The following is a 57,671-nucleotide window of genomic DNA, read 5'->3' on the forward strand; positions in this document are numbered from 1 at the left end:
CGTTTTATTGCCGGCATACCCCACGGCGCTTATTTTTCTGTTTCTGGTCTGGTTGCTGCGTCGATGGCTCCTCAGGGGGGACGCGGTAAAGCAATCGCTTTCGTCGGAATGGGCTTACCACTTGCCACAGTTATCGGTGTCCCGGCAGCTCAAGCACTCGGGTATGCCTTCGGCTGGCATATGGCATATATCTGTGTCGCTTTGATTGGCATTGCCACACTTATCGCTCTGTGGTTCCTCATGCCGCATATGACACAAATGCCACCGACCTCACCCATGACCGAATTAAGCGCATTAACAAAAATACAAGTATGGCTTTCACTAGCGACGGGGGCAGTTGGTTTTGGCGGAATGTTTGCGGTTTACACCTACATTTCCTGGACTATGACCCAACGTGCAGCTTTGGATCCAGAGCTAATGTGGCTTGTACTTATGGTCTATGGCGTAGGAATGGTTATTGGCAATCTCATCGGAGGCAGGCTGTCTGATTGGAATATGGAGTTGGGTATTCTTAGTGCTCTCATTGCAATTGTGGTCACGCTTATCCTGTTCTTCTTTAGTTCAGCACACCCAGTGTGGGGCACCATTAACTTTGGGCTTATCGGCTTATCGGGTTCTACCTTGGTACCCGGGCTGCAAATCCGATTGATGGATGTCGCAGGTAAAGCTCAAACACTTGCAGCAGCACTGAATCACTCTGCGCTCAATATCGCCAATGCCTCGGGTGCGGCAATGGGAGGTGCGGTTATTGCAGCTGGTTTTGGTTATGCAGCACCAGCATTGGCAGGTGCTACTCTCGGTGCGTGTGCCATCGTGGTTTGGTTTTTTGCTTATCGACTTCGAGCTGGCGCCAACAACTAAGACAGTGGATTTAGTAGGCTTGCCTGTATGCAAATTACCACGGTCAATGTCAATGGTATTCGCGCTGCGGTGAAACAGCGCAGCGCAGAAAATCAAGGTTTCCTCGCATGGCTTGAGCAGTCAGGCTCCGATATTGTTCTCTTACAAGAAGTCCGCGCTAGTGATAAAGACACAGATGCTGCACTGGCACCAGCATATGATGATGGTTGGTATTATGTCGGCGCTCCTTCTAGTGCTAAAGGGCGCGCTGGCGTAGGGATTTTATCGCGTACCAAGCTCAGCGACGTACAGATCGGGCTGGAGGGTTTTGAGGAATCTGGACGTTTTATTAGCGCTTGTTATGACGACAATGGCACAGATGTGACAGTTGCCTCGCTATATTTGCCTTCAGGTTCAGCAAATACTGCAAAGCAAGATGAAAAATATGAGTTTCTCGATGTGTTTGCCGATTATCTCGCCGAAAAAGGAAGCGCTGGGCAAGATAAGCAGATGGTTATTGGTGGCGATTGGAATATCTGCCATCGGGAACAAGATCTCAAAAACTTTAAGGGCAATTACGATAAATCAGGTTTCTTAGCAGATGAACGCGCATTTATGGATCACATTTTTGGTGCATTTCCTGATGAGCAGCCGCAGGATAAAGATGCTGGTTCGTGGGCTGGGGCAGTGGAATATAGTTCAGATGTGCGTCGTGAAGCGGCAACTGATCCCATGTGGTTTGATGTGGCACGTCGGCTAGCTCCCGAAGGTGCGCCTTATACTTGGTGGTCATATCGAGGTCAAGCATTTGATAACGATGCGGGGTGGCGGATTGATTATCAAGCTGTCACGGAGAGTTTATTACAGCGTGCGCAGACCGCATGGGTAGATAAGGCAGAACGTTATGACCTACGCTGGAGTGATCATTCACCATTGACCGTGGTTTATCGGGACTTATGAGCTGATAAGTAGTGATCATGGACACTACGTAGTACAATGCCAATCAGCTTTACACATAAAAATTCTAATTAAGCCTAATAGAAAAAAATGAGGTTAATTATATGCGCATCAAAGGCATTATTTTATTAATTCTTGGTGTAGTTTTATTCGGACTTTCACTTCTTATGCTCGGCGGACATGATGTTCGAGCACTGCACGGAGCATTATTGATGGGCGCTGGCGGAGCAAGTTTAGTAGCATCACTGGTTTACTTGCTTGACGAAAAACCACGTATGCAATAACTGCGAGTTCATCACTCAGCATTCTTTAACCATTGAAGCGTTGTTGGATCATAAAGAACCAACAACGCTTTTGCACATATTTCATGCTTATTGTGTTCTTGTCTTTTTAGACAGCTACACTGGATAGTTATGACACATGACTCTACGCATAGCACTGAGCAATCAGGACAAACCGTACAAGAGAACACAGCTGTAGCGCCTAAAACAGCGCAGCGCCAACGTGTTTTATCCGGTATTCAACCAACTGGTGATTCCTATCATCTAGGAAACTACCTTGGTGCTCTCAAACAGTGGATTGATCTGCAGCATTCGTATGATGCGTTTTATTTTATTCCAGATCTCCATGCCATCACCGTAGAACAAGAACCAAAATTGCTTCGTGCACGTACGCTTGGTAGTGCCGCACAGCTTCTTGCACTGGGCATTGATCCAGAAAAATCCACTCTTTTTGTGCAATCTCATGTACCAGAGCACGCAGAATTAAATTGGGTGCTTACGTGTTTGACTGGTTTTGGCGAGGCAAGCCGGATGACACAATTTAAGGACAAATCACAAAAACAAGGTGCTGAGCGTACCTCAGCTGGTTTGTTTATGTATCCCATGCTTATGGCAGCAGATATTTTGCTCTACCGACCACAGTTTGTTCCAGTTGGTGAAGATCAGCGCCAACATTTAGAGCTCACCAAAACACTTGCACAGCGTTTTAACAGCAAATATAAGAAAACATTTGTTGTTCCTGAGGGGCTTATGCCAGGTGTCGCTGCCAAGATTTATGATCTGCAAGAGCCAACCGCAAAAATGTCAAAATCAGGCGCAAATCCTAAAGGTCTTATTAACCTGCTTGATGATCCTAAAGTATCCGCAAAGCGCATTAAATCTGCGGTCACAGATAACGAGGGTGCTATTTACTACGACAAAGAAAAAAAGCCAGGCGTATCTAATTTGTTGGTTATTCAAGCAGCATTGACCTCACGAACCGTGGCAGAACTAGAAGCTGAGTATCAAGGAAAAGGTTATGGCGTATTAAAAACTGATACTGCCGACGCGCTTGAGGCATTTGTGGAGCCGATTAAACAGCGCTATGACCTTTACATGGGCGATCGTGCTGAACTAGAGGCAACGTTGGCGCGAGGTGCACAGCGTGCCCGTGAGGTTGCTGCTCGTACCCTTGCTGACGTTTATGACCGAGTAGGGTTTCTTGCCCCGCGTTCTAGTTGTTGAAAACCACATAAAGGTTGCCAGGTGCAGGGGATAACCGATAAAGTTTTAACGGTTCTGCTTTTGACTATTTTTCATGTTGTCCCATGTGCTTGTCATGTGCTGGGGTAATAAGAACTAGAGATATACGCAATCCATAGAAAAGCTATTGAAGGAATCTTACTCGTGGCAACATCAACCACCGCCAAAGAAAACATAAAAGACGAGTATGGTATCGAGCGTGCAAATGCCGATGAACCAACTCTCCTGGATAAGTACCGTCAAAAGTGGTCTTGGTTTGATCATGTGTTCTTAATGAATGAACGCTATGGACAACAAGGCGGCAATCAATATGCAGCCGGTATTACTTATTTCTCCGTGCTCTCTATGTTTCCACTGCTCATGCTCGCCTTTGCTGTATTGGCTACTGTGCTTGCGCGACGACCAGATCTGATGAGCCAAGTACAAGATTCCATCGCACAGTCAGTAGAAGGCTCTATGGCTGATACTCTCAACACCATCATTGAAACTGCAGTGCAACAGCGTGGTGCGATGTTTGGTATCGGTGGCTTAACTGCATTATGGTCAGGACTGGGCTGGATGAATAACCTCCGCTATGGAGTGTCGAAGATGTGGAAGTATCCAGTTGTGGGTGGAAACTTTGTGCTGGTAAAGCTCAAAGATCTCGTGGCGCTCATTGGACTGTTAGTCGCTTTGGCTATTGCGTTAGGCGTGACTGCTATTGGTAGTTCTGGGCTGAGTATGACAGTCTTGGAAAAAATTGGGCTTGACGACGTACCGGGTGCGTCTGTCATCACATTCTTCATCGCACTGGTTGTTGGTCTTATTGCCAATTTCTTTGTATTCTTCTGGATGATCAAAACATTGCCTCGTGGTGAAGTTCCTAATTCAGCAGCAATTCGTGCATCGATTATCGGTGCAGTGGCCTTCGAGGTTTTTAAGCAGTTGGGATCAATGTTTTTCTCTAATGCGCTCAGCAATCCTGCAGGGGCTACCTTTGGTCCTATTATCGGCATCATGGTGCTTTTCTACTTCATTTGGCGCATTGTGCTTTATTGCTCTGCTTGGGCGGCAACAACCCCTGAGGCGTTTGCTGTGGCACATCTGGATGCACCAGCACCGGCAGTGATTCGAGTTCGTGAGGAAGTGAAAAATTCTTCTTCTCGTTCTTCTCGCTTCGGGCTAGGACTAGCCGGTGCCGCACTTGTAGCAGCACTGATTTCTATATTCAAGTAAACAAGTTCGTCGGGAAGTCTTTGCATTAATGCGTTCTGCGAGCACGCATACGTGCTCGTTTCATCGCTCTTAACCGTGCAGCTACTCCGAGGACGATCACTCCCACCACTGCGATACCAATGAGTATTGGAGTGGTGTTATTTTTATGATCGTCGGTGGTGTCATGATTTGCGATAACTGCATTTGTGGCTCCGTCTGAGTCGGCAGTGGGCATTTCCTCAGCGTCAGAGGAGGCAGAATCACCAGAATCATCAGAATCGTCGGTATCGCTGGAAGTATCTGAAAACTCTACGGTTCCCACTGTTTTCTTTGTTGCATATGCTTCATCGATGAGTCGTTGGGCTTGCTGCCAGGGGCGTCCAGTATCAATGGTGGTATCCAAAATAACAGCAACGATACGCGTACCATCAAAATCTTTTCCACCGACAAAGGTATGGTGGGCGTCGTCGGTATAGCCTGTTTTTCCACCAAATCCCTGCTCATCATTCATAAACAGTCCGTTGTCATTCCACACCTGGTAGGTTTCTGCTTGCGTAGGTCCAGGAAAGTCAATGAACTCAGTGGCCAGTATTGTGGCAAAGGTGGGGTTCTGCCACGCGTATTCGTAGAACAAAGCTAGGTCATAGGCGGAGGTCATCATGCCTGGTGCGTCTAGTCCTGAATAACTTGCTGCACGTGTATCTTTGGCACCAAGTTTTTGGGCTAAGGCATTGATCTTTGTAAGTGTTGCTTTGTCGCCGCCTAGTTGTTGTGCGAGTGCATGGGCTGCGTCATTTCCCGAGTTAAGTAAGAGACCATAGAGTAATTGCTTGTTGGTGTATCGTATTCCTTCTTTAAGACCCACAGCGGATCCTTCTTGATTTTCATCTTCTTGGGTAGCCACGTATGTGTCGTCAAGAGGTAATTCCTCAAGGGCAACGGTGGCTAGGAGCACTTTAATGACGCTAGCGGGACGATATCTACCGTGTGGATCTTTAGTGGCGTACACGTCGCCGGTATCTAGGTTATAGACCAGCCATGCGCTTGCGGTGTTTTCGGGAACACGGAAGTTTTTGGGGGCAGTAATGCCACAGGAACCAAATTGGTTTTCTACTGTGGGTAAAGCCTCGGGTTCTTTTTGGCCAGGAGCTAAGGCTTCAGAGGTAGTTTCCGCCTCTGGTGGATAAGTGGCGTTTGGGCAAGAGTTGGTATCTGGTGCACTATCGCGTGGCGCTGGATCGGCCAGTGCAAATCCTGAATGAGCACAGATAATAATGCTGGTAGCTACGACGGCGCGGCAGATACGTTTCATGGTTGTTATCGTGCAATGACATCAGGTATGAAGTATGGATGACACTCCCATATTCTAACTAGAACTTAAACCATTACCCCTGAATTGATAATGGTCGTAGTGGGGGAGGGCTAAGAAAACCTACAGTGCATAGCTCTTTGCGAAGAAGAACTATGCACTGTACTTGGAAGGACTTGGAAGGCGAAATGTTAGATCTTGCTGAGGCGTTTGATGAACATTTCTTCGAGTTCTTTCCAGGCTTGGGAATGTTCATCGAAAGGTGGGGTAGGAGTGTATCCAGTGGTTTGAGAATCGCCTAAGAGATAGGAGATGTAGTCCTGCATACGTGGATTGGCGAGGAAGAATGAGTTGAGAGAGTCGTCTGCTGCCCAGTCGGCGGCGTCGGCAAGCAACTCATAAGCACGAGCCATCTGTTGAGTATCCACGGCATGAGTTCCCGTAGCAATATCACGGGCAATGCCATTAAAGGAATAGACATTGTCCTCATGAACTGTCATTGTCAGATCACCTGAATGAGCTAAGGTCATAATATCTTCCCAGGTGCTCATCGCTGCAAGGTCGTGGTCATCGTGTTCTACTAGCCAACGAACGAGTGCTTTGGCGGACGGGAAACTGAAAATTTCCCCATATTTGCCAAGGAAAACAGGCTGCTTATTGAGATAAGTGCGTAGCGTATATATGCTGCGACCATTGATAGACACCTTGATAGGATCAATGCCTGACTGTGCCCACACAGTAGAGTCATAAGGGTCAGCGTTGGCTTTGTTCTCTTTATCTTGCTGTTCTTGTTCATGACGCTTTTGTGTTTCTAATTCTTGAGCCTGCTCAATACGGCTTAGCGCTGCTTGGGTATCACCGGAAACCTCTGGGGTGCTCACGAGCTTATCGAGAGCGTCAATGATGCCATCCCATTTCTCTAGGACAATCCTGCCGACTGTAGTCCAATCACGTTGTGCACCCGCAACACCGCGCTTATCGACGTTAGCCAAAATAGAATAAGAGGAAAAGACTGAGAGAACCTCTGGAGTGTCTGTTGTCTCAGCAAGGCTGCGTGCGAGATGAAAATTGCGTGCCACTGTGCTTGCACGAGCGTTATCGGGTGCTTCGCACAAGAGAGCAGGGGTACCGATGAGATCAAAATAATCTTCTTCGCTAGGAACGACGCGTTGCTCACCACTATTGTGGAATGCACTCCAACGTGGATGTGAAGTGAGATCATGTTCTGCATCTGATTCCAGGAAAAGCAGGAGTTCTTCTGGGCTGGTGAAACCATAGAGATCATCTTTCCATCCCAGGAATGCTTCCCATTCTTCACCACGTTCACGCCAACGTGGTGCCCATAGGGTGTAAAAGTCACCTTCGGTGAGAGAGATTTTGATAGGAACAATGTCTTTTTTCGCCATGAACATAAATGCTACACGCTCTTAACTAGGTCTGAAGTATCCCTTGAAGTTCATCCCCATATTTGTTGTTCGCAAAGGGCTGATCTGTACTGGGTCACCAGCCTCAATAATCTCACCATTACCAGCGTACATAGCCACATGACCATCCCAAACAAGTAAATCGCCAGGAATAAGATCTGACTGTGCCACAGGTGTACCAACACTTTGTTGTTCTGCTAGACGTGGCAATTCTACTCCAGCTTGTCTCCATGACCATTGAGTAAAACCAGAACAGTCAAATCCTGCTGGGCTGGTGCCACCCCATACATAGGGCGTACCTAATGCACTTTTTGCTGCGGCAACGGCACGCTGACCACGTTCGCGTTGATAAGCGCTGGCGTGCCCTTCACTCGTGTGTTCTTGGGGAAAATACGGTTCATCATTTTTGGTGTGAGCTGGTTGAGACAGGGGAGATTCATGTTCGGCATCTGTTTTCGTTGCGATAGTGCCAAGCTCACTAATGATTGGCTGCAACCTTAACTGGGTATCATCAAGTAGCTGGGAGATTTTATACTCGTATTCTTTGTTGAGTGCTCCCAATTGTGCGCGTAGCGCAAGCACACTCGAAGGATTTGGTCCAAGAGTAGTTAATTGGCTGGTGAATTTTTGGCAGACGTCGATAAGAAATTGCTGACCAAGTGCATATAAACTATGCGCAAGATTTTTTGTTTCTTGATCAATGCGGGTACCTAAGGAGATTACTTGGTATCGGTCATTGTGCAATGTTTCTGATTGACTAGCCAATAATGCCTTAGGCGCACCGAATTGTTGAGCCAGGTTATGGGCAAGAGAAAAATCAGGAAAAGTAGGAACCGTTAGTTGCTGGAGCGTTGGGGTGAGCGTCGAGATGCTATTAAGAGTGGGGAGTACGTGGGTAAAAACATTCATAGCTGTGCCTCACAAGTATTGTGCGAGTGAGCTCACCAGTGAGTTTTCCAGGGAAAAGGCGAGTGAAGAGTCCAGATGTTCTATGTCAGATAAGAGTGCATGTGCCTTTTCCATTAAGCAATGCGCATGTTGCTTTTGTTTCTCGCTGCGCTGTACCAAATTATCCACTGCCGCATTAAAGGCGATAAGGGCATTATTGATGCTGGGATTTGGGCTCGTGAAGCGGGCTAAAGGGTGAGAAATAATCTCAGTTTGCTCGAATAATTGCTGCACGAGAGCGCGGATAGCGTGCGGACAGATAGCTAAATTAGGTTCATTAGTAGTAGATAGTTCAATAGTCATAGCTCGTTAGACTGTATGAACCTGGGGCAGGTTCCCTGTTGTGAAAAATCATAGCTAGGTGTCAATGCTGAGGATTGATTAGGATAGAGCGTATGGAAATTAGAGTTATCGAGCACCCGCTTGTGTCTTCACGTTTGACCATCATGCGTGATGCACGCACAGATAATGCTGGTTTTAGAGTTGCATTAGCAGATCTGGGTGCAATGCTTATTTATGAAGCCTCCCGTGATTTAGCTGTAGAAAAGTTTAAGCTCCAGACACCAGTGGCAATGACAGAGGGAATTCGTCTCGAAGAACCACCAATTATCGTGCCAGTGATTCGCGCTGGTCTAGGCATGATTGATCCAGCGTTGTCTATGATTCCTGATGCACAAGTTGGGTTTATCGGTTTGGCTCGGGATGAAAAAACACACCAACCAGTGCCATATCTTGAAGCCTTGCCGGAAGATTTAAGTGGTAGAAGCGTGTTTATCGTTGATCCCATGCTTGCGACCGGTGGCTCATTATTGCACGCGCTGGAGCTATTGGTAGCTCGCGGTGCCAGCGATATTACTGCAGTGTGTATGGTAAGTGCCCAGCCTGGAGTGCAAGCGCTAGCTGATTCTGGCTATCCGGTTCGTCTTGTGACCGCCACAATTGACCCAGAACTTAACGACGATGCCTATATCGTCCCCGGACTTGGGGATGCCGGCGATCGTCTCTATGGGCCACGCAACATTGATCTATAGGTTTTAGCTGGCTTTTTGTCATGCAAGTGCTCTTGAGGGGACCCTCAAGGCAAGGGTGTTCACTGTAGTGGACATCAATAGTTCACTATATTGTGCAGGCTAGAGAGCATGACAATTGTGGACGTGCACTGGGCAAGTTATGGCTATGCCCTCGGCGTGCGTCTTAAAGCTATCCGGGAAATGCGTGGATTATCCCAAACGAAACTTGCTGATTTGTCTGGTTTAAGTCGAACTACTATCTCCATCATTGAGAGAAATGAAAGTAATTCTGGCACAGCAACCAGACCAACACTGCAAACAATCTATACTCTGGCGCGAGTGCTTCATGTACCACCAGCAGTGTTGTTACCGGGGGTAGGTAAGACCGTCGCGGATGTCTTTACCGAAGACACTCCAGGGGATCTGAGCATTGAGATTCATTGGCCAACACAAGCGATTGATGTGGTGGCCTTTTCGCCGCATTATATCGAAACTGCTTATCCAGGGCAGATACCAGAGTTTGACCAATATGAATTAGAAAAAGTTGAGCAGCAACATGAATTAGAGGCGCCAATTACCGACCGCGACTAAAAAACTATCGCTAAATAGTTTAGAATAACTCTGATTGAAAGGGGTTAGGAGAAAAGCGCGGATGAATAATGCACTGCTACAAGAAGCGCAGCACTGGATAACAGAACACCATGATGAAATCATTGGTTGGCGTCGTCACATACACAAGTACCCAGAGTTATCGCATAAAGAGTTTGCAACCACTGATTTTATTGAAGAAATCCTAAAACATAATGGGCTTCATCCAGTGCGTTTTACCCCAACTGGGTTATATGTTGACATCGGACCTGAAGATAAACCCCGCGTGGCGTTTCGAGCAGATATAGATGCACTACCCATTAATGAACAAAGCGCAGAACCTTTTAGCTCAGTAAAACCAGGAGTTATGCATGCTTGTGGGCATGATATACACACCACTATCGCATTGGCATTAGCGTGTTTTCTAGCACAGACGACGCAGCTAGAGACTGGAGTGCGCATTATTTTCCAACCTGCTGAAGAAGTAATGGATGGTGGGGCGCCTGAAGTTATTGCCCAAGGCGCATTGCGTAATGTTGCCGCAATTTTTGCAGTCCACGCTGAACCTAAAATAGCGGTCGGACAAGTGGGAGTGCGTGAAGGAGCAATAACCTCAGCAGGCGATGTAGTAGAAATCACGGTCAAAGGGGCAGGAGGACACAGTGCTCGTCCGCATTTAACCACTGATGTGGTGTACGCATTGGCAAAATTAGTAACAGAACTGCCTGGCTTATTATCGCGCCGAGTTGATCCACGTAGCGCAACTGTGATGGTTTTTGGCACGATTAATGCTGGCTATGCCCCGAATGCTATCCCGGAACATGGTAGTGTAGCTGGCACAATACGTACCGGGGATATTGACGTGTGGCGAGAAATGGAACCGTTATTACGCCAGCTTATTGACCAAGTGTTAGCGCCTACTGGTTGTGAATATGACATTGTCTATACCAAGGGGGTTCCTCCGGTAGTCAATGATGATTGTGCTACCTCATTATTGCGTCAAGCAGCGCGTGCCCTTGATCCTGCAAGTGTGATTACGGTTGCGCAATCTACTGGTGGGGAAGACTTCTCCTGGTATTTAGAGCATGTACCTGGTTCTATGGCTCGACTGGGGTGCTGGGACACGATAGGCGAGGTGGGGGATCTTCATCAAGCTGATATGCGTGCTGATGAGGGTTCTTTGGCAGTAGGAATCCGGCTTTTTGCGGCGGTGTTGGACCAGTATCAGATGCGTGGACACGTCCATAGTGATGATCGTAGGTGACATTAAGACGCGATAAGTGGCTGTTAATGGTAGTTTCAGTTAATATCGCTATGTCTGACTTAGGTTATTTAGATTCTTATAATTTTTATGCTCATCTTCAGGAGGAACTGTGCCTACACATAAGACTCGAATTGTCATCATCGGCGGTGGCCCAGCTGGGTATGAAGCAGCATTAGCTGGTGCAAAATATGGTGCAGAGATTACTCTCATCGAAGACCACGGTCTTGGTGGATCCGCAGTGATTGATGACTGTGTTCCTTCTAAATCTTTTATTGCAGGCGCCAACATTAAAACCGATTTACGTCGTGCTGATGATATGGGCTTGAATAAAGGAATTGGGGAAACCTATCTTGAAATTCAAGCGCTGAATCATCGTGTGCGCGGATTAGCGGATGAGCAATCACATGATATCTATGAATCAATGCAGCGTCATGGTATTCGTGTTATCCAAGGTCGCGGTAGCTTTGATGATTATAGTCACAAACAAACTGTGCACTATATCAAGGTAGAAACCACGCAAAACACAGAAGAAACTATCGAGTGTGATCTTGTGCTAGTGGCTACAGGAGCTAGTCCACGTATTTTGCCTAATGCACAACCTGATGGTGAGCGTATTCTTACCTGGCGCCAGATCTATGATATTGAAGAATTGCCAGAACACCTTGTTGTCGTCGGTTCAGGCGTGACTGGTGCCGAGTTTGTTTCTGCTTTTGCAGAGCTAGGTGTGAAAGTAACGATGGTTGCTTCACGTGATCGTATTCTGCCGCATGATGACGCAGATGCTGCTGATGTACTAGAAACAGTGTTGGCTGAGCGCGGCGTAGCTTTAGAAAAACATGCACGTGTAGATAGCGTAACGCGCACTGAGGACGGTGGCGTGTGCGTGCGCACTGCAGATGGTCGGGAAATTTTTGGTTCTCATGCCTTGATGACTGTTGGTTCTATTCCTAATACAAAAGATCTTGGCTTGGAAAAAGTAGGTATTGAGACAACCGATTCTGGTCATATCAAAGTTGATCGTGTTTCTCGGACAAATGTCGCTGGTGTGTATGCTGCTGGTGACTGTACTGATTTATTCCCTTTGGCATCGGTAGCAGCTATGCAAGGTCGTGTTGCGATGTATCATGCCCTCGGGGAAGGTGTATCACCAATCCGGTTGAAGACTGTCGCTACTGCAGTATTTACTCGTCCAGAAATTGCGACTGTGGGTATTACTCAAGCGCAGATTGAATCGGGCGAAGTGATGGCACGTACCATTATGTTGCCTTTGCATACTAATCCACGGGCAAAAATGCGTTCTTTACGTCATGGTTTTGTCAAGCTCTTCTGTCGGAAGAATTCCGGGCTCATCATTGGTGGTGTCGTGGTAGCACCAACTGCCTCAGAGCTTATTCTCCCTATTGCAGTGGCGGTATCTAATGGTTTGACTGTTTCTGACCTTGCTGACACTTTCTCTGTGTATCCGTCTTTGTCCGGTTCTATCACAGAAGCTGCTCGACAGTTGGTTCAACATGATGACTTAGAGTAAGCACATCATTATAAAAAGCATGAGAAAACGTCGCTAGAAAATTTCTAGCGACGTTTATGCTTTCGGCTATCTTTGTGCCAATTAATATACTGCGGTTTGGGGCAAAGGTGCAGGAGCTGCCACTGGACCTGGTGCTCCAGCAAGGGTTTGGTAGCTACGTGCGTGGTAGAACTGAGCAGAATTTTCCAAGACAGTATTGGTGAAGAACCAATCGCATTGGGTGCGTTGTGCGTTGAAATCAACCACCATGAAACCGTGATATTTCATGTCGATCCACTGGTGCCAAGGATTTGCTAAGCGCAATGCTTCATAAGCCGTGTTCATGAGTACATCGCCCAAGGCCTCAGTGCCGGGTTTAGAAACAATTGCTTCATAACCATTAGAAGCAGTGACTGAAGGAGCAACGAATTCCGTTGCTGCAGCTTGGCGATCACCTGCTCGGTAACGGGTTGGATTAGCTGGCACGGCAGATGCCCACGATGAGTGAATATCACCTGTCAAGAACACAACATTATTCTTTCCTTGGGCACGTAGAGTATCAACAAGACGTTGCCGCTCTGCCATAAAGCCATCCCATTGATCTTGGTTGAGCGCAAGACCGTCGCTTGGCAGACCAAATTGCTCTTGCAACCATGTGTTGATGAGCGGATCGACGCTTGTCGGTAATGTCATAGGACTGATCATGACTGAGTTACCAATTGCCTGCCACTGGGTTGCCGAACTTTCCAGCACGGAGCTTAACCAAGCAAATTGTGTCTCGCCTAGTGCAGAGCGTTGTGGATCGCCAGTTGCTCTGAGGAAGTCAGGGTCGCTCTTGAAGAAATTACCCTTTCCGTACATCAATAATTGGCGATCACGGTAGGTACGCAGATCGGGCAGAATAAGCTCTACTAGGCTACCAAACTGTAGGTGGCGGTAGAGGTGTGTGCCATTGGCTCCGTCATTGGAGGTACGTACTGGCATCCATTCATAATACGCCTGGGTAGCAGCTGCTTTGATTGCAGGTACGTCGTCGTTGAGTGTTGCTGAGTTACCACCGAAACCATCACGGTATGCATTATCCGCGAATTCGTGGTCATCCCAAATGCTGATCATTGGTTTTGCAGCATGAAGATTGCAGAGATCTACGTCGCGGCGATAGTGCCCAAGGCGTACTCGGTAATCTTGTAGGGTGGTGGTGCGGTGAGGTGGTTGGGTAGGGCGCACGAGAGTGCCATAGAGGCCAGTGTATTTGCCAGACTCATATTCGTAGGTGTAGTCACCTAGGTGAATAATGAACTCGACGTCATTGCGCGCTGCAAGTTCGCGGTAACTAAGGAAATAACCCGCCTCGATATTAGAGCAGGAAACGACACCAAAGCGTACATTTTGTGGTGTTGCTCCAGCAGCAGGAGCTGTACGAGTGCGACCGACAGGGGAACTTGTGCCACTGAGTGCACCATCAACAACGCTGAATCGGTAAAAATAGGTGGTTGCAGGGGCAAGACCAGTAACATTAATTTTTACTGTGTGATCAGAATCAGGGCTGGTTGTGACTTCACCAGCAGCAATGATGGTGGAGAACTGAGCCTGTGCACTTACTTCCCAGCGTACGCGGGTTGGTGCGCCAAGTCCGGAGCCAGGAACTGCAGCAGCATCAGGGGTGAGCCTGGTCCAGATGATCACAGAATCAGGCAGTGGGTCACCAGAAGCAACACCGTGCAGGAATCCAGCTGCGGAATCAGGGGTGGAAACATTTGCCTGTGCATTCGTGGCGCCAAACGACAAGAAGCCGAGGGTAAGTGCACTAGAGGAGAGGAAAGTACGACGACTGAAACTATGAGCTTTCTTCACTGATGTATCTGACATATAAATATCCAAATTATGTTGCTGATATCTGGGTTCATGAAACACATACCCAAGATTTTTTACGAATTGAGGCTAACGCTATTCGACGAACTTTGCAGCATGAACAGAAAATGGGGGTAGCCAAGGGGGTGATCTTATGGTTGTGGATGCAATACCATCTGAAAGATATGCAGGATAAGGACAAAAATAGCGTGCCTAGTATGGAAAAGACATACTAGGCACGCTGCTCTGCTGGCTGACGTGCTATGGGCTCGTTAGTGGATTAATCCTTAATATCAAGCAGTGCTTGACCCTTGGTTACGCCCTCGCCAGCTGCTACTGCAAGACCGCTAACAGTTCCTGCTTTGTGTGCTTTTACTGGGTTTTCCATCTTCATTGCCTCAAGCACAACGACAACATCGCCTTCAGCTACTTCAGCGCCTTCTTCGACATTGACCTTGATAACAGTACCTTGCATTGGTGAGGCAACAGTGTCACCGGATACCCCTGCTTTGGCACCACCGGAACGACGTTTCTTGGCCTTCTTCTTCGCACCTGCTGCATTGCCACCGCCGAGAGCGAGATTAGCTGGCAATGCCACCTCTACGCGACGACCATCAATTTCAACAATAACCTTCTGCGCTGGCTCTTGTGCTTCCTCTTCAGCCTGGTCTGCAGGGTCAACATAAGCAGGAATTGGGTTATCCCATTCTTCTTCGATCCACTTGGTGTAGACATCGAATTTCTCCCCGTCACCAACGAATGCAGGGTTTTCTACGATATGACGATGGAAAGGCAAGACAGTAGGCATACCTTCAACCACGTATTCAGAAAGCGCACGACGAGAGCGCTCCAGTGCTTCCTCACGTGTTTCACCAAAGACAATGAGCTTAGCTAGCATGGAATCGAATTGACCACCGATGACAGAGCCTTCCACAATGCCAGAGTCCATGCGGACACCAGAACCTGCAGGCTCAACGTACTTTGTAATCTTGCCCGGTGCAGGCATGAAGTTAGAACCAGCGTCTTCACCATTGATACGGAACTCAAATGCGTGTCCGCGTGGAGTTGGATCCTCTTTGATACGTAGCTCTTGACCTTCTGCAATGCGGAATTGTTCGCGTACCAAATCAAGACCGGTGGTTACTTCGGTCACTGGGTGTTCTACCTGAAGACGCGTATTGACCTCGAGGAAAGAGATTAATCCATCGGAACCAACGAGGTACTCAACAGTACCTGCACCGTAGTATCCTGCTTCGCGACAAATACGCTTAGCTGATTCATGCAAAGAGGTGCGCTGCTGCTCAGTAAGGAAAGGTGCTGGTGCTTCCTCAACGAGTTTCTGGAAACGGCGCTGCAAAGAGCAGTCGCGAGTACCCGCGACAACAACATTGCCATGCTGATCGGCAATAACCTGGCACTCGACGTGACGCGCCTTATCTAGATAGCGCTCGACGAAACACTCACCACGACCAAAAGCAGCGGTAGCTTCACGTGTTGCAGATTCGTATAATTCTGCAACCTCCTCCATCTTATAAGCCACTTTCATACCACGACCGCCACCGCCAAAGGCAGCTTTAATAGCGATTGGTAAGCCGTGTTCTTCAGCGAAAGCAACGACTTCAGAAGCATCTTTGACTGGTTCTTTGGTACCAGGAGCCATAGGAGCATCTGCGCGCAATGCAATGTGGCGAGCGGTAACTTTGTCACCCAACTCACGGATTGACTGCGGGGAAGGACCGATCCAGATTAAGCCTGCATCAATAACAGCTTGTGCGAAGTCAGCATTTTCAGATAGGAAACCATAACCTGGGTGAATGGCATCTGCGCCTGATTTTTGAGCTGCATCAATGATTTTCTCGATTACTAAGTAAGACTCAGCAGAGTTTTGACCACCGAGAGCAAAAGCCTCATCGGCGAGAGAAACGAAAGGTGCATCTGCATCTGGTTCAGCATAAACCGCAACGCTCGCAATACCTGCATCACGAGCTGCACGAATGACGCGGATAGCGATTTCACCACGGTTGGCGATCAGTACCTTTGTAATTTTTTTATTTTCTACAGACACGGTGGATTTCTCCTGATTGTAGTGAGTTCTAGGTCGATACTTAAACTTTTACCACCATATTACTGTGCTGCTATCAACAAGACAGTAATAGGTGGAAAAGGAAATAACACATAATATCTTCGCATATTCTGAAGTTAGTTAAAGCAAAAACGACAATATTTTTATTTTCTTCGCCACGAAAAGCAATGGGTTCATTCCGCAAAAGGAGTCAGTATATCAATGCTTCATGGATACTTAACTAACGACGGTGGGAATAAGTTTTTCTGAAGAAAATTATGCAGGTAGGGAACCGCGGATAATAGGGTTACGAACCATATTGCCCCATTCTGCCCAAGAGCCATCATAAATACGTACGTTTTTAATCCCTACCAGGTATTTAAGAACAAACCAGGTATGGGCAGCCCGCTCTCCAGTTTGGCAGTAAGTAATTATTTCCATGGAGTCATCCAGGGTTTGGAAAATCTCTTTGAGATTTTCGTGGGAGCGGAAATAAGTATTAGGTAAGATCGTTTTATCCCATGTGATATTCATAGCGCTTGGAATATGACCCTGTCGTAATGCCCCTTTATGAGGGTAGGAAGTGGAATTTTTGCCAATATATTCATCTTCCTCTCGGACATCAAGCAAAACTGTGTTGTTGTTTTTTTCCAACACATCAGTAAAGAAAGCGCGCAAAGGTACATCTACACGCTCTACTACTGGATAATGAGTGGCAGGGTATTCAGGGATGGAAAAAGATGTATCGCGCTCTTCTGCCATCCAAGCATCACGACCACCATTAAGCAGGCGCACATCTTCATGACCAAAGAGCTTAAAGATCCAAAAAGTAAAAGCAGCCCATGAGTTTGCTTTATCGCCGTAGATAATGACTGTGTCGTCGCGGCTAATGCCTTTTTCTTCCATCAAAGCCGCGAATTGCTCGCCAGAAATAAAATCTCGAATGCTGCCATCGTTGAGATCTTTGAGCCAGTTAATCCGAATCGCGCCCGGGATATGACCGATATCGTATAAGAGAGAATCTTCATCAGACTCGATAACACGGATACCATCTGTTCCTAACCGGGCACTGAGCCAAGCCGCTGAGACAAGGCATTCTGGGTGGGCATAATCCTGTAAAAGTGGGTGTGGATCAAATGGAACTGCCATGAATAATGAGCCTTTCTTCTACTATGTGGTTCTCATTGTCGTAATTATGTTTATTAGTGGTTTATATCTGCCAAAGCGCATTTATCTGCGTGGCATTCATATTATGCACTACGGTGCAAAATTAAAAATACATATCTTAATTTCCATGTCGTAGATAGCATAAATACTAATAAAACCAATTTATGTTGTGTGAGCATTTTTTTCTTGATATGCAGCCACAGATGGGGGATTGGCAACAGCGTGTCATCGGGTAGGTATTGGGTGAAAACCGAGAAAAATCAAGCTCTCGCTACTGAATAGAGGCTGTATGTACAGCACAGATGTGTTATTGCTTACTGATTTTCTATTCACTCAGCACATTGAGGCCTAGTTAAATATCATAGAAAGTGTATGCATTATTCCTGATTCCTGCTAAGACAATGTTGGTTCAGAATGCTTCACACATCACACTCATAAAACACTCACGTCGGAAAGGCGAATTATCGTGCACAAGCGCATTGTTGTTTTCGAGGTCGAAGGCGGTTCAGATAAATACTTTGATGGACACCGCAAAGACACCATGCCAATTGTTAACGCGATCAAAGCACAAGGCTGGGAAAGCGAAGTAATTTTCTATCGTCCAGAATGGGCAGAAGCAATTTTCGAGTATGTATCCACTAACTGCGATGCCTATATTTCCAGAGTAAATCCTGGCAATATCCCAGGCGGTGAAAAAGGATATTTTGATCTACTCAGCAAGCTATCTGATGCTGGTCTTATCGGTATGTCTACTCCAGCAGAGATGATGGCATATGGTGCCAAAGATGCGTTAGTAAAGCTCAACGACACTGACCTTGTGCCTGCTGACACTGCAGCCTACTATGATGTGGAAACTTTCCACAATACTTTCCCAACCTCATTGTCGTATGGCGAGCGCGTATTAAAACAAAATCGTGGTTCTACTGGTTCTGGTATTTGGCGTGTGCAACTTGAAGACAAAGAACTTGCCGCACAAGTAACCCCAGGTACTGCATTGCCATTGGATACAAAGTTGCGTTGTACTGAAGCGGTAGATAATCACACAGAAATCCGTGAACTCGGTGAGTTTATGGACTTCTGCGATCAGTACATCATTGGTGACAACGGTATGCTCGTCGATATGCGCTTTATGCCGCGCATCGTCGAGGGTGAGATCCGCATTCTTCTTGTCGGTCCTCATCCGGTATTCGTGGTGCACAAGAAGCCAGCTGAGGGTGGGGATAACTTCTCGGCAACCCTCTTCTCTGGTGCAAAATACACCTATGATAAGCCTGAGTCATGGCAAGAACTTATCGATATGTTTGCTCAGGCTCGTCCAGTTATCGCAGAAAAGCTAGGTGGCGACAACATCCCATTGATCTGGACCGCAGACTTCATGCTTGCCGACGCTGAGGACGGATCTGACACGTATGTTCTTGGTGAGATCAACTGCTCTTGTGTTGGATTTACCTCGGAATTGGATATGGGTATTCAAGAGCTAGTGGCGAAAGAAGCTATTGCACGCGTAGAAAAGAAGTTCGCCTAATACTGCCATTCTTTAATTGTTGTTTGATGCAGAAAAGCACCCTTCGGGGTGCTTTTCTTTATGGGTTTAGCCCTTTATGGACTGGATGAGGAATTGCGCCGAGAAAGCAAAAACTAATAAAACTAAACACTATTTTTTATTTTATAAAAAATTTTCCTGCGAAAATAGAGAAAAACTAACAAAACTAAACACTATGTAGCTAGAGTTAGAAAAATGAATATCGCAAATCCATTTACTCCTACCTTCGGTATTACTCCACAGTATTTTGTAGGCAGAGATAAAATACTGTCTACGTTTATGGATGGGCTGAAGGTAAAAACAGCAGATGCTCGTCGGATGTTATTGCTATCTGGAGCACGTGGGGTTGGGAAAACAGTTGCCTTGAATGCTCTCGAAAATACTGCTATCGATAATGGATGGTTGGTGATAAGTGAAACCGCAATACCTGGATTAAAAAATCGACTCGTTATGGAGCACCTACCCACTCTCTTATCTGAGTTAGATCCAAAAGCGCAAATTAAACGGATTACCGGTGTGCAAATCCCAGCAGGGTTGGGCGGAGTGAACTTTCATACTGAGCAGAAATATGTTGCCTCGCCTAGTTTAAGATCCCAATTGACTACGTTGTGTGATTTTTTAGGTAAACATAGCACCGGACTAGTGCTGAGCATTGATGAATTGCACACAGGGGCATTAGCAGATCTACAAGAAATTGCTGCAACAATTCAACATTTATTTCGCGAAGGTCGACCTATCGCGTTAATTATGGCCGGGCTGCCTGAGAACATTGACAAGTTACTTGATGCACCAGGAATTACGTTTCTACGTCGTGCGCAACATGAAGTGCTAGGAGCTCTTGACTATGAAAGTGCTCGGCTAGCTTTGGAATTACCTATTCAATCTGAAGGGTTAATGTGGCATCACGATGCTTTGCAGAATACGCTAGAGATTTCTCGAGGGTATCCGTATTTGATTCAAGCATTGGGGTCATGCATCTTTGACGCAGCTATGACGTTACAGCAGCGTGAGCTAACACTAGAATTAGTGAAAACTGCTGCTGAATCAGCCTTAACTCTTGTAGGGATGAATGTGCATCGTCCTATTTTGCGTTCGCTTAGTGATCGTGAACAGGCATTCCTCTATGCGATGGCACAGGATGAAGGCTTTTCGCGGGTTAGTGATATAGCCCAGCGGTTAGACGTCAGTAGTAATTACATCAGTCAATATCGAATCCGACTGATGAATAAGCATGTGGTGTATTCACCTGTGCATGGGAAAATAAGTTTTGCTATGCCAGGGATGAGGGAGTTCCTCAGGAGAAATAAAGTACAGGTGCTGCCAATGTGGGAAGAAAAAAGTTAATGCACCCAAGTAACGTGGGCTTGAGCACAGCGGCTCAAGCCTGGCAGTTATGCGTCAAGTAAGGTGGCAACACAGCTAGGGTCAGCGTCGGAAAGCATTTGTCGAATACGGTCGTACTCGTTTTGATCGTTAATCATCAGTGAGGCTTTTCCTAGTGCGGCAATTGCACGCAACACACCTTGATTAGGTTCATGTGTGAAAGGTACTGGACCCCAGCCTTTCCAACCATGAGCACGCAACCTATCGAGACTACGGTGATATCCTGTTCGGGCGAAAGCATAAGCAGTTGCTTTTTCCTGGTCAGTGGCAGCGTGAGCAATCGCTTCTTCTGCCAAGGTAGCCCACATGAGTGGGCTGTCTGGATGCTCGAGAACAGTGCTATAGGACACGGAACTAGAAATATGTTCTGCAGGTAGTGTGACAGGAGGCGGCGCAAGCATATCGTTGAACTTTGTCATAAAACTGATTCTGCCAAAGTTTTTGCCCGATGTGAAGATATGGAAAGATGATGCTCAGAGATTCGACCCTGGGGGAGCAGCAGACCAAAAATCAGAAACATTATAGCCGCAGTGATAAAGCGCTCGACGAACAACAGGAAGTGATAACCCGATTACGCTAGAGGGGTCACCCTCGATTTTATCGATGAACCATCCGCCTAATGCCTCTAGCGTAAAAGCACCAGCGCATTTTAGCGGTTCACCACTTCGTGCGTATGCCTCGATATCTTCATCATTCGGATTCGCAAAATGCACAGTGGTGCATGATGCTTCACTATGCGTACCTTGTGGCGTAATAATGTGGTGCCCTGTAATAAGTTGCGCAGTTTTCGAGCGTTGTGCTTTCCACCTAGCGATTGTGTTGTCGATTGTGTGTGGTTTTCCTTGAAGTGCGCCGTCGATAAGCAGCATGGAGTCTCCACCAATGATTACATCATGCGGATACTGCGGGGCAATAGATTGTGCTTTGGCTGTGGCAAGCTCTGTAACGATATGCTCTGGTGTGGCATTGTGCTTGTGGAGCTGCGCAATGAGTTTCTCCTCATCAACATGGGCTGGATGTATGTGCGGTTCGACGCCTGCAGAAAGCAAAATTGCTTTACGAGAGGGAGAAGCAGAAGCAAGAACAATGCGCATAGTTAAGGGATCTTAGCAAAGAGAATGCTAAGATCCCTGATAACGTGCGGATAAGCCTGAGTGCTTAGAAGAAACTCACATTGCGAAACGCTGTTGGATTATAGGTGGCAGGTTTGCGGAGTCGTTCCTCGATATTGCCCCAAAGGTTGCGTTCGCGCTCAAGTTCTTGACTGCTGGACTGAGCAAGACCAGCGAATAAAACGGTGAGGGCGGCAACTTCACTGGCACTAGGATTGCCTTTGAGAACGCGCAGAAAAGGCTGCTTTTCTGGTTGCTGAGCCTCAGTGTTTTCTTTTTCGGACATGGCATTCATCTTCCTGTGTGGACTGTAACAACGAACAACAACGTATTGTTAAGCATTACAGTGGGATATTACCGTGCTTCTTTGCTGGGACATTGACCACTTTACGATCCAAGAGGCGCAAGCCTTCGATGATTTGCCCACGAGTCTCTGATGGCGGAATAACTGCGTCAACGAAACCACGCTCGGCTGCCATATATGGATTAACGAGAGTTTCTTCATATTCGCGTTCGTATTCCTTAGCGACTGCGGTTACATCCTTACCTTCGGCTGCTGCAGCCTTAAGCTCTTTGCGGTAGATGAATCCCACAGCTCCTGCTGCACCCATGACGGCAATTTGTGCTGTTGGCCAAGCAAAAACGAGATCTGCACCCATATCTTTGGAACCCATAACGCAGTATGCGCCACCATAAGACTTACGGGTAATGACAGTAATTTTTCCGACGGTAGCCTCTGAGTAAGCGTAGAGCAATTTAGCGCCACGACGAATAATGCCGTCATATTCTTGGTTTGTTCCAGGCAAGAACCCTGGTACATCGACGAACTCGATGATAGGAATGTTAAACGCATCGCAGGTGCGGATAAAGCGTGCTGCTTTCTCTGATGCTTTAATGTCAAGACAGCCGGCGAACTCTGTTGGCTGGTTAGCAACGATGCCCACAGAACGTCCTTCGACTCGACCGAAACCAGTAATGATATTGCCTGCATAGCCTTCTTGAATCTCGAAGAAATCTTCATCATCGAGAACGCGTGTAATGACATCTTTCATGTCATAAGGCTGGTTGGGTGAATCAGGGATGAGAGTGTCGAGTTCGAGATCAGAATCCGTGATGTTGTCCTGGATGGAACCAACCATAATCTCAGCTTGCTCACGAGGAGCTTCAGCGCGGTTATTAGAAGGGAGGAACCCAACAAGGTCGCGTACCCAATCAAGAGCGTCGGCATCATCGGCAGCAGTGTAGTGCGAAGTACCTGAGGTTGCCATATGAGTATGTGCACCACCGAGTTCTTCTTGAGTGACTTCTTCGCCAGTAACAGTCTTGATGACATCTGGGCCGGTGATGAACATCTTGGATGTCTTATCAACCATGATGATGAAGTCGGTAAGAGCTGGTGAATATACGTGTCCACCTGCACAAGCGCCCATGATAAGTGAAATCTGTGGAATAACACCTGAGGCAAGGGTATTGCGGTAGAAAATCTGTGAATACAATCCGAGAGATACTACGCCCTCTTGAATACGAGCGCCGGCACCTTCATTGATACCAATGAGAGGTACCCCAGTTTTAATGGCGAGATCCATGATTTTGACGATTTTCTCACCATAAACTTCTCCAAGTGCACCGCCGAAAATAGCGCCGTCCTGGGAGAATACACACACTTTTCTTCCGTCGATAGTGCCATAACCGGTAACGACACCATCAGTGACTGGACGTTTTGCATCAAGACCAAAGTTTTTAGAACGGTGACGTGCTAATGCGTCTACTTCAACGAATGACCCTTCATCAAGGAGGTATTCGATACGCTCACGAGCTGTTTTCTTTCCAGCTTCATGAGTTTTTTCAACGGCAGCTTGCCCCATTGGGGCTTGTGCCTCGGCAAGTCGAGCACGAAGATCTGCAAGTTTACCAGCGGTGGTAGAAAGATCTGGTGCCTGATTATCGGCATTATTATTGAGTGTGGCAGTCATGTTTTCCTAGTTTAGGTTGTCAAGACTTGTTATGTGAACTGTTTTGTTAAAAAAGTTCGATCGAAGAAAAGAAAAGGAAAAGAAAACGGAAAAAGGGGGTGCTAAAGGGGGATATTTCCGTGCTTGCGTGCGGGGCGCTGTACGTGCTTTGTTCTGAGTAAACGCAAATTTCTGGCTAGTTGACTGCGTGTCTCTCTGGGCAAAATAACTGCGTCAATCAAACCACGCTCAGCAGCGAGATAGGGGGTAAGCATCTGATCTTCATATTCGCGCTCAAAAGAATGGATAAGTTCTGCGATATTTTCTGCACTCATTCCATTTTTTGTGGCTGCGGTTATTTCTTTTCTGTGCAAAAATCCGACGGCACCTGCGGCACCCATAACTGCAATCTGTGCTGTTGGCCATGCGAAATTAACATCAGCACCAAGACCTTTAGAACCCATAACGCAATATGCCCCACCATAGGCTTTACGCATTGTGACTGTAATTTTTGGTACTGTTGCTTCCCCATAGGCATAGAGTAATTTAGCTCCTCGACGCAAAATGCCACCGTGTTCTTGGTTAGTTCCCGGGAGGAATCCCGGAACGTCGACCAGCATAATGATAGGGATGTTAAAGGCATCGCATGTGCGAATAAATCTTGCTGCCTTTTCTGCGGAATCGATATCCAAACATCCAGCCAATTGTGTGGGTTGATTGGCGACAAAACCAACTGATTGTCCTTCAATGCGCCCGAAGGCGATGACCACATTTTCTGCACGCTGAGCTTGAATTTCAAGATAATCACCATCGTCGGTAAGCGCACTGATGACCTCATGAACGTCATAGGGGATGCTGGGGGAATCTGGGATAATGGTGTCGAGGCGCATATCGTCGGGGGTGAGACAAGAGTCGATAGTGCCTTCATCGACGTGATGATCAGTGATAGGGGCAACGCAGCGATTATTATCTGGAAGAAAACTGATGAGATCAGCGACGAAGTCAAGTGCGTCTTTATCGCTTTCGGCAGTGTAGTGGGAGTTTCCTGCGGTGGTCATATGTATGGCTGCCCCACCTAATTGTTCTTGGGAAACTTCCTCTCCGGTGACTGTTTTAATCACATCGGGACCGGTAACAAACATCTTGGCACTATTTTCTACCATGATGACAAAGTCGGTCAGTGCTGGTGAATACGCATTTCCACCAGCGCTGGAGCCCATGATTACTGATATTTGTGGCACGACACCGGAGGCGTTGATGTTGTGATAGAAAGTTTGCGCGATGAGATCCAGAGAGACGGCACCGTCTTGAATGCGTGCTCCGGCACCTTCATAAAGTCCAATGAGGGGGCGCCCTGTGTCGACGGCTAGTCGCATTATTTTGCACATTTTTTCTCCATAGACTTCTCCTAATGCGCCACCGAACACGGTGCCGTCTTGGGAGAAAATGCAGACTTCCCGCCCGTCGATAGTGCCCCATCCAGTGATGATTCCATCGGTTTCTGGACGTTTTTCCTGCATAGAAAAAGAAAAAGTGCGATGCTTGGCAAGCTGATCGGTTTCGATAAATGAGCCTTCATCAAGTAGATACTCGAGGCGATCGCGTGCGCTAAGCCGGCCTTGACTGCGTACTTTTGCTAGCGCTGCTTTTCCTAGTGGCAGGAGTGCTTTGCGACGGCGTGTGATGAGGTCGGAAATTTTTTCAGCGGTGGTCATTTTTCCAGGAAGGGAAGAAGTGTCCACAGAATATGAGGAAATAGTCATGTTTTACTAATTTAGTATTGTATGTAAAACTTTTCTAGTGTGGGGGTATGTGAGGGGTATTAGAACAAGTAAAACTAGGGAAAACCTTAGAATGTGACCATGAATTCCACTGAGGACTCCGCCGCATGCATGACTACGTCACAAACCAGGAATCGCATACCACTCGACCATGCTTTTTTAGAAAAACAGCTCACTGCACATGGTGGTCTAGGTCCTTTTTCCACTATCTATCACAGTGACAGCACTGGCTCCACGAACACTGATCTTGTAGCCGCAGCCCGTGCAGGGGCACCAGCGTGGAGCGTGCATATCACCGAACATCAACAGGCAGGACGCGGGCGCATGGGGCGGAAATTCCAAGCGCCACCATCAGCTTTGCTCGCCTTTTCCGTACTCATCAGACCACCCCAGAGCGCCTTAAACCGCCTTGGCACACTATCGCTAGCAGCTGGCCTAGCATTAGTGGACGTACTTGAATCACATGAAGGCATTGGATTGAAATGGCCCAATGATCTTGTGTGCAACACCAAGAAACTCAGCGGTATTCTTGCAGAAGCCGTAGACCTTGGTGACAATCCAGCAATTGTTATTGGCGTTGGGCTTAACGTCGATCTGCGAGAAGATGAGCTACCAGTAGCACACGCATCATCACTCTACCTGGAAGGGATACAGTGCGATCGCACTGAATTGGCGGTACACGTGTTGCGCAGTTTCTACCGGCGCATACGGCAATGGGAAGACAATGCGCCAGAGCTTATCGACGATTATCGCAAGGTATGCGTGACACTTGGGCAAGAAGTACGTGCTATTTTGCCTGGCGAAAAGGAATTGCTTGGTCGTGCCGTGGCAGTAACTGACCAAGGGCATTTACTCATTGAAGATCAGGCTGGTATGACCCATGAGATGAGCGTGGGAGATATTATTCATCTGCGTCAAAAAGATCAATGGCACTACTGTTCAGATCCTGCAGATTCTTCGGAAACTTCACGTTCTTAGTGGTCTAGGTATTCTAATAACTATGGCTCTTGTTGTTGCAGCAGATGAGGATATTATTGTTGATGTCACGGCACCCTTGTCGCGTTTGGCATATCCGGTAATACGACTGACCCTGCTCACAGCGCTATGCTGGATGGGCATTGGGTATATAGATCAGCCACAGCCTTATGTCATTATCGAGACGGGAATGCGTAATATCTTTGTCGGAATCTGGTTCTTTCTCGCATTTTTGTCTCTTGGTGTACCCATCATAAAAAATCGTCGAAATCGCTTGGTACTTACCGATTCTCGAATCATAATCCGTCATTTTGGTATTGGTAGCCATACTGAGTCCATTCCGCTTTATGCCATTACTGGTGTGCGCGGGAAAGGGAAAAAATTACTCATTGCCATTGAAGGGTATGCCAAACCCATTATGCTTGACGACGTTCCGCGTGCTGGAAAAATAGCTCGATTGATAGAAGAAGAATGTAGTTTTTATCACGTATAGTTGGGGAGTGACTTCTTTGAGCCAACAGCAACAGTATGAACAACAACGTAGCGTCGCAGCGCATGCACCAGGGATGCCTATTGTTAGCGTTATCGGTGACGGTCAATTAGCAAGAATGCTCCACACTGAGGCAATAGAATTAGGGTTATCTATCAGAGTGCTTGCCGGAGGGCTTAGTTCTTCAGCTGCTCAGGTATGTTCCGATATCGTAATTGGTGACTACACCGATGTGGATACCTTGCGCCATGTGGCTAAAGACAGTGCTGTTATTACTTTCGATCATGAGCATGTCCCCAGCGAGCATTTACGTATTTTGGCTGATGAGGGTGCTAATGTGCAGCCAGGATACCAGGCGTTACTGAACGCACAAGATAAGTTAGTGATGCGCAAAAAATTGCGTGAACTAGGCGCTCCTGTACCAGTTTTTGCTGCGATTGAAAGTGTGGCAGACGCACAAGCATTCTGGGAAGCTGTATCAGGTGCAGTATGTCTGAAAGCTCGTCGTGGTGGCTATGATGGTCACGGAGTATGGTTTCCCCAAACTTGTTCTGAACTAGAAGCATTAGTAGCGCAGCTATTAGAAAAAGGAACTCCGCTTATGGCGGAGAAGAAAATAGCACTGACTCGTGAACTTTCTGCAATGGTTGCCCGCACTCCTTCTGGAGAAAAGAAAACATGGGATGTTGTGGAGTCGGTGCAAGAAGATGGAATCTGCACTCAAGCCATAGCTCCAGCACCGCAGCTTTCTGAGAGCTTGCAACAACAAGCACGTGACCTTGCCGGTCGAATTGCGGAAGAATTAGGCGTAACCGGGGTACTGGCAGTTGAACTTTTTGAGACAACTGATCAATGGGGGCAACCGGAAATTTTTGTTAATGAATTGGCAATGCGCCCGCATAATACTGGACACTGGTCCCAAGATGGTTGCGTAACCAGTCAGTTCGAGCAGCATCTACGTGCAGTTATGGATTATCCATTGGGTAGTACAGACCTTCGTGCCCCAGTGACTGTTATGGCCAATATCCTTGGTGGTGCAACGGAACCAGAGTTATCTATTCCTGAACGTATGCAAGCAGTTTGGCGACGATACCCACAAGCCAAAATTCATCTTTATGGTAAAACTCATCGACCAGGACGAAAAATTGGTCATGTGAATATATGTGGCACCGATGTAGAACAAACTCGACAACAAGCGCTTGCAGCTGCATATTTTATGGTCCATGGCGTGTGGAATGAACCCGAGAACAATGAACCCGAGAACGACCAAGCATAAAAACTAAAAAACATATACAGAAAGTGACGGTGAACAATGAGTGAGAAAACACCTCTCGTCGGTTTGATTATGGGATCAGATTCCGATTGGCCCACGGTGGAGCCAGCTGCGCATATCTTGGCTCAATTTGGTGTCGTTTTTGAGGTGGGAGTAGTTTCTGCACATCGCACCCCTGAGAAAATGTTGGCCTATGCCAAACAAGCGCACACTCGAGGACTCAAAGTCATCATTGCGTGTGCAGGTGGCGCAGCACATCTACCAGGCATGGTTGCTGCTGCAACACCGTTGCCAGTGATCGGAATACCGCGTGCCCTCAAAGAACTAGACGGCATGGATTCACTCCTATCCATTGTGCAAATGCCAGGTGGTGTGCCAGTAGCAACAGTATCGATTGGTGGCGCTAAGAATGCGGGACTATTAGCAGTGCGCATTTTAGGTGCACATCAACCAGAATTAATAGAGAAGATGGTTGACTACCAAGAAAATATGCGCACTGAAGTAGAAGAAAAAGACGAGAAACTCAGACAGCGCCTACTAGGACAATAAAAACAACAAGACAATGAGATTAACATTGCATTCGTGGGTGCTACGCCTATGACTCCTATATCTCCATTGCCATTGGTTGTTCTTGGATCACGTTGTTTTTCCTAACCCTGGGCAGTATTATGCCCAGTATCATCCTCGAACAGATGAGAGTGAGTATCCTTTTATCCCCGGTTCGGTGTTAGAATCGCGCCTAGAAAAAGCCTATGAGCTTAGTCACGATAATGAGAGGTTGATCGTCGTTTCTGGCAAAGGAGAAGCCGCTGTGATGGCTCATTGGCTGCGTATGCGTGGGATTGCGTCGGAGCGCATTATAGAAGAGCATGAAGCGACCTCTACCAATGAGAATCTAGAGAATGCAGCGGCACTTCTTAGAGATCGCGGCAATAGTGATTTTTGTGTTGTCACCAGTGGGTTTCACAAGTGGCGTACTCGAGCGTGGGCGTGGCACCTTGGAATGAATATCGTGGTTTTTGGTGCGCCCACTCCACGACGCCACCGCACCTGGTTGGTGATTCGCGAAAGTACCGCCTTGATTCATTCTTATGCTCGAATAGCTTGGCGACGATTACGCGCGCATTCCTCCCGACCCTGATTATGCGTCATCCGCGCTATACCAGCGCCATAATCCCAGATCAATGAGGATGAAAATCAACAATAATACTGCCGGGAAAACAGCTGGATTAGGTCGCAAGAAATTTATTATTGCCTGGATAAAAGCTAGGAGCGTGAAACCAAAAAAGAACCCTAAGATAGCTTCGCGCTGTAACTTTTTCCGGGTGCGGTTTTCTGATTTTTCCCTAGAGGGTTCACCAGGAGAATACATGGGAGAATGCGGCATGATGTTATTTAACACCGCCGGCAGTAAGACCCGATACGATTCTGCGCTGGAATACCAATACCATGATGATCAGTGGGATAGTCACGAGTGCACCGGCAGCCATAATCGATGCGTAGGGAAACTCATAGGAAGATGGTCCGCTAAAACGAGCAATTGCTACAGTAACTGGTTCCGTTGCTTCGCTCGAGAGCTGTCTCGCCAGCATAAACTCATTCCATGTAGTAATAAAAGCCAAAATTGCGGTCGTAAAGAGTGCTGGGGCGGCAAGCGGTAATAGTACGAGTCGAAAAGCCTGTCCGTTTGTGGCACCGTCGACGCGTGCTGCTTCCTCTAACTCCCACGGTAATTGGCGGAAGAAAGAAGTAAGTGTGTAGATGGTCAGTGGTAAGGCAAAGGAGATGTTCGGAATGATCATGGCACGGTAGGTGCCGAACCATTCCAATTCACCGAAGAGCTGAAAAAGAGGCGTAACCAGTGCAATTCCTGGGAACATGGAGGCGGCAAGAATAATGCCGGTGACAAAGCCTTTACCAGGGAACTCTAATCGAGCTAATGCATAGGAAGTAAACACACCTACTGCAACTGCAATGAATGTGGTGCATAACCCGATAATGAGTGAGTTGCCAATAGCACCTAGGAAATCATTGCCACCTTCGGTGGATAGTGCTTCACGGAAATTATCAAGTGTGACATGAGTCGGAAAGGGCGTGGTGTCAAAGGTATAGGCTTTGTCACGCAGTGCGGTAATAACCATCCAATAGAAAGGTGCAAGTCCCCAGATCAGAATGAGAACAACACCACAATAATTGCTGATGAGCGCTTTGGCTTTTCTCATTGTGCTGTCTCCTTTGCCACGGTTATTGCGTTGTCTTGTTGTTTTGCTTGTGCCTGAGCAGCGCGTCGTGCTGCTTTTTTAGCTGCACGTTTTTCGGCAGTGCCCGAAACATCCGCACCTAAGAAACGAATCATAATCAGTGCGACAGTAAAGATCATCAGGAAAATCAGCGTTGAGAGTGCAGAGGCAGAATTAAAGTTATTGCTGCGCATATCTTCAACAACCAGTTGTGAAACGGTAGCGGTAGGGGAGTTTGCAGAAGCACTAATCAAAATAACTGGCAGATCATACATTCTCAGTGCGTCGAGAGTGCGGAATAAAATAGCAACCATTAGTGCAGGTTTGACCAAGGGTAAGGTAATGCGCCAGAATTGCTGCCAGGTATTTGCCCCATCCATGCGTGCTGCCTCATAGACTTCTTTGGGAATCATCTGCAGACCAGCAAGAATGAGCAAAGCCATAAAAGGGGCAGTTTTCCACACATCAGCAATAACCACAGCAAAGCGCGCTGCCCACGGATCAGTGGTCCAATGAATAGGAGTACCCAATAGGGAGTTAATAATTCCTCGGTCGGCAAAAATGAACTGCCAGAGTTTAGCTGTCACTGCTGTTGGGATTGCCCAGGGGATCAGTACTGCTGCACGTACTATTGCTCGGCCGCGAAATTGCCGATTCATTACCAGCGCCATAGCCATTCCGACGACTATCTCTAAGCTCACCGTAACAATCGTGAAGAAAACGGTATTGCCTACCGACGCCCAAAAGTCGGTAGCAATAACTCCAGGAGGACAGGCTGATACTGTGCCAGAAGGGCTCATGCAGCGCTGGTTCAACCAATAAAGATAATGGTCAAAGCCAGCAAAACCGCCTTCGACGAAAAGACCAGTAGTTGGATCCAAGTGCTTATCGGATTGGAAAGACAGATAGATAGCGCGCACAATAGGATAACCAATAACAATGGCGAGCACTACCAAGGTAGGGGCAATCAGTGCAAAAGCACGTGCATTGGTTTTCTTGGGTTGCGCTAAGCTCTGCTTCTTTGTAAGTGGAGTCGATAGCGACACGATGAGCAGTCCTTAGTTTTAATGTTCTAATTCTGTGTGAAATGTGATGAGGAGTGATGGCGGGTACGTCTTTGGGAATGTATCCTTGCTGAATTGTTCTCATAACCAACAATAGAACCTGCTGTGGAGGCAGGTTCTATGTGCATGGCGTATTAGTAAACTCTCAGATTATTTTGCTGCATTTTCAATAGCAGACTTCATATCTTTTGTTGCTTCGTCCACGCTCTTGCCATGAGTAAGCGCTGCGTAGGTATTATCCTGGATTGCTTTAGAAATAGCAGGGTAATATGGGCTGACTGGACGTGGTTTTGCACTTTCTAAAGAGGTCTTTAGCGCTGGCAAATATGGGTATTTTTTCACCAATGTTTCATCGTCATAGATAGAAGCAAGGACAGGCGGGAAAGAATTATCGGCAAACCATGCCTGGTTTTCTTCTTCCACGATGAACTTCATGAAGTCAAGAGCAGTTGCTTTCTTTGTGGAATTGATGTTGATTCCGTTGTTATAACCGCCCAATGTCGATACGCCAGTGCCATCTTTGGCGACTAGCGGCTGAACCTCAAATTTTCCAGCTACCTGTGAGTTCTGTGCTTGGGCATTGGTATACATATATGGCCAATTCACCGCATATGCAGTTTCACCTGCGACGAATGCCAAATTGGTTTCTTCTTCAGTAGCAGAAAGAGAGGACTTGGAGATGACCCCATCTTTATAACCATCGACGAGTGCCTGGATACCTGCTTTTGCCTCTGGTGAATCCACCACTGGTGCACCAGAGTCATCAATGACATGGCCACCCCAACCTTCAATGAAATCAGCAGTATTAACGGTAAGGCCTTCACTTTGTTTTGCCTGTAAGATCAAGCAATCCTTGGACTGTGCTTTGACGGATTCACAGCTTTGTGCCAATTGCGCCCAGGTTCCTGGGGCTTGAGGTACAAGCTCAGTGTTGCGATAGAGCAGTTGCCCATTAGTGTTTTGCGGCAATGCGTAGAGCGTTCCATTGTAGGTTGCGGACTCGACAGTTGATTTCAGTAGTTTGGAAGTATCTACTGCAAGTTCACCTGTGAGTGGGGCAATCCATTGGTTCGCTGCAAAATCTGCTGTCCAGATAACGTCGAGCGCCATGACATCATAATCAGTGCTACCAGATTGTAGCGACTGAACTAGGGTGTCGCGTTGTTCAGGAGCATCACCAGAAAGTTCCTTGAGCGTTACCTTTTCATCAGGGTGTGCGTCGTTCCATTTTTCGATAACGGGAACGAGTTTATCGGTGTCATTTTTACCCATAGCAAAGGTAATTGGACCGCGACCATTAGCAGCTCCGGTAGCAGCAGAATCTGAATCTTTGCTACAAGAACTCAAGACCAGAGTGGTGCTCAAGCCAATAGCTAGCGCGGCTATAGTACGAGTTGGAAACGACATGAAAAGAAAACCCTTTCTGTATTTTCGTGATGAGGATTCTTTTACACCTAATGTAGTGATCTAGCTACTATTTAATAAAGAAAATAGCACAGCTCATTACACCCACGGGGGTAAATCACTCGATTAAACCAACTCTGTTACTTTTTCTACTGTGGCAATTTCTGTTAATCGCTGCGTATCTGCGAGGCCACGGACGATAACACTTGAACCACCAACAGCAAGCGGCTGCAATACTTGGTGCTCAAAATCGCTCATACTCGTCCAACCAGTACCCAGCACTCTGCTTTTTGGTTGGAAAGTCGTCGCTACGCATTCACGCAATAGTCGTTCATCTGTGGTGAAAGCATCACCATAGAATCGCACTGTAGGGGCAAAATCAATAATCCCCGTCGGTAGCTCTAAACCCAATTCCTCCACACCGCGCCCAAGTGGATCATCGCTCAATGCACAAATATCGCCCTCGAAGTCGGAAAACTCTCCGGCAGCTATTCGGGAGATATCGGTGAAAAGCACGGCAGCGTGTTCGGGGTCAAAAGAATAATCTATATTGGCAGCAAGCGCACCAAGCACAATAACAGTGCTTTGCCAACCAGGTGGTAGTGCAACTGCAATTTTTGCCCCAGGTTCGAGATCTAGCTCATCGAGCAACATATTTGCTACTTTTGCAGCCCAGTTATCAAGAGTAGTAGCTGAGAAATCTAGCCTCGTGCCGATGGTTTCGTCATAAACACTCAGCCGTGGTGTGGCTGGGTCGTCGGCAAGCAATTCTGATAACAACTTCATAGTCTCTATGCTAGTCAAAGCTGTTCATTCTCTGCCGACGACAATGAGCAGAGAACTTAGTCAAAAAGCGATTGACCAATGTAATCATCACCATCGGCAATCCCCGGTGGAACCACATAGAGCCCGGTGGCGATATGCTGCACATACTCAGTCAATAAATCCGTTGCCATATTTTCTAAAATGGGAATGAACTTTGTGCGTGGATCTCGTACAAAAGCAATGAAGAATAAACCAGCATTAAAACGCCCTAGCTCATTGATTCCCTCAGTGTAGTTATAGCCACGACGCAGCATCCTGTGTCCACCATTATTCTCAGGGTGGACGGTTGCGACATGGGAATTAACATTGATCAACGGCTCATTAAGCTGTGCACCACCAGTTCCAGGGGCCATATCTTCGGTAGCTAAAGCATGAAAATCTGGTTTATCATGCTCTTTTTTCCCTGATAACGGTGCGCCCTCAAGTTTATCTCTACCGATAATCCTTTCCTGCTCACGCAGTGACAACTCATCCCATACCTCCATCATCATGGCAATTTTGCGGATGCACAGATATGTGCCTCCCGCAGCCCATGAGGCGTGCTGATCGTCGCCAGGTTGAATCCATAAATGCTCATTGAGTTGTGCTGGATCCTCTTCAGCCTTGATATTTGCCGTACCGTCCTTAAATCCAAAGAGATTACGCGGGGTATGCTGTTGCTGAGAAGTGGAGGAGGTTCTGCCATATCCCAGCTGCATCCACTTAACGGAGGCAAGTCCAAAAGCAATGCGCTTATATTGATGTGCAGCATGGAGTACAACCATTGGGTCTTCTGCGCAAATTTGGATAACAATATCTCCATCAGAACGATCCGGATCTATTTTTTCCGCTGCCATTCGAGGAATACCAGCGCGCAAGGCTGCTGGAATTTTATGCGCAATCCCAAAACGATCACCGTCTTGGGGGTGCTCAAATAAACTGGCACCAAAACCAAAGGTAACGCTGAGCGAGGCAGGAGGTTGTCCCATTGTTTCACCAGTGTCATCGGGTGGAACATCATCACGTACCTTGGGAGTATTAATTTCCTCGCCATTCATCATTCTTTCCGTGGCAGTCGTCCACTGCGTGAGCAAAGAAATCAGATCTTGTTTTCTGCTGACCGTCATATCAAATGCCACCATGAGCATTTGCTGTTGCGCAGGAGTGATAATGCCTGATTGATGTGCGCCGCGAAAAGGAACAATTGTGCCAGTAGGAGAGTGCTCTTTGCGGATATGTCCTAATTCAAGCGCACCTGTACCAAGCGCACCGACACCTGCTCCACCCAAACCAGCTAGGAGTTGCCGACGAGAGAGGGAAAACCCACCGGAATGAGAATTATTGGAATCATGCTGTGGCATCACGAGATAATCGCCTCAGTGAGCTTTGCTAATGGCACTCGCAGTGCATCTACTTTGTCAGAGAGCTCACGACGTTGTTTGTCGTCGAGATCAGTATATGAGGCAAAACCATCACCAGTGCGATACTTATCCAATGCCTTTTCGATCTCGTCGAAACGCGCAGAAATTGTATCAGCCAATTGTGCGTCTTTTTGCTTAGCCAAAGCCTCTACATTGCCAAAAGCAACTTTTGCCCCTTCTACATTGGCAAAGAAATCATAGAGATCAGTATGTGAGAAAATCTCTTCTTCCCCAGTGATCTTCGTGGTGGCAACTTCTTCTAGCAGTCCAATAGCGCCATTGGAAATATCATCGATATTTACAGTGAACTGATCAGAATAAACCAGGTCATAGAGTTTTTGAGTATCAGCAACTAATTGATCAGCAATATGGGTTGCTTCCTCGACTGATAACCCAGCATATCCTTCTGGACGCCATAAATCTTTTTCAATGACATGCCAACCAGTCCAGCTACGTGCCACCGCATCATCGGATTCCTGATGATCTGTTTCACGTTCATCAAGCGCAGGATCAATATCGCCGAATGCTTCAGCAGTAGGTTCTATGCGCTCATAGAAAGCACGAGTTGGGGCATAAGCCATTCTGGCTTTTTCGACGTCACCTGCCTTGTAGAACGCAGCAAAGGCTTTGGTTTCCTCAAGGAGCTGCCCAGTTTGATCACGCACATATGCGGTGTAATTGGTAACGGCGTTAGTAATGAGTTCCTGTTCGTCAGCAGAGACTGCTACTTTTTCCCCAGAATCATTCACGGTGAATGGGCGTACATCAACTAGCTTGCCCACCATATTTTTCTTACACGCCGTGTAGTATGTACCTGGTTCTAATACCAGCGTGTAATCAGTTTTTGTGCCCGGTCCAAGATTTTCTCGCTCCCCGACGATGCGTAGTTGGTCTTCAGCAAGAATCTCGAACTCATTGCGCACTGTACCAGTGTTGCTGAGCGAGAAACTCACTCGTCCTGAACTAGCAGAATCTGCTGCTACATCACAGGTATCATCGCTAATTTTCACGTCGATAGTGCTTGTGCCACTCTTAGCCGAAGATTCGGTATTCTCCGGGGTATTAGCAACGCACGCACTCAGCGCACTGGCTGCGCTGAGTGAAACAACCAAGGGTAATGCGGTATGAATGAGATGCTTTTTCATTATGATATTTACCTTTCGAGTCATAGTGAACAAGTACGAACAAGTACAGCGTTATTTTTGCTCATGCCTATGGGGGCGGGTACGCATAATAAATAGTGTGCAGACGACAAGCAAGTATCCGAACCAGCCAAAAAATTGCAGGTAAGTAGGCGAGAGATTGAGCTGGAACATTGCTTCTAGAAGGACAAACCACCACGACGTAGTGCTAAGCCCTGGGATATGTCCATCGAACAATCCGGTCACATCATAGACAGTATGTCCCCAACCAGGAAGAATGTTTGCTTCCTGGAAGTCGCCGATACCATAAGAGACAATGCCTGCAGCAACAAAAATCAATAAGAATGCGGTGGTATTAAAGAATTTTTTGAGATTGATATGCGTCGTACTGCGATAAATAAGCCAGCCGATTGCAATCGCACACAATAAACCACAGAGCACACCCAAACTGGGAGCAAGGAAACCACCATTGAGTGTTCCTCTAACAGTTGCCCATGTGAATACAGCAGTTTCTAGTCCTTCGCGTCCAACGCTGAGTGCGCTGAGCCAGACAATACGCCAATCAGTTCCTGTGCTAAGGATGCGATTGGTTTTTTCGGTGATGTCGGCACTGAGGGTTCGTGAATGTTTCCCCATCCAAAAGATCATCCATGTGACCATACCTACAGCGAGCAATGATAAAGAACCGCCGAGGATTTCTTGGGCTTGGAAGGAGAGAGTATAAGGACCCCATGTCATAAATGCACCCGCAGCTGCAGGAATGATCACAGCCAGAGCGATGCCTAGCCACATTTTTGGTAGGATATCGCGCCTATTCATTTTATTGATCAGGGCGACCATGATACCGATGATCAGTGCGGCTTCGACACCTTCACGTAGTGCAATGAGAAAGTTAGCAATGAACATGGGTTAGCCTCTATGCTCTTGCCAGATTATGTCCCTTAAGGAACTGATGGAAAAAATCTTCACAAAATTATTATAAGGCTACCCTTGGCTATCTTTTGTGAGGAATCGTTTAATGTGACTGAAATAATGATGGTGCGGTTACACTATTAGTTGACACAGCGTGGGCCGGTATTATCCGCATCAATTTTTGGCGATGCGTTTTCTTCACCTAGAGCGTTACCTGGTTGTCCAACCTGTTCATTAGGATCATTTTCTTTTAGCTCAGCTGTAGGTCCTGCATAATCGTCGGCAGTGACAACGATAACAGTACCTGCCTCGAGGGAGGCATTAACAGTGACAGGTAGACTTAGTTCTTTGGCAATATCTTGAGCTGTTTGATCATCTTGACTTGTGGCAATGACTTGTGATTCTGAGTATATTCCGGCCTCTGCTGTGGAAACTGCATAGACTTTCCAGTTTTGGTTGCGCAAATGCTGGGCAACGGTGGGTGCTAAAGACTCATCTTCACTGGCATTGAGCACATGAATCTCATTGCTTGGTGCAGCTTGATCGTCATTGGCATTGTCATTTTCTGCCGGTGCTGGATTGTTTTTGGCATCGTCAGATTCGGGGGAATCATTGAGCAGGCTCTTGAAGAAATCGCGTACCGCAGTTTTATCAATGGTGACTACAGATTCGCCATGATCGCCAGTGCCATCAATGGATGTGACTGGAATGGTATTGAAGGAGACATTGCCTCCAGCTAAGTTTTGGAGTTGGGTAGCAAAACTCATCACATCCCAGTCTTCATCAATGAGAACTGAGCGGCTTACTGCATTACTGAGGCTAGAGAGACGACCAGGGTTAGCGAGAGTTCCCGAAGAGAGCACTTTAGAAACAAGAGAGGCCATATATGCTTGTTGGCGTACGATACGGTCAAGATCTCCACGTGGGAGTCCGTGTCGTTGGCGTACAAAAGCAAGCCCTTGTGCGCCATTGAGGGTTTGCGGACCAGCTTGGAAATCTGCACCAGAGTATTCATCATAGACAGCGTCATTGAGGCATACATCTACGCCACCGACGGCATCGGTAAGCAACACAAAACCCAATAAGCCAATTTCGGCATAGTGGTCGACGGTGATGCCAGTTAGGTCGCTAATGGCATTGATAAGCCCTTTTCTGCCTGCATCTTTAGATTTTTCTTCTAATTTTTGTTCATCGCTCAGACCATCGGTGATAAGGTCTTGTTTTTCTTGAGCCTTGTATGCAGAATAAACGCCATTGATTTTCAGATTCCCCATCTTTTTATCATGAATATAGGTGTCGCGGGGGATGGAAATTGCGGTTGCAGAGGAACCATCATCAGGTACACGAATAACCATGATGGTATCAGTATTATCAGCTTCTTCATCGCCGGCGTGTAATACTTCTATTTCTTGTGGGGTGAGAGGATTGCCTTGTGCGTCTGTGCGGGAATCGGAACCAACTAAGAGGATGTCGGTAGCGCCATCAGTTGCTTTTCCTTTCATGCCATTATTACCTAGGGATAGGTTGCCTGAAGCGACAGTTTTTCCGATACGGCCAACGGTAAAATATCCCAGCGCAGAGGTGAGCAGTACAATAGTTGCCAAAATTGCTAATACGGTTTTGAGGGTCTGGGAACCAGCTTGGCTAAGAATAGGACCGCGGGTAGGTGGTGCTTGAATATCACGCGTGTGGCGGATCCTATTGTTCATCTACCTGCTCCCATGTATGGCACGACAGTGCGTAATTGGTTTTAATAAAATAGTTACTTAAAAATAATTAGTAATTCTATGTTATTTCGTTTTTTCAGAGCCAGTCACACGCACGTATGACTACGCAAAAATACAGTAGTTACTTTCCCGATGAAAGAAGACCACTGGTATAAACGACAAACTTACGTAAATAGTTACACATAATCAGTGGTCGTTCCCACGAAAAAGTTATGCTCCGACTAAAATTCGAGGAATGAATAAGCCCTTAGCCGTCATTGCCGTTACCTATTCTCCCGGGAAATACTTGACTGATTTTCTGCAGTCGATTCCTGCAGCTCATGCTGCTCCAGTGAAAGTTATTTTGGCGGATAATGGGTCTGTTGATGGTGTGCCACAACAAGCAGCACAGGATAATGAGTGGGTTATTTTTCTCCCCACGGGCGGCAATGTTGGCTATGGTAGCGCCATTAACTTTGCGACGAAGCATCTGGAGAAAATGCGTGCTGTGGGCGATATCAATGATGAATTTTTTGTTATCGCTAATCCTGATGTGGTTTTTGACCCGCAAGCGGTAGATGCCCTGATTGATTGTGCGCATCGTTGGGCAGCTGATGGTTATGAGGTTGCTGCAGTAGGACCATATATTCGTCAAGATGATGGGTCGGCTTATCCTTCGGCGCGTGCAGTTCCCACTCTTAAGAATGGTATTGGTCATGCACTTTTTGGTGCTGTGTGGAAAAACAATCCTTGGTCTGCTGCGTATCATGCCAATGCAGAGATGGACGTCGAACGCTGTGCTGGATGGTTATCTGGTTCTTGTTTACTTGTGCGGTGGGATGCGTTTTTAGCGATTGGTGGTTTTGATGAACGGTATTTCATGTATATGGAAGACGTTGATTTGGGTGATCGCTTTGGTAAGGCTGGTTATGTCAATGTGTTCTGTCCGCAGGCGCAGATCACTCATGCGGTAGGGCATGCTGCAGGGAAATTGCCGGAGAAGATGTTGCCTGCTCATCATGATTCTGCATATCGTTTTCAGGCAGATCGATTGCATCATTGGTGGCAGTTGCCAATTCGTGTGGCCTTGTGGTGTGGGTTAAAAGCACGCGCACAGATAGTGGTGTGGTCGAAGAAACGGCGTTAATCGGTGCGTCACTCGCTTGCTATAAGAGTCGATGGGTTAGCCTAGCAAGCGAAGAAAATCATACAGAAATGGAACTCAATGGCTGAAGATAAGATGAAACAAGATGTTGATGCAGTAATTCTTGTTGGTGGAAAAGGTACGCGCTTGCGTCCATTAACTGTGTCTACACCAAAGCCTATGCTGCCGACGGCAGGAGTGCCATTCTTGTCTCACTTATTGGCACGTATTAAAGCTGCTGGTATTACTCATGTGGTTTTGGGTACGTCATTTAAGGCGGAAGTATTCGAGGAATACTTTGGTTGTGGCGAAGAGTTTGGGCTTGAAATTGAGTATGTGGTGGAGGAGCGTCCGCTGGGTACTGGTGGTGGTATTCGCAATGTGTATGACAAATTACGTGCTGATACTGTCATGGTGTTCAATGGGGATGTTTTGGGGGGTACGGATCTAGGTGGCATTTTGCAGGAGCATTATGACAAGAATGCCGACCTTACTATGCACCTTGTTCGTGTTCCTGATCCGCGAGCTTTTGGTTGTGTGCCGACCGATGCTCAGGGGCGGGTAGAGGCCTTTTTGGAGAAAACAGAAGATCCTCCGACTGACCAAATTAATGCTGGATGTTATGTCTTTAAGCGTGAGTTGATTGAACAGATACCTGCTGATCGCGTGATATCTGTGGAGCGAGATACTTTCCCTAAACTGCTTGAAGATGGATTCAAGGTCTATGGCTTTGTTGATACTTCTTATTGGCGGGACATGGGTACACCAAGTGATTTTGTTCGTGGTTCTTCTGATTTAGTGCGTGGTATTGCACCTTCGCCTTTGTTGGCTGGACGTGTTGGTGAGTCGCTGGTGGATGAAAGTGCTGGCGTACGTGATGGTGCTTTGTTGTTGGGAGGCACTGTTATTGGTCGGGGGACAGAGGTTGGTGCCGGGTGTCGTTTGGATGACACTGTGGTGTTTGATGGTGTCACCATTGAGCCTGGTGCAGTTATTGAAGATTCTATTATTGCGTCGGGGGCTCGTATCGGTGCTAATGCGAGGTTGCGTGGTTGCATTATTGGTGAGGGGGCTATCATTGGTGCTCGTTGTGAGCTTCTCGACGGTGTGAGAGTGTGGCCTGGTGTTGAGATCCCAGATAATGGGGTGCGTTTTAGTTCTGATGCTTAGCGATACTGCGTGTAGCAGTGTAACTACTGGGTCTGTTGGGGTTTGTTGGAAAAATTATTTTCCACAGCCCTTTCTTTTTTTGTTGTGTCCTCATGGTTTTTGACCATTCTTATGGTAGGAAAAAGTCCTTTATGGTTGTTTTCTTTCGTGTGGGCACAATATATAGCACCCCCGACAACCTCCCCCGCTCATTATTTCCTGATAACTCGTGTGACTATTGATACAAACAAACAGGGATAATGTGTATATTTGTCAGAATTTTTTTCTGAGGGTTTGACTGTATCTAGTGTTCGCGTGTTGAATTGCATATATGTAATTCTTAGTTACCACGCGAATGGTGCAGCTGATTTAGTTGCCAGCGGGTAATTATGTTCCGGAACTGTTATCTGAACGGTTTTTAGATAACAACTATGAGGAGAGGAGTGTGGCGTGAAAGATATGGCGAGCAACGCCGCGCCTCGTACTCAGTCGCTACTAGATCAATCTCTAGATGACATATTCGGTGCGGTTGAGCGAGAGTGGCAGGAGCAAGCACTATGTGCTCAAACTGACCCAGAGGCTTTCTTTCCGGAAAAAGGTGGTTCCACCAGGGAAGCAAAGCGTATTTGCCAGGCATGCTCTGTTCGTGATGAGTGTTTGGAATATGCCTTAGCGCATGATGAGCGTTTTGGTATCTGGGGTGGATTATCTGAGCGTGAGCGTCGTCGTCTGAAGCGAGATATTGGTTAATAACACTTCGGCATTAGTGGTATAGATATGGATCAATATCCTCTGGTGCGATTTCAAGATAATCGGCTACCAGCGCGATAAGAGTTTTTTGGAGCAATTCATATTGCTCCTTTTTATTTTGGCTACGCTGCTCAATCGGCATACGGAAAATCACAATGCAATCTTTGGTAGGATTCCTCCGTCGATCGCTGCCTGCACTAATAACACAACCGAGTGGTACAGAGCCATCACGCACAATTCCTACTGGAATGGTTCCATCTGAGGTACTAAAAATTGGTTCGTTTGTTTCCAAGGAGCGTGGTTGGTTGCTGATAAAAATATGCGGCACAGTATCAACCACAACATCCACATTGCTTAATTGCTGAGCATATTTTTTTTCGATAGGGGAGTAAGCCTCTACAACAGCAGCGTCGAATAGCTGTCGACGAGTACGATGACGTGGCACATCAGGTGGTAACAGCATACTGCGGATACCTCGACCATGTCGGTCGCGTGGAGAGTGTGGATTGTGAGGATACATGATGATTCCACAGTATTGTGCTGGTCTGTGATGCTGGTGGGGACGCGCCGAAAAGGACTATCGTTGTCTGAACCTCTACTTAGAGTCTAGACTTTGTGTTTGTGAATCAATTTCGTCGTTGCTCTCGTCCTGGATGTGGTAAGCCTGCCGTGGCTACACTTACCTATGCCTATGCGCAATCAACAGCAGTCGTTGGACCACTTATGCACACGAGTGATCCGCATAGTTGGGATTTGTGCGAATACCACGCATCGCGTATTACCGCCCCAATGGGCTGGGAACTCGTGCGGGTGGACGATATCGACGATGACGAAGATCTAACCGCATTAGCACAAGCAGTGCGAGAAGCTGGGCAGACGACCTCGGGTCTGGTTGATCCGGTTGAGTCGGATCATAAAGATGATAAGGATAATGCCCAACCGAGTGCACAACACCCAGTGCATAGGGCGCAGGAACATCAGAAACGTCGTGCTCATCTGCGTGTTATTTCATCGCAATCAGATGTTACGCAGCGGTCTGATTCCAGCTCATCTCGGCATGACTAATTATCGTATTAAGATAGTAGAGAAGAAAAACCCCAGGAAAAACCATAACATCTGAAAGGTGCAGCACCGCTATGCGTTCACTCGAAGCAGTTAGCAAAGTTATTAAAGCCTATGACATTCGCGGTATCGTCGATGAGGATATTGACTCTGACTTTATTGAAGAAGTAGGCGCTGCTTTTGGCTACTTAATGAGGCAAGAAGGCGTGAAAAAAATTGCAGTCGGGCATGATATGCGTCCGTCATCTGCGCCATTATCTCAGGTTTTTGCTAAAGGAGTTAATTCTCAGGGGCTTGATGTGCTCTATCTAGGGCTAACATCAACTGATCAGTTGTATTATGTGTCCGGTGTGCAGGATTGTCCTGGTGCCATGTTCACCGCATCGCATAATCCTGCTCAATATAATGGCATCAAATTGTGCCGTGCGGGGGCAAAACCAGTAGGGCAAGAAACCGGATTGGGTGATATTATCACCATGCTCGTCGAGGGTATTCCAGAGTATTCGGGAGCAACTGGTGTTATCGAAGAAAAAGATTCGCTCCATGATTATGGCGCATTTTTGCGTGAGCTTGTTGATTTGAGCGCAATTCGCCCGCTCAAAGTAGCCGTTGATGCTGCCAATGGTATGGCTGGTCACACTGTGCCAGAGGTATTTGCTGGACTGCCCATTGAAGTAGAGCCACTATATTTTGAGCTTGATGGGACTTTCCCTAATCATGAGGCAAATCCGCTTGATCCAAAGAATCTGGTTGATTTGCAGGAATTCACCCAAAAAGTTGGGGCAGATATTGGTTTAGCTTTCGACGGTGATGCAGACCGTTGTTTTGTCGTTGATGAGAAAGGCCAGCCAGTAAGTCCCTCAGCTATTTGCGCCATTGTTGCCGAGCGCTATTTGACGCAGTATCCAGGGGCAACAATCATCCATAATCTCATTACCTCACGCGCTGTACCAGAGGTAATTCAGGAGCATGGTGGACAAGCTGTGCGAACCAGAGTAGGGCATTCTTTCATCAAAGCCGAAATGGCGCGTACTGGTGCTGTTTTTGGTGGTGAACATTCTGCACACTACTATTTCACTGATTTCTTTAATGCAGATTCGGGAATCCTTGCAGCTATGCACGTCCTTGCTGCTTTAGGAGGGCAGCAACTGCCACTATCGGAGATGATGGCTCAATATAATCGCTACGCAGCTTCTGGGGAGATCAACTCTCGTCTTGATTCTGTTGCGCAACAGCAGCAGCGTACTCAAGCAGTGCTAGAGGCTTTTGCTCAGCGTAGCGCAAGCGTCGATGAGCTCGATGGCATTACAGTGACTCTCAAAGACAGCCCAGCATGGTTTAACCTGCGTGCATCCAATACCGAGCCATTATTAAGGTTAAATGTAGAAGCTCCTACTCAGGGTGAGGTCGATGAGCTCGTGCAGGAGATCCTCGGCATTATTCGCCAAGAAAGCAACTAAAGGATTTGTTATGCAATTGCTGAGTCCAAGTGTGCAACATTATTCCTGGGGTTCACGAACCCTCATCGCCCAATTAAAAGGGGAAGAGGCAAGTGCACGTCCAGAAGCAGAGCTATGGTTTGGTGCGCATCCTGGGGCGCCAAGTTTGGTGGAAAATGGCGATACTCTCTTGCACTACATTGAGCAGGATCCAACAGTGTTGGGCGAACGAGTATGTGCTAAGTACCGCAATACTCTTCCATTTTTGCTGAAAATTCTTGCTGCTGATGCCCCGTTATCCTTGCAAGCACATCCATCGAAACAACAAGCCGAAGAGGGCTTTGCTAAGGAAAATGAGCAAGATATTGCACTTAGCGCGCATAATCGAAACTACAAAGATGATAATCATAAACCGGAACTCATTGTGGCGCTGACTCAGTTTCATGCAATGGCTGGTTTTCGACCGCTTGCACGCACCCTTGAACTTTTTAACACGCTCGGTTGCGATCAGCTAGCGCGTTATTGCAGCGTGCTTGACGACTCTGGTTCGGACGAGAGTAATTTACGCGCATTATTTACTACATGGATCACTATTCCAATCAAAGCGCGGCATGAGCTTATCGACGCAGTCATCTTAGCTGCAAAAAAAGCACTTGATATGCCAGCGCCAGTATGGATAAAAGACTGCCTAACTAATGTAATAAATCTCAATGAGCGTTATCCTGGTGATATTGGCGTATTGAGCGCATTATTGCTGAATTACATTGTTCTAGAACCTGGTGAAGCGCTTTATCTCGATGCAGGTAATCTCCATGCTTATGTGAGTGGGCTTGGCGTAGAGATCATGGCGAATTCAGATAATGTATTACGCGGTGGCTTAACACCAAAGCATATTGATATTGCAGAGCTGATTAAAGTATTACGTTTTGATTCTCTTGATGATCCACGAGTGCCATGTGAGCATGGACACTATCGCGTTCCCATTGATGAGTTTGCGTTGCGTTGCTTGGTGCTAGATTCACAGCAATCTTCGGAGGACATTGTTTATGACAGTGCATGTATTGCATTGTGTACTCGTGGAGAAGTAACTGTGCGTAATGCACAAGAAACGAAAACTCTTTCAGCTGCTGGCGCTGTGTGGATAGATGCGCATGAGGAAGTGCACATTAGCGGCAAAGGTCATGTCTACCTTGCCACGGTTAAGGTGACATAGCAGCATATAACAAGCTAGTGCGGGTGGTTATTGTCGATCTGCTATTGCTTGGGCAGTCGGAGTTACTGAGTCCGCCTCGGTTACTTTAGCGGTATTTTGATTGACGCTTTCGGTAGCAAGAGGAGCAATGAGATCCAGTTCCTCTTCATCTGGTTTGGATATGAGGTCAGCCTCTGACTCTGACTCTGGTTCTTGGGAAGGTTCCTCGGTGGTGATGCTACTAATAGGCTCAAGAGCTGTTGGGATCTCGATTGCGTCAGTGCTGTCCGGAGTATCGAGATCTGGGGTAGGGGTTTGAGGCTGGTAGGTCTTCTGATATGCCTCAGGTGGAAGTAACGGTGCTTCTTGGATAGTCGGTAACTTGTTCACAAGTGATTCAATCACTTCACCTGTTTCCTTGCCTGGGGTAGGCAGTGCTGGTGTATGTGGTAACAACTTCTGTAAGTCAGATAAGAGTTGATCAGTTGTTTGCGGATAACGTTGCTCAATGCTAGTGATAGGACGCTTTATGCGTTCCTCATCTTCTGAGTAAACGCTATCGGTATCGCGATCTTCAACTTGTTGATCGTCAATAGATGCGTCTGATTCGAGTTTATCCTGCTCATTTTCTTCATTGCCCACAAAGCCTGTAGGTGAAGTATTTTTTTGCTCAGGTGAGCGTCGATAAGCCTTTTTTTTGGTAGGTTCAGTAGTTTTTGCAACGAGGCTACTCGACGATTGGGCGGAACTGGTGCTCACTCGAGTGCTTTGTGTACTGCGCGAGACGATGTTTGCTTCTTGGGTAATGCGGGTAGGGCTTGTAGTGGCATTGGCCTGCGGACCGGCGTGTGCTTCGGTAGTAGTTGTTGATTGCAGACTAAGACGCCATGCAAAAAAGCCAATGACTAAGGCTATGACGCAGCCTGTAACAATAAAGACCAAAAAGCGTCGTGCTGAGTTATTTTTGGCCTCAACCACTTCTGCTATACCTCTCTGTGTTTCTGAACTATCTAGACTAGCTAGATATCTACACTTCTTATTTTCTTATATAAAACTATATCGAAAGTGTTATGCGGGCAAGATATGTGCAAAACTGCTGGTGCTTGCCAAACATATCGCTACATTGAGCTACTTCATACATCATAAAACTATTACAAATTGGTTACAATTAGGAGGGTGACACTCAAGTGTGCACTGTTTATCAAAAACTCAATCTTTAAGTCTTATAAGCACCGGGAAAGATAGGACACAATAATGAGTGCATGGGAAAGAAACATTTTCAACGAAGAAGTCAACATTGATTTTCTTGAAGAGTTGAATGATCTCGATGAGGAAAATGTCGTCGAGGCTATCTTTGATGCAGTCATGCTAGTACGTAATGACGTTGCTCGTACCGAGGAAGAACAGCTCAATGGGCAAGCGGCAGCGACCATTGCCGCAATTTGGGCAGGGGCTCCTTATTCTTCTGGTGAGATTATTGCGATGTATCCGTTTATTCGTGATCTCATTGGTGCAGGAGATGAACAGTTACGTGAATCTGCGGCCGCGGTATTAGAAACTGTGGAAACAGACGATGACTTAGAAAGCTATATTGAAGCCCTTTCTTGAGTCTTGAGTCTGAAACCCTGAGCCTTGTGGATCATCTCGAATCACCCAAATAACTCCGTAGGGTCATTGCCTTGTAGAGTGGAGCTTAACGATAAAGACAAAAGAATATGATGCAAAATGAGTATAGCTGCGTCATGTAAGGAGAGTAGAGAGAATATGTCCCAATCCCAATCTGTGCTGACCTCACAAGATTATAAAGTTGCTGATCTTCACCTTGCTGAAGCGGGTCGCCATCAAATCCGTTTGGCGGAATACGAGATGCCAGGATTGATGCAATTGCGTGAGGAATACCGCGAACAGCAACCTCTTAAAGGGGCTCGCATTGCCGGTTCTATCCATATGACTGTGCAGACTGCGGTACTGATCGAAACTCTTGTGGCATTGGGGGCACAGGTACGGTGGGCATCGTGTAACATCTTTTCCACTCAAGATGAAGCAGCGGCAGCAGTGGTTGTGGGAAATGGCACCCCGGAGAATCCACAAGGTGTGCCAGTTTTTGCGTGGAAAGGGGAAACTCTAGCGGAGTATTGGTGGTGCATTAACCAGATTTTTAGCTGGAAAGATGAACTACCCAACATGATTCTTGACGACGGCGGTGACGCCACTATGGCTGTTATTCGTGGTCGTGAATATGAGCGTGCTGGTGCTGTTCCTGCCATCCAGCCAGATGACTCCGACGAATATCAAGCATTTTTGACAATGCTTGCCACTACCCTAGAACAAGAGAATGGCAAATGGGACAAGATTGCCGCTGCCATTAAAGGGGTAACGGAAGAAACCACCACAGGAGTACATCGTCTCTATCATTTTGCGCAGCGGGGAGAATTGCCATTCCCAGCCATGAATGTCAATGATGCGGTAACCAAGTCAAAGTTTGACAACAAATATGGCACGAGGCATTCGCTTATCGACGGCATTAACAGGGCAACCGATATGCTCATGGGCGGAAAAAATGTCCTTATCTGTGGTTATGGCGATGTAGGTAAGGGATGCGCGGAAGCAATGGCAGGCCAAGGCGCTCGGGTTAAAGTTACGGAAGTAGATCCTATCAATGCGCTCCAGGCACTTATGGATGGCTATGCCGTCGTTACTGTTGAGCAGGCAATATCAGATGCGGATATTGTCATTACTGCTACGGGTAATCGCGATATTATTTCTTTTGATCATATGCTTGCTATGAAAGATCATGCAGTGGTGGGGAACATAGGTCACTTTGATAATGAGATTGATATGGCGTCGTTGCTTCATCGCGACGATGTTAAGCGGGTGACTATTAAATCGCAGGTTGATGAGTTCCAATTGCCTAATGGAAAATCAATTGTTGTGCTCTCTGAAGGACGCTTGCTCAACCTTGGTAATGCTACGGGGCATCCAAGTTTTGTTATGTCTAACTCTTTTGCGGATCAGACTATTGCGCAGATTGAGCTATTCAATAACGATGGTCGTTATACTAACGATGTTTATCGTCTGCCAAAAATTCTTGATGAAAAAGTCGCCCGCATCCACGTAGAAGCACTAGGTGGTACTCTCACCCAGCTCAGTCAAGCGCAAGCAGAATATATTGGAGTGGACGTCGCTGGTCCATATAAGCCTGAGCACTATCGCTACTAATTTTTGAGGTATAAGCATTTATGATCATCGCAATTGAAGGCATCGATGGTGCAGGAAAAAACACACTGGTAAGTGCATTAGTGCAGGATTTTTCTGCGCGCGTTATGAGTTTTCCTCGTTATGATCAGTCCATTCACGCGCAATTAGCCCGGCAAGCGCTGTATGGGAATATGGGTGATATGAGTGATTCTGCTTATGCAATGGCGACACTCTTCGCCCTAGATCGTCGGGAGGCGAAAGCGGATATTGATGCCTTTGTAGGCAGCGAATCAATTTTGTTACTCGATCGTTATGTAGCGTCAAATGCTGCATATACTGCTGCACGTTTAGCTGATGAAAATGCAATAGAGTGGGTGGCTCACTTAGAGTTTGAGCAGTTTGGTTTAGCGCGTCCAGATCTTCAGATTTTGCTTAACACCCCTCCTGAGCTTGCACAACAGCGTGCTCAGATGCGAGAAAAAAACGATGCGACGCGTCAGCGAGATCTTTATGAGTCCGATAATTCCTTGCAAAACAATACGGCATTGATATATGGACAACTTGCACAGAAGCAGTGGCAATCCCAGTGGCTGATTGCCGAACCAGATTATAATGTGGAAGACATGATTAAATCGGTGCGCCAAAGGCTTGCGTGAGATTTGGGCTGAAAGCACCGTTGGTCAATCTAGCAAGAAGTGCTCATAGCAATGCGTATGAGCTGTGGGAAGGATATTTCTTTTAATATGGCGCTGAAAATTCTCGTCGTCGATGATGATCCAGCTATCTCTGAGATGCTGACTATTGTGCTCAACACCGAAGGGTTTGAGGCAGTGGCTGTAACCGATGGTGCAGAAGCAGTAGCTGCTTTTAGGCGGGAAAACCCAGATCTTATTTTGCTTGATCTGATGCTACCGGGGATGAACGGTATTGATATTTGCCGCATTATTCGTCGTGAATCAGCAGTTCCGATTGTGATGCTTACTGCGAAAACAGATACCGTTGATGTGGTTCTTGGTTTGGAATCAGGTGCTGATGATTACATCAACAAGCCGTTTAAGCCTAAAGAACTTGTCGCTCGTATTCGAGCACGGTTGCGTCGTAGTGATGACATTGAAGCGGATACCATTGAGATTGGTAATTTGCTTATTGATGTTCCTGGCCATGTGGTTACGTGTGCTGGTGAAGAGGTAAAACTCACTCCGTTGGAGTTTGATCTTTTAGTTGAGCTTGCCTCAAAACCAGGGCAAGTGCTTTCTCGTGAGGAGCTGCTCAAGAAGGTATGGGGTTATCATAATTCTTCTGATACCCGACTGATCAATGTTCATATCCAGCGCTTGCGTTCTAAAATTGAGAAGGATCCGGAAAACCCAGAGATTGTGCTCACCGTTCGTGGTGTCGGGTATAAGACTGTGCAGGAGTAGGCAGCAATTTTAGTAGAATGGCTAAGAAACCAGACGCATCGGTTTCTGACTCAATGGCGTACTTCCATCCAGACGCGGGTGTTAGGATCTATCCTTTCTATTTCCGCGATCATGATGATCATTTTGGTATTTGTGCTCGTCAACCTCGTGACACAAAACTTGCTCAATGCCAAACTTGATGTTGCCAATTCGGAAATTGATCGTGCTCGTGTGGCGGTGGAAGAGCAAATTAATGCCACCAGTGCTTCTACATCATTGCAAACTCGGCTCAATGCTGCCCGTGCAGCTTTAACAAATCAAGATACTAATGGGTTTTATGCGCAAACTACCTATGAACCAGTTATTGTGGTCAATAATCCTGATGGATCTATAACGGCTTCTCCCGAAGGGTATCGCATCCCAGAGCGACTTCGTAGTTTTGTGCAAAAAAATCAGATTTCTTATCAATTTGCCACGATTGATCGTCAAGATTCCAGTACCTATAAAGCGCTGATCATTGGTTCTCCCACAAAAACAGATATTCCTGATCTGCAGGTGTATCTGGTTATTTCTATGACCAGCGAAGAGTCAACAATTGCCCTATTGCGTGGTCTGTTTTCTGCGGCTGGAGTAGTAATCGTCGTGCTGCTTGTGGGCATTGTGTGGCTGCTAATTCAGCAAGTTATTGTGCCAGTTCGTTCTGCAGCCTTGATTGCGGAGCGCTTTGCGTCAGGGCATCTGCGAGAGCGCATGATTGTCGATGGCGAAGATGAGATGGCTACCCTGGCAGTTAGCTTCAATTCAATGGCTGAGTCATTGTCGAAAAAAATAAAACAATTGGAGGAATACGGCAATTTGCAGCGGCAATTTACCTCTGATGTGTCGCATGAATTACGTACCCCATTGACCACGGTACGCATGGCTGCGGATCTTATTGAGTCGCAAACTGATGACTTACCTGAGAGCGTGCAGCGTGCTGCGGTATTGATGCAGACTGAATTGGGTCGTTTTGAGGTTCTCCTTGAAGATCTGCTTGAGATTTCGCGTCACGACGCTGGTGTGGCAGATTTGTCAGAGAGTGCTTTGGATATTCGCTCTTGTGTTGCGTCCGCATGGCAGCAAACACAGCATTTAGCAGAGAAACTTGATGTACCTGTGCGCTTTCATATGTATGCCAACGATGATGTCCTGGCTAGCCAAGAACAAGACCAAGAACACGACTTAGACAGTGCACGCACGCAGATGGCTACATCTGTAACAGGGGACCCTCGACGCATTGAGCGTATTATCCGTAACTTATTGGCCAACGCAATTGATCATTCTGAAGGGAACCCAGTCGATGTGTATGTTGCTCGTAATGAGCAGGCCATTGCCGTTGGCGTAGTCGATCATGGGGTGGGATTAAAGCCTGGGCAAGAAGATCTGGTCTTTAACCGTTTCTGGCGGGCAGATCCGTCGCGAGTACGTCATTCAGGCGGTACTGGATTGGGGCTTGCAATCTCTAGAGAAGATGCTGCTTTGCATGGTGGTGCGCTTGAAGCGATTGGTGAACAAGGCGTGGGGACTATGTTCCGGCTTACATTGCCCATCACCCCACACGCTAGTTATGAACAGAGCCCACTAGAATTAGCGGTTCCACGTTCGCTAGAACCAGAGCAGTTAGAGGTTGCAGCAGATGAATAGACATGAAGTAAAACGGATTTTTTCCTGTGTAGTGTCAGCTAGCGTGTTATTATGCAGCGCATGTACTGCTTTGCCGTCGAATACTGAGCCACAGGTGTTAAGGGATTTTTCTGATTCTGCACAAGATAAAGTTGAAACCCCGATACAAGACCGTGAGCCAGATCTTTTGGTGCGAGATTTTTTTGTCGCCAATGCGCAACCCACGCAGCAATATCAAAGTGCTCGTGCCTTTTTAACTGAGGACAATGCTTCACGATGGCAACCCAGTGCCACGGTGTATGTTGTGGATCGGCTAGACGTTAATCTAGCTAGTAATAATCCTGGTCGGGATGCCGCTAATGCTGGGTCAAAGGATTATCTTGCGTATCAGGTTCAAGGAACGATTGTGGGAACCCTAGGCCCTGGTGGGGGTTTTGTTCCTCGTGATGAAAAATATAGTGATGTTGTTGAACTGAAAAAAGAAAATGGGCAGTGGAGGATAAATTCTTTACCTACTCGTATTGTGGTAGAGCGTTCTGAACTACGTAATAGATATGCTCAGCATGATCTGTATTTCTTTGACCCCAGTGGTTCAGTGTTAGTTGCCGATAAGCGGTGGATATATAACACTAATGCCGCTATCGACATGAATTTGCTGTCTCTACTATTGGATGGGGCTTCAGATACTCTTGCTCCTGGGGTACTCAATGAGGTTCCCAATAGTGCTTATTTTGCCGGAGTAAAAGACGGCGCCTATGCCTTTACTGGTGTGTCTTCGTTACGTAAAGATGCACAGCGACGGCTTGCCGCACAAATTGTATGGACTCTCGCTGCAGCCAGTGTCCCTGGTCCGTATCATTTATCTTTCGACGGTACTCAGGTGACGGCACCAAACTCAACAGCAGTGGAGCTTACTGTAGAGGATTATCCAGAGTATAACCCTCAGGCATCTCGTAGGTCAGTGGGGACAGTATATGCGTTGAGCAGAGGGCGGCTTACTCGCATTTATCAAGGGCGTTTAGATCCTGTCCCTGGTCAATTTGGTTATATGGAAAATATCGAAAGTGCGGATATTGCCACTGAAAAAAACCTGGTTGTTGCAGTAACTGCTAGTGGAGCCGGGGCGTCGAAAGCCTCTCAACTTATGCTTTCGACGCTCAACGGTGAAGCCATTGAATTGCTCCATGCGCGTAGCCTTACGCGCCCTAGCTTTGAGTATGGTGCCAATAGTTTGTGGACTGTCATAGATGGCACGACGGTGGCACGTATTTCTCGTTCAGCTGATACTGGTGAGATAGCGCAGACTGAAGTTGATACCAGTGATGTGCCCAATGCGGGGGATCATCTTATTACTTCGCTTCGTCTTTCTTATTCAGGAGTACGAGCGGCATTTATCATTGACGGGGCAGTGTATGTGGCAACAGTGTCGCGTCCTAATGCTGGTGAGCGAAAACTGACCAATGTTTATGAATATCTTGGCAAAGATACTCGTGCAGTAAGTGTGGAATGGGAGCCAGATGGCAGTTTATTGGTAGGCACTGCTGATTCCCAAGCGCCAGTACAGCATGTAGCAGGTGATGGTTCTATCACGCAATGGCTATCGACGAGCAATATCATTGCTCCGGTGTCTTCACTGGCTTCTACAGGTGCAACAGTATATGCCTCTGATGCGCGAACTGCACTAGAGCTTAATAACTCGGATTCGCCTTTTTGGCGTGAAGTACAAGGCTTAGAAGGCACCCAAGGAAAAGTGATTGTGCCACGTTATTAACTGCTATCATAAGCGGTTATGCAGGGGGCTTTTCGGGAATTACTTTTTCCATGTAATTGTGCAGGTTGTGGTGCTGCTGGTTATCGCTTATGTGCGCATTGTGCAATACATTTGCGGCAACCGCCACAGCGGATAAGCGCAAAAATCTATTCGCATATACCACTATGGTCTTTGGGTGCCTATGGTGGGGCGCGTAGGAAAATTATTATCGCCACTAAAGAACGAAACCGGCGAGATATGATTGCGCCCCTTGGTGCCATGCTTGCTAGTGCAGTGTCTTATCTCATTGCGCAGGGTGAGGTAGAGGAGGATATTGTGCTTGTGCCTGCGCCGACGAGTCGTCGTTCTGCATTAAAACGTGGTGGTGATCCTGTTACTCGGGTATGTCAGCGTACTCCTTTTCCAGTCGCCAATCTTATTGAACATAGAGCAGGGGTGCGTGATTCAGTGGGGTTAAGTATGCGGCAGCGTCATACAAATATGATCGGTGCTGTAGTGCCGACTCCTACAGCAGTACGCTTGCATACTGCTGGTGGGTTGAGTGGTTTTAGTGTTTTGCTTATCGACGACATCCTCACCACAGGGGCAACCTTAGCTGCTTCGACGGCGGTACTTAGTGCTATGGGAGTGAAGATTCGTGGTGGTTTGGCGTGGGCACATGCTTGATTCTTGTGCGCAATAGGCAAATAGGCAAAAAGGCAAATAGGCATAGGTATCGCGAAAAGTTCATGCTTATTGTCTCAAAGGGGAGTAGGGTAGAAGTACAGGTTAATTCCATTTAGCCATCATGTGAATAATGAGGCAGTTTGATGTTTCTTATCTGCGTGATGGTGCTCTAAGAGGAAGGTACAGTCATGGTTACACCTGCTCATCATGAGTCACTGAGTCCAGAAGTTAAAGTTACTATCACTGGACGCAATGTGGAAGTTCCAGAGCATTTTGCTGAGCGTGTGCACGCTAAACTTGCCAAAATTGCACGTTTGGATTCAACGCTGACATTCTTCCACGTGGAATTACAACATGAACCAAATCCACGGCGTGCTGATGAAAGTGATCGCATCCAAATTACTGCCACTGGAAAAGGTCATGTTGCTCGTTCTGAGGCTAAAGAGGATAGCTTTTATGCAGCTTTAGAAACGGCACTTTCTCGTATGGAGCGCTCTTTGCGTAAGGTAAAGGCTCGTCGTTCGATTTCTCTTTCTGGCCATCGTGCCCCAAAGAGCACAGGAGAGATTGCTGCTGATTTAGTGCATGAGGCGCAGCAAGCACAGCAGCAAGGTCAATATGATGTTGATCCTTATGCCGATAAAGTCGAAGATATTATTCCTGGGCAGATTGTCCGTAGAAAAGAGCACTCTGCTACCCCGATGAGCGTCGATGATGCTTTGAGTGAGATGGAACTTGTGGGGCACGATTTCTATTTATTTGTTAATGAGGAAAATGGTCGCCCATCTGTGGTTTATCGTCGTCATGCGTATGACTATGGTTTGATTACCTTAAGCGAATAGGGCTGATATAGCTCGGAATATCCTCAGCTAGCGCAGATTTTATTGTCTAGCTGAGGTATATTTTTGTCTGTTGCTTGGGCGATATACGATATAAGCTGATATTGCTTGATATTCACCTATTGTCGCTTTGAGGCGTACAATAGCGACGATAACAACATTACTGTCAATAAATACAATTGATTTTACGAAGGAATAGCCTACGTGTTTGGACTTAGCAAGATGCTCCGTATGGGTGAGGGGCGTGCAATTAAGCGGCTGAAGAAAATTGCCGATGATGTCATTGCGCTTGAGTCGGATTATGCTGAGCTTAGTGATGAGGAGCTTAAAGCAAAAACTCAAGAGTTTCGTAAGCGCATCGAGGACGGTGAAACTGTCGACGACATCATGCTCGAAGCCTTTGCTGTTGCACGTGAAGCATCCTGGCGTGTGTTAGAACAAAAGCACTACCATGTTCAGATTATGGGTGGTGCTGCCTTGCATTTCGGTGATGTAGCTGAGATGCGCACTGGTGAGGGTAAAACTTTGACCTGTGTATTGCCTGCTTATGTTAATGCGTTGGCTGGTAAAGGCGTGCACGTTGTTACGGTTAATGACTACCTTGCTAAGCGTGATGCTGAATGGATGGGGCGTGTGCACCGATTCCTTGGGCTAGAAGTGGGTGTCATCTTATCGGAAATATCAGATCCGCAGTTGCGTCGAGAAGCATATAAAGCGGATATTACGTATGGCACCAATAATGAGTTTGGATTCGATTATTTGCGCGACAACATGGTGCGCAGTCTCGATGATATGGTGCAGCGCGGACATAATTACGCTATTGTCGACGAGGTTGACTCCATTCTTATTGATGAGGCGCGTACACCGTTGATCATTTCTGGGCCATCTGATAGCTCATCACAGTGGTACTCAGTTTTTGCTCAGATTGTGCCTCAGATGAAACAAAATACCCATTATGATGTTGATACTCGCAAACGTACCGTAGGTATTAAAGAAGAGGGCGTTGCTTTTGTAGAAGATCAGCTTGGTATTGATAACCTTTATTCACCAGAGCATTCGCAATTGGTTAGCTATCTTAATAATGCGATTAAAGCTAAAGAGCTTTTCGCCCGAGATAAAGACTATTTGGTGCGCGGTGGCGAGGTTCTCATTATTGATGAGTTCAACGGTCGTGTTCTAGAAGGTCGTCGCTATAACGAAGGTATGCACCAGGCCATTGAGGCAAAAGAAGGTGTAGAGATCAAGAATGAAAACCAAACACTGGCGACGATCACCCTGCAAAATTACTTCCGTCTTTATGACAAACTCGCTGGTATGACGGGTACTGCAGAAACTGAGGCTGCGGAGCTGCACCAGATTTACAAACTCAATGTGTTGCCAATTCCAACGCATAAGCCGTCGCAGCGTGAGGATCTTACCGACTTGGTCTATAAGACTCAGGAAGCGAAGTTTGCTGCGGTTGTTGATGATATTGCAGAGCGTTCTGCCAAAGGACAGCCAGTGCTTGTTGGTACTACGTCGGTAGAGCGTTCTGAGTATCTTTCTAAGTTGCTTAAGCGTCGTGGTATTGCGCACAATGTGCTTAATGCAAAATATCACGAGCAAGAGGCGCAGATCATTGCGAAGGCTGGTTTGCCAGGTGCTGTTACTGTAGCTACTAATATGGCTGGTCGTGGTACCGATATTGTACTTGGTGGTAACCCAGAAACCATTGCTGATCTTAACTTGCGTGAGCGTGGTTTGGATCCGGTCAATACTCCTGAAGAATACCAAGAAGCATGGAGCGAGGAAGTCGCTAAGGTTACTGCCAAGGGTGCTCAAGCTGCTGAAGAAGTACGCGAAGCAGGCGGACTCTATGTTCTTGGTACGGAGCGTCATGAATCCCGTCGTATTGATAATCAGTTGCGTGGTCGTTCTGGTAGGCAAGGTGACCCTGGGGTAACGCGTTTCTACTTATCGATGCGCGATCCACTCATGTTGCGTTTTGGTGGTTCCATGGAAAGCATGATGAACCGCTTGAATGTCCCAGATAATGTGCCTATTGAGGCAAAGCTGGTTACTACGACGATCAAGAATGTTCAGGCTCAGGTAGAAAACCAAAACTTTGAGGCTCGTAAGAATGTGCTCAAATATGATGAGGTTATGAATGAGCAGCGCAAAGTTATTTATCGGGAGCGTCGTGCCATTCTAGAATCGGCTGATATTGCTAGCAACATTCAGCATATGATTGACGACACCATCAATGCTTATATTGATGCTGAGACTGCTACCGGCTATGCCGAGGATTGGGATATGACTTCCCTCTGGCACGCCCTTGAGGCGCTTTATGGTCCAACAGTAAGCGCACAAGAGCTTATCGACGGTACCGAATATGGCAGTGCTGGTGAGCTTAGCGCAGAGCAATTGCGTGAAGCGATCCTTAAAGATGCACACGAGCAATATGATGCAATGGAAGCGCAGGTCAATGCCATTGGCGGCGATAATCGTATGCGCGAGCTGGAGCGTTTGATGATTCTGCCAGTTATTGACCAGAAGTGGCGAGAGCACCTGTAT

Annotated in this window: 54 protein-coding genes (2 of these 54 cut by a window edge); 31 read left to right on the forward strand and 23 right to left on the reverse strand. The window is 46.9% G+C overall.

Features of this window, described 5'->3' with window-relative positions:
- The 5 genes from FQV43_RS02040 to yhjD form a co-directional block, all read left to right on the forward strand.
- Window positions 1-861, forward strand: the 3' portion of a protein-coding gene (locus FQV43_RS02040; RefSeq protein WP_144273924.1) for an MFS transporter. Its footprint begins 348 nt before the window's first position; the window shows 861 of its 1,209 coding nt (coding positions 349-1,209); its start codon lies beyond the left edge, outside the window; its stop codon occupies window positions 859-861.
- A 27-nt stretch (window positions 862-888) separates the two neighbouring features.
- Window positions 889-1,800, forward strand: a complete 912-nt coding sequence (locus FQV43_RS02045; protein WP_144273925.1) for an exodeoxyribonuclease III — start codon at window positions 889-891, stop codon at window positions 1,798-1,800.
- Between the two features lie 101 nt (window positions 1,801-1,901).
- Window positions 1,902-2,081 (forward strand): hypothetical protein, encoded by a 180-nt coding sequence (locus FQV43_RS02050; protein ID WP_144273926.1) that lies wholly within the window; start codon window positions 1,902-1,904, stop codon window positions 2,079-2,081.
- Between the two features lie 129 nt (window positions 2,082-2,210).
- Window positions 2,211-3,302, forward strand: a complete 1,092-nt coding sequence (gene trpS, locus FQV43_RS02055; protein ID WP_146338506.1) for a tryptophan--tRNA ligase — start codon at window positions 2,211-2,213, stop codon at window positions 3,300-3,302.
- Between the two features lie 153 nt (window positions 3,303-3,455).
- A complete protein-coding gene (gene yhjD, locus FQV43_RS02060; protein ID WP_185967201.1) occupies window positions 3,456-4,535 on the forward strand; it encodes an inner membrane protein YhjD in 1,080 nt (359 codons plus the stop codon).
- A gap of 25 nt (window positions 4,536-4,560) precedes the next feature.
- Here yhjD and FQV43_RS02065 read toward each other — a convergent pair whose 3' ends face one another.
- The 4 genes from FQV43_RS02065 to FQV43_RS02080 form a co-directional block, all read right to left on the reverse strand.
- A complete protein-coding gene (locus tag FQV43_RS02065; protein WP_146338509.1) occupies window positions 4,561-5,826 on the reverse strand; it encodes a D-alanyl-D-alanine carboxypeptidase family protein in 1,266 nt (421 codons plus the stop codon).
- Window positions 5,827-6,014: 188 nt separating this feature from the next.
- Entirely contained in the window at window positions 6,015-7,229 is a 1,215-nt protein-coding gene (locus FQV43_RS02070; RefSeq protein WP_146338513.1) for a hypothetical protein, read from the reverse strand.
- A 21-nt stretch (window positions 7,230-7,250) separates the two neighbouring features.
- Window positions 7,251-8,156 carry a C40 family peptidase gene (locus FQV43_RS02075; RefSeq protein WP_146338516.1) on the reverse strand — a complete coding sequence of 302 codons (906 nt, stop codon included), beginning with the start codon at window positions 8,154-8,156 and terminating at the stop codon, window positions 7,251-7,253.
- 9 nt (window positions 8,157-8,165) lie between these two features.
- Complete coding sequence (locus tag FQV43_RS02080) at window positions 8,166-8,498, reverse strand: hypothetical protein (RefSeq protein WP_144273932.1); 333 nt, start codon at window positions 8,496-8,498, stop codon at window positions 8,166-8,168.
- A 92-nt stretch (window positions 8,499-8,590) separates the two neighbouring features.
- Here FQV43_RS02080 and upp point away from each other — a divergent pair, with 92 nt between their 5' ends.
- From upp to FQV43_RS02100, 4 genes are all read left to right on the forward strand, one after another.
- Window positions 8,591-9,226, forward strand: coding sequence for a uracil phosphoribosyltransferase (gene upp, locus FQV43_RS02085; protein ID WP_146338519.1), 636 nt, complete (start codon window positions 8,591-8,593; stop codon window positions 9,224-9,226).
- A gap of 108 nt (window positions 9,227-9,334) precedes the next feature.
- A complete protein-coding gene (locus FQV43_RS02090; protein ID WP_144273934.1) occupies window positions 9,335-9,796 on the forward strand; it encodes a helix-turn-helix domain-containing protein in 462 nt (153 codons plus the stop codon).
- Window positions 9,797-9,857: 61 nt separating this feature from the next.
- Complete coding sequence (locus tag FQV43_RS02095) at window positions 9,858-11,057, forward strand: amidohydrolase (protein WP_146338523.1); 1,200 nt, start codon at window positions 9,858-9,860, stop codon at window positions 11,055-11,057.
- 109 nt (window positions 11,058-11,166) lie between these two features.
- A complete protein-coding gene (locus FQV43_RS02100; protein ID WP_146338526.1) occupies window positions 11,167-12,585 on the forward strand; it encodes an NAD(P)H-quinone dehydrogenase in 1,419 nt (472 codons plus the stop codon).
- Between the two features lie 81 nt (window positions 12,586-12,666).
- Here FQV43_RS02100 and FQV43_RS02105 read toward each other — a convergent pair whose 3' ends face one another.
- The 3 genes from FQV43_RS02105 to FQV43_RS02115 form a co-directional block, all read right to left on the reverse strand.
- A complete protein-coding gene (locus tag FQV43_RS02105; RefSeq protein WP_146338528.1) occupies window positions 12,667-14,433 on the reverse strand; it encodes an alkaline phosphatase in 1,767 nt (588 codons plus the stop codon).
- 262 nt (window positions 14,434-14,695) lie between these two features.
- Window positions 14,696-16,480, reverse strand: coding sequence for an acetyl/propionyl/methylcrotonyl-CoA carboxylase subunit alpha (locus FQV43_RS02110; RefSeq protein ID WP_146338531.1), 1,785 nt, complete (start codon window positions 16,478-16,480; stop codon window positions 14,696-14,698).
- Window positions 16,481-16,753: 273 nt separating this feature from the next.
- A complete protein-coding gene (locus FQV43_RS02115) occupies window positions 16,754-17,626 on the reverse strand; it encodes a sulfurtransferase (protein WP_144273938.1) in 873 nt (290 codons plus the stop codon).
- A gap of 484 nt (window positions 17,627-18,110) precedes the next feature.
- On the opposite strand from FQV43_RS02115, the gene FQV43_RS02120 reads away from it, so the two are divergent.
- Entirely contained in the window at window positions 18,111-19,169 is a 1,059-nt protein-coding gene (locus tag FQV43_RS02120) for a Cj0069 family protein (protein WP_144273940.1), read from the forward strand.
- A gap of 213 nt (window positions 19,170-19,382) precedes the next feature.
- Window positions 19,383-20,531 (forward strand): ATP-binding protein, encoded by a 1,149-nt coding sequence (locus tag FQV43_RS02125; RefSeq protein ID WP_144273941.1) that lies wholly within the window; start codon window positions 19,383-19,385, stop codon window positions 20,529-20,531.
- Between the two features lie 47 nt (window positions 20,532-20,578).
- Here the strand turns inward: FQV43_RS02125 and FQV43_RS02130 are convergent, their stop codons facing one another.
- From FQV43_RS02130 to FQV43_RS02150, 5 genes are all read right to left on the reverse strand, one after another.
- On the reverse strand, window positions 20,579-20,989 hold the full coding sequence (locus tag FQV43_RS02130) for a DUF3151 domain-containing protein (RefSeq protein WP_144273943.1): 411 nt from the start codon (window positions 20,987-20,989) through the stop codon (window positions 20,579-20,581).
- 54 nt (window positions 20,990-21,043) lie between these two features.
- Window positions 21,044-21,664, reverse strand: a complete 621-nt coding sequence (locus FQV43_RS02135) for a nucleoside triphosphate pyrophosphatase (protein WP_146338534.1) — start codon at window positions 21,662-21,664, stop codon at window positions 21,044-21,046.
- Between the two features lie 64 nt (window positions 21,665-21,728).
- On the reverse strand, window positions 21,729-21,968 hold the full coding sequence (locus FQV43_RS02140; RefSeq protein WP_144273947.1) for an acyl-CoA carboxylase subunit epsilon: 240 nt from the start codon (window positions 21,966-21,968) through the stop codon (window positions 21,729-21,731).
- Between the two features lie 55 nt (window positions 21,969-22,023).
- Window positions 22,024-23,655, reverse strand: a complete 1,632-nt coding sequence (locus FQV43_RS02145) for an acyl-CoA carboxylase subunit beta (RefSeq protein WP_144273949.1) — start codon at window positions 23,653-23,655, stop codon at window positions 22,024-22,026.
- 101 nt (window positions 23,656-23,756) lie between these two features.
- Window positions 23,757-25,397 carry an acyl-CoA carboxylase subunit beta gene (locus FQV43_RS02150; protein WP_144273951.1) on the reverse strand — a complete coding sequence of 547 codons (1,641 nt, stop codon included), beginning with the start codon at window positions 25,395-25,397 and terminating at the stop codon, window positions 23,757-23,759.
- A 99-nt stretch (window positions 25,398-25,496) separates the two neighbouring features.
- Here FQV43_RS02150 and FQV43_RS02155 point away from each other — a divergent pair, with 99 nt between their 5' ends.
- The 5 genes from FQV43_RS02155 (at window position 25,497) to FQV43_RS02175 (ending at window position 29,294) form a co-directional block, all read left to right on the forward strand.
- On the forward strand, window positions 25,497-26,393 hold the full coding sequence (locus FQV43_RS02155) for a biotin--[acetyl-CoA-carboxylase] ligase (protein WP_246846980.1): 897 nt from the start codon (window positions 25,497-25,499) through the stop codon (window positions 26,391-26,393).
- 22 nt (window positions 26,394-26,415) lie between these two features.
- The gene (locus FQV43_RS02160; protein ID WP_146338538.1) at window positions 26,416-26,883 is read left to right on the forward strand and encodes a hypothetical protein; all 468 of its coding nucleotides are present in this window, start codon (window positions 26,416-26,418) and stop codon (window positions 26,881-26,883) included.
- A gap of 16 nt (window positions 26,884-26,899) precedes the next feature.
- Window positions 26,900-28,156 (forward strand): 5-(carboxyamino)imidazole ribonucleotide synthase, encoded by a 1,257-nt coding sequence (locus FQV43_RS02165; protein ID WP_256371498.1) that lies wholly within the window; start codon window positions 26,900-26,902, stop codon window positions 28,154-28,156.
- A gap of 36 nt (window positions 28,157-28,192) precedes the next feature.
- Entirely contained in the window at window positions 28,193-28,702 is a 510-nt protein-coding gene (purE, locus tag FQV43_RS02170) for a 5-(carboxyamino)imidazole ribonucleotide mutase (protein ID WP_146338544.1), read from the forward strand.
- 163 nt (window positions 28,703-28,865) lie between these two features.
- Window positions 28,866-29,294, forward strand: a complete 429-nt coding sequence (locus FQV43_RS02175; RefSeq protein WP_146340347.1) for a YdcF family protein — start codon at window positions 28,866-28,868, stop codon at window positions 29,292-29,294.
- Here the strand turns inward: FQV43_RS02175 and FQV43_RS02180 are convergent, their stop codons facing one another.
- The 9 genes from FQV43_RS02180 to FQV43_RS02220 all read right to left on the reverse strand — a co-directional run bounded on the left by FQV43_RS02180 (window position 29,295) and on the right by FQV43_RS02220 (window position 38,849).
- On the reverse strand, window positions 29,295-29,540 hold the full coding sequence (locus FQV43_RS02180) for a hypothetical protein (protein ID WP_246846939.1): 246 nt from the start codon (window positions 29,538-29,540) through the stop codon (window positions 29,295-29,297). It lies immediately after the preceding gene.
- A 4-nt stretch (window positions 29,541-29,544) separates the two neighbouring features.
- Window positions 29,545-30,375 (reverse strand): carbohydrate ABC transporter permease, encoded by an 831-nt coding sequence (locus FQV43_RS02185; protein WP_144273961.1) that lies wholly within the window; start codon window positions 30,373-30,375, stop codon window positions 29,545-29,547.
- Complete coding sequence (locus FQV43_RS02190) at window positions 30,372-31,364, reverse strand: carbohydrate ABC transporter permease (protein WP_246846982.1); 993 nt, start codon at window positions 31,362-31,364, stop codon at window positions 30,372-30,374. The genes FQV43_RS02185 and FQV43_RS02190 overlap by 4 nt, the downstream gene beginning before the upstream one ends.
- Before the next feature lie 243 nt (window positions 31,365-31,607).
- Complete coding sequence (locus FQV43_RS02195) at window positions 31,608-32,864, reverse strand: ABC transporter substrate-binding protein (protein WP_146338549.1); 1,257 nt, start codon at window positions 32,862-32,864, stop codon at window positions 31,608-31,610.
- 123 nt (window positions 32,865-32,987) lie between these two features.
- Window positions 32,988-33,647 (reverse strand): TIGR03089 family protein, encoded by a 660-nt coding sequence (locus FQV43_RS02200; protein WP_146338552.1) that lies wholly within the window; start codon window positions 33,645-33,647, stop codon window positions 32,988-32,990.
- A gap of 56 nt (window positions 33,648-33,703) precedes the next feature.
- Window positions 33,704-35,026 carry a Dyp-type peroxidase gene (locus FQV43_RS02205; RefSeq protein ID WP_144274178.1) on the reverse strand — a complete coding sequence of 441 codons (1,323 nt, stop codon included), beginning with the start codon at window positions 35,024-35,026 and terminating at the stop codon, window positions 33,704-33,706.
- Window positions 35,026-36,231: an iron uptake system protein EfeO gene (efeO, locus tag FQV43_RS02210; RefSeq protein ID WP_146338555.1), complete on the reverse strand. Its 1,206-nt coding sequence runs from the start codon at window positions 36,229-36,231 to the stop codon at window positions 35,026-35,028. The genes FQV43_RS02205 and efeO overlap by 1 nt, the downstream gene beginning before the upstream one ends.
- A gap of 51 nt (window positions 36,232-36,282) precedes the next feature.
- Window positions 36,283-37,134, reverse strand: a complete 852-nt coding sequence (gene efeU, locus FQV43_RS02215) for an iron uptake transporter permease EfeU (RefSeq protein ID WP_146338558.1) — start codon at window positions 37,132-37,134, stop codon at window positions 36,283-36,285.
- Between the two features lie 146 nt (window positions 37,135-37,280).
- On the reverse strand, window positions 37,281-38,849 hold the full coding sequence (locus tag FQV43_RS02220; RefSeq protein WP_146338561.1) for an LCP family protein: 1,569 nt from the start codon (window positions 38,847-38,849) through the stop codon (window positions 37,281-37,283).
- Window positions 38,850-39,102: 253 nt separating this feature from the next.
- Between FQV43_RS02220 and FQV43_RS02225 the strand changes: the two genes are divergently transcribed.
- From FQV43_RS02225 to FQV43_RS02235, 3 genes are all read left to right on the forward strand, one after another.
- Window positions 39,103-39,993 carry a glycosyltransferase family 2 protein gene (locus tag FQV43_RS02225; RefSeq protein WP_146338564.1) on the forward strand — a complete coding sequence of 297 codons (891 nt, stop codon included), beginning with the start codon at window positions 39,103-39,105 and terminating at the stop codon, window positions 39,991-39,993.
- A 78-nt stretch (window positions 39,994-40,071) separates the two neighbouring features.
- On the forward strand, window positions 40,072-41,160 hold the full coding sequence (locus FQV43_RS02230; RefSeq protein ID WP_144273971.1) for a sugar phosphate nucleotidyltransferase: 1,089 nt from the start codon (window positions 40,072-40,074) through the stop codon (window positions 41,158-41,160).
- A 429-nt stretch (window positions 41,161-41,589) separates the two neighbouring features.
- Complete coding sequence (locus tag FQV43_RS02235) at window positions 41,590-41,889, forward strand: WhiB family transcriptional regulator (RefSeq protein WP_168195021.1); 300 nt, start codon at window positions 41,590-41,592, stop codon at window positions 41,887-41,889.
- 13 nt (window positions 41,890-41,902) lie between these two features.
- Here the strand turns inward: FQV43_RS02235 and FQV43_RS02240 are convergent, their stop codons facing one another.
- Window positions 41,903-42,409, reverse strand: coding sequence for a metallopeptidase family protein (locus tag FQV43_RS02240; protein WP_144273972.1), 507 nt, complete (start codon window positions 42,407-42,409; stop codon window positions 41,903-41,905).
- A 101-nt stretch (window positions 42,410-42,510) separates the two neighbouring features.
- Here FQV43_RS02240 and FQV43_RS02245 point away from each other — a divergent pair, with 101 nt between their 5' ends.
- The 3 genes from FQV43_RS02245 (at window position 42,511) to manA (ending at window position 45,603) form a co-directional block, all read left to right on the forward strand.
- Window positions 42,511-42,954 (forward strand): DUF3499 domain-containing protein, encoded by a 444-nt coding sequence (locus FQV43_RS02245; protein WP_168195022.1) that lies wholly within the window; start codon window positions 42,511-42,513, stop codon window positions 42,952-42,954.
- Between the two features lie 71 nt (window positions 42,955-43,025).
- On the forward strand, window positions 43,026-44,411 hold the full coding sequence (locus FQV43_RS02250) for a phosphomannomutase/phosphoglucomutase (RefSeq protein ID WP_146338569.1): 1,386 nt from the start codon (window positions 43,026-43,028) through the stop codon (window positions 44,409-44,411).
- A gap of 10 nt (window positions 44,412-44,421) precedes the next feature.
- Window positions 44,422-45,603 (forward strand): mannose-6-phosphate isomerase, class I, encoded by a 1,182-nt coding sequence (gene manA, locus FQV43_RS02255; protein WP_146340349.1) that lies wholly within the window; start codon window positions 44,422-44,424, stop codon window positions 45,601-45,603.
- A 27-nt stretch (window positions 45,604-45,630) separates the two neighbouring features.
- Here the strand turns inward: manA and FQV43_RS02260 are convergent, their stop codons facing one another.
- Window positions 45,631-46,560: a hypothetical protein gene (locus FQV43_RS02260; protein ID WP_146338573.1), complete on the reverse strand. Its 930-nt coding sequence runs from the start codon at window positions 46,558-46,560 to the stop codon at window positions 45,631-45,633.
- Between the two features lie 276 nt (window positions 46,561-46,836).
- Between FQV43_RS02260 and FQV43_RS02265 the strand changes: the two genes are divergently transcribed.
- The 9 genes from FQV43_RS02265 to secA all read left to right on the forward strand — a co-directional run.
- Window positions 46,837-47,190 carry a DUF4259 domain-containing protein gene (locus tag FQV43_RS02265; protein ID WP_144273977.1) on the forward strand — a complete coding sequence of 118 codons (354 nt, stop codon included), beginning with the start codon at window positions 46,837-46,839 and terminating at the stop codon, window positions 47,188-47,190.
- A gap of 156 nt (window positions 47,191-47,346) precedes the next feature.
- Window positions 47,347-48,801, forward strand: coding sequence for an adenosylhomocysteinase (gene ahcY, locus FQV43_RS02270; RefSeq protein WP_146338576.1), 1,455 nt, complete (start codon window positions 47,347-47,349; stop codon window positions 48,799-48,801).
- 20 nt (window positions 48,802-48,821) lie between these two features.
- The gene (locus tag FQV43_RS02275; protein ID WP_146338579.1) at window positions 48,822-49,436 is read left to right on the forward strand and encodes a dTMP kinase; all 615 of its coding nucleotides are present in this window, start codon (window positions 48,822-48,824) and stop codon (window positions 49,434-49,436) included.
- 87 nt (window positions 49,437-49,523) lie between these two features.
- Window positions 49,524-50,201, forward strand: coding sequence for an MtrAB system response regulator MtrA (mtrA, locus tag FQV43_RS02280; RefSeq protein ID WP_144273983.1), 678 nt, complete (start codon window positions 49,524-49,526; stop codon window positions 50,199-50,201).
- 66 nt (window positions 50,202-50,267) lie between these two features.
- Window positions 50,268-51,863 carry an MtrAB system histidine kinase MtrB gene (gene mtrB / locus FQV43_RS02285; protein ID WP_305764148.1) on the forward strand — a complete coding sequence of 532 codons (1,596 nt, stop codon included), beginning with the start codon at window positions 50,268-50,270 and terminating at the stop codon, window positions 51,861-51,863.
- Complete coding sequence (locus FQV43_RS02290; protein ID WP_144273985.1) at window positions 51,856-53,613, forward strand: LpqB family beta-propeller domain-containing protein; 1,758 nt, start codon at window positions 51,856-51,858, stop codon at window positions 53,611-53,613. The genes mtrB and FQV43_RS02290 overlap by 8 nt, the downstream gene beginning before the upstream one ends.
- An 18-nt stretch (window positions 53,614-53,631) precedes the next feature.
- Entirely contained in the window at window positions 53,632-54,279 is a 648-nt protein-coding gene (locus tag FQV43_RS02295) for a ComF family protein (RefSeq protein ID WP_146338582.1), read from the forward strand.
- Window positions 54,280-54,467: 188 nt separating this feature from the next.
- A complete protein-coding gene (gene hpf / locus FQV43_RS02300) occupies window positions 54,468-55,121 on the forward strand; it encodes a ribosome hibernation-promoting factor, HPF/YfiA family (protein ID WP_144273989.1) in 654 nt (217 codons plus the stop codon).
- A gap of 201 nt (window positions 55,122-55,322) precedes the next feature.
- Window positions 55,323-57,671, forward strand: the 5' portion of a protein-coding gene (gene secA / locus FQV43_RS02305; RefSeq protein ID WP_146338585.1) for a preprotein translocase subunit SecA. Its footprint extends 195 nt past the window's final position; 2,349 of the gene's 2,544 nt are visible here — the first part of the coding sequence; the start codon lies at window positions 55,323-55,325; the stop codon falls past the right edge of the window.

Source organism: Corynebacterium sp. sy039, from assembly GCF_007904105.1.
Classification (GTDB): Bacteria; Actinomycetota; Actinomycetes; order Mycobacteriales; family Mycobacteriaceae; genus Corynebacterium.

What these genes read in the sequence shown, in the direction of transcription:
- FQV43_RS02045 (WP_144273925.1), top strand. Translation starts at nt 889, where the DNA reads ATGCAAATTACCACGGTCAATGTCAATGGTATTCGCGCTGCGGTGAAA.
- FQV43_RS02050 (WP_144273926.1), top strand. Translation starts at nt 1,902, where the DNA reads ATGCGCATCAAAGGCATTATTTTATTAATTCTTGGTGTAGTTTTATTC.
- trpS (WP_146338506.1), top strand. Translation starts at nt 2,211, where the DNA reads ATGACACATGACTCTACGCATAGCACTGAGCAATCAGGACAAACCGTA.
- FQV43_RS02065 (WP_146338509.1), bottom strand. Translation starts at nt 5,826, where the DNA reads ATGAAACGTATCTGCCGCGCCGTCGTAGCTACCAGCATTATTATCTGT.
- FQV43_RS02070 (WP_146338513.1), bottom strand. Translation starts at nt 7,229, where the DNA reads ATGGCGAAAAAAGACATTGTTCCTATCAAAATCTCTCTCACCGAAGGT.
- FQV43_RS02075 (WP_146338516.1), bottom strand. Translation starts at nt 8,156, where the DNA reads ATGAATGTTTTTACCCACGTACTCCCCACTCTTAATAGCATCTCGACG.
- FQV43_RS02080 (WP_144273932.1), bottom strand. Translation starts at nt 8,498, where the DNA reads ATGACTATTGAACTATCTACTACTAATGAACCTAATTTAGCTATCTGT.
- upp (WP_146338519.1), top strand. Translation starts at nt 8,591, where the DNA reads ATGGAAATTAGAGTTATCGAGCACCCGCTTGTGTCTTCACGTTTGACC.
- FQV43_RS02090 (WP_144273934.1), top strand. Translation starts at nt 9,335, where the DNA reads ATGACAATTGTGGACGTGCACTGGGCAAGTTATGGCTATGCCCTCGGC.
- FQV43_RS02095 (WP_146338523.1), top strand. Translation starts at nt 9,858, where the DNA reads ATGAATAATGCACTGCTACAAGAAGCGCAGCACTGGATAACAGAACAC.
- FQV43_RS02105 (WP_146338528.1), bottom strand. Translation starts at nt 14,433, where the DNA reads ATGTCAGATACATCAGTGAAGAAAGCTCATAGTTTCAGTCGTCGTACT.
- FQV43_RS02115 (WP_144273938.1), bottom strand. Translation starts at nt 17,626, where the DNA reads ATGGCAGTTCCATTTGATCCACACCCACTTTTACAGGATTATGCCCAC.
- FQV43_RS02125 (WP_144273941.1), top strand. Translation starts at nt 19,383, where the DNA reads ATGAATATCGCAAATCCATTTACTCCTACCTTCGGTATTACTCCACAG.
- FQV43_RS02130 (WP_144273943.1), bottom strand. Translation starts at nt 20,989, where the DNA reads ATGACAAAGTTCAACGATATGCTTGCGCCGCCTCCTGTCACACTACCT.
- FQV43_RS02135 (WP_146338534.1), bottom strand. Translation starts at nt 21,664, where the DNA reads ATGCGCATTGTTCTTGCTTCTGCTTCTCCCTCTCGTAAAGCAATTTTG.
- FQV43_RS02140 (WP_144273947.1), bottom strand. Translation starts at nt 21,968, where the DNA reads ATGTCCGAAAAAGAAAACACTGAGGCTCAGCAACCAGAAAAGCAGCCT.
- FQV43_RS02145 (WP_144273949.1), bottom strand. Translation starts at nt 23,655, where the DNA reads ATGACTGCCACACTCAATAATAATGCCGATAATCAGGCACCAGATCTT.
- FQV43_RS02150 (WP_144273951.1), bottom strand. Translation starts at nt 25,397, where the DNA reads ATGACTATTTCCTCATATTCTGTGGACACTTCTTCCCTTCCTGGAAAA.
- FQV43_RS02155 (WP_246846980.1), top strand. Translation starts at nt 25,497, where the DNA reads ATGAATTCCACTGAGGACTCCGCCGCATGCATGACTACGTCACAAACC.
- FQV43_RS02160 (WP_146338538.1), top strand. Translation starts at nt 26,416, where the DNA reads ATGGCTCTTGTTGTTGCAGCAGATGAGGATATTATTGTTGATGTCACG.
- purE (WP_146338544.1), top strand. Translation starts at nt 28,193, where the DNA reads ATGAGTGAGAAAACACCTCTCGTCGGTTTGATTATGGGATCAGATTCC.
- FQV43_RS02180 (WP_246846939.1), bottom strand. Translation starts at nt 29,540, where the DNA reads ATGCCGCATTCTCCCATGTATTCTCCTGGTGAACCCTCTAGGGAAAAA.
- FQV43_RS02185 (WP_144273961.1), bottom strand. Translation starts at nt 30,375, where the DNA reads ATGAGAAAAGCCAAAGCGCTCATCAGCAATTATTGTGGTGTTGTTCTC.
- FQV43_RS02195 (WP_146338549.1), bottom strand. Translation starts at nt 32,864, where the DNA reads ATGTCGTTTCCAACTCGTACTATAGCCGCGCTAGCTATTGGCTTGAGC.
- FQV43_RS02200 (WP_146338552.1), bottom strand. Translation starts at nt 33,647, where the DNA reads ATGAAGTTGTTATCAGAATTGCTTGCCGACGACCCAGCCACACCACGG.
- FQV43_RS02205 (WP_144274178.1), bottom strand. Translation starts at nt 35,026, where the DNA reads ATGCCACAGCATGATTCCAATAATTCTCATTCCGGTGGGTTTTCCCTC.
- efeO (WP_146338555.1), bottom strand. Translation starts at nt 36,231, where the DNA reads ATGAAAAAGCATCTCATTCATACCGCATTACCCTTGGTTGTTTCACTC.
- efeU (WP_146338558.1), bottom strand. Translation starts at nt 37,134, where the DNA reads ATGTTCATTGCTAACTTTCTCATTGCACTACGTGAAGGTGTCGAAGCC.
- FQV43_RS02220 (WP_146338561.1), bottom strand. Translation starts at nt 38,849, where the DNA reads ATGAACAATAGGATCCGCCACACGCGTGATATTCAAGCACCACCTACC.
- FQV43_RS02225 (WP_146338564.1), top strand. Translation starts at nt 39,103, where the DNA reads ATGAATAAGCCCTTAGCCGTCATTGCCGTTACCTATTCTCCCGGGAAA.
- FQV43_RS02230 (WP_144273971.1), top strand. Translation starts at nt 40,072, where the DNA reads ATGGCTGAAGATAAGATGAAACAAGATGTTGATGCAGTAATTCTTGTT.
- FQV43_RS02240 (WP_144273972.1), bottom strand. Translation starts at nt 42,409, where the DNA reads ATGTATCCTCACAATCCACACTCTCCACGCGACCGACATGGTCGAGGT.
- FQV43_RS02250 (WP_146338569.1), top strand. Translation starts at nt 43,026, where the DNA reads ATGCGTTCACTCGAAGCAGTTAGCAAAGTTATTAAAGCCTATGACATT.
- manA (WP_146340349.1), top strand. Translation starts at nt 44,422, where the DNA reads ATGCAATTGCTGAGTCCAAGTGTGCAACATTATTCCTGGGGTTCACGA.
- FQV43_RS02265 (WP_144273977.1), top strand. Translation starts at nt 46,837, where the DNA reads ATGAGTGCATGGGAAAGAAACATTTTCAACGAAGAAGTCAACATTGAT.
- ahcY (WP_146338576.1), top strand. Translation starts at nt 47,347, where the DNA reads ATGTCCCAATCCCAATCTGTGCTGACCTCACAAGATTATAAAGTTGCT.
- FQV43_RS02275 (WP_146338579.1), top strand. Translation starts at nt 48,822, where the DNA reads ATGATCATCGCAATTGAAGGCATCGATGGTGCAGGAAAAAACACACTG.
- mtrA (WP_144273983.1), top strand. Translation starts at nt 49,524, where the DNA reads ATGGCGCTGAAAATTCTCGTCGTCGATGATGATCCAGCTATCTCTGAG.
- FQV43_RS02290 (WP_144273985.1), top strand. Translation starts at nt 51,856, where the DNA reads ATGAATAGACATGAAGTAAAACGGATTTTTTCCTGTGTAGTGTCAGCT.
- FQV43_RS02295 (WP_146338582.1), top strand. Translation starts at nt 53,632, where the DNA reads ATGCAGGGGGCTTTTCGGGAATTACTTTTTCCATGTAATTGTGCAGGT.
- hpf (WP_144273989.1), top strand. Translation starts at nt 54,468, where the DNA reads ATGGTTACACCTGCTCATCATGAGTCACTGAGTCCAGAAGTTAAAGTT.